Annotated in this window: 44 protein-coding genes and 4 pseudogenes; 19 read left to right on the top strand and 29 right to left on the bottom strand. The window is 69.7% G+C overall.

Going from position 1 to position 57,671, the window contains the following annotated elements:
• Positions 1 to 191: 191 nt before the first annotated feature.
• A complete protein-coding gene (locus ACFXKZ_RS50115) occupies positions 192 to 1,118 on the top strand; it encodes a recombinase family protein (protein ID WP_380014432.1) in 927 nt (308 codons plus the stop codon).
• Positions 1,119 to 1,203: 85 nt separating this feature from the next.
• Entirely contained in the window at positions 1,204 to 1,833 is a 630-nt protein-coding gene (locus tag ACFXKZ_RS50110; protein ID WP_380014429.1) for a hypothetical protein, read from the top strand.
• 31 nt (positions 1,834 to 1,864) lie between these two features.
• Here ACFXKZ_RS50110 and ACFXKZ_RS50105 read toward each other — a convergent pair whose 3' ends face one another.
• The 3 genes from ACFXKZ_RS50105 to ACFXKZ_RS50095 are packed head-to-tail and all read right to left on the bottom strand — an operon-like array spanning position 1,865 to position 5,675.
• Complete coding sequence (locus ACFXKZ_RS50105) at positions 1,865 to 3,103, bottom strand: TniQ family protein (protein WP_380014426.1); 1,239 nt, start codon at positions 3,101 to 3,103, stop codon at positions 1,865 to 1,867.
• The gene (locus tag ACFXKZ_RS50100; RefSeq protein WP_380014483.1) at positions 3,100 to 4,023 is read right to left on the bottom strand and encodes a TniB family NTP-binding protein; all 924 of its coding nucleotides are present in this window, start codon (positions 4,021 to 4,023) and stop codon (positions 3,100 to 3,102) included. The genes ACFXKZ_RS50105 and ACFXKZ_RS50100 overlap by 4 nt, the downstream gene beginning before the upstream one ends.
• Positions 4,020 to 5,675, bottom strand: a complete 1,656-nt coding sequence (locus tag ACFXKZ_RS50095; RefSeq protein ID WP_380014423.1) for a Mu transposase C-terminal domain-containing protein — start codon at positions 5,673 to 5,675, stop codon at positions 4,020 to 4,022. The genes ACFXKZ_RS50100 and ACFXKZ_RS50095 overlap by 4 nt, the downstream gene beginning before the upstream one ends.
• Positions 5,676 to 6,034: 359 nt before the next feature.
• Between ACFXKZ_RS50095 and ACFXKZ_RS50090 the strand changes: the two genes are divergently transcribed.
• Entirely contained in the window at positions 6,035 to 7,015 is a 981-nt protein-coding gene (locus ACFXKZ_RS50090) for a restriction endonuclease (RefSeq protein WP_380014420.1), read from the top strand.
• Between the two features lie 1,642 nt (positions 7,016 to 8,657).
• On the opposite strand, the gene ACFXKZ_RS50085 is transcribed toward ACFXKZ_RS50090, so the two are convergent.
• From ACFXKZ_RS50085 to ACFXKZ_RS50075, 3 genes are all read right to left on the bottom strand, one after another.
• A complete protein-coding gene (locus ACFXKZ_RS50085) occupies positions 8,658 to 10,814 on the bottom strand; it encodes a PQQ-binding-like beta-propeller repeat protein (protein ID WP_380014417.1) in 2,157 nt (718 codons plus the stop codon).
• A gap of 487 nt (positions 10,815 to 11,301) precedes the next feature.
• The gene (locus tag ACFXKZ_RS50080) at positions 11,302 to 11,649 is read right to left on the bottom strand and encodes a restriction endonuclease (RefSeq protein WP_380014414.1); all 348 of its coding nucleotides are present in this window, start codon (positions 11,647 to 11,649) and stop codon (positions 11,302 to 11,304) included.
• A gap of 109 nt (positions 11,650 to 11,758) precedes the next feature.
• On the bottom strand, positions 11,759 to 12,292 hold the full coding sequence (locus ACFXKZ_RS50075; protein ID WP_380014411.1) for a CGNR zinc finger domain-containing protein: 534 nt from the start codon (positions 12,290 to 12,292) through the stop codon (positions 11,759 to 11,761).
• A 139-nt stretch (positions 12,293 to 12,431) separates the two neighbouring features.
• Between ACFXKZ_RS50075 and ACFXKZ_RS50070 the strand changes: the two genes are divergently transcribed.
• Together ACFXKZ_RS50070 and ACFXKZ_RS50065 are read left to right on the top strand one after the other, a co-directional pair.
• Positions 12,432 to 13,661 carry an MFS transporter gene (locus ACFXKZ_RS50070; RefSeq protein WP_380014408.1) on the top strand — a complete coding sequence of 410 codons (1,230 nt, stop codon included), beginning with the start codon at positions 12,432 to 12,434 and terminating at the stop codon, positions 13,659 to 13,661.
• A 20-nt stretch (positions 13,662 to 13,681) separates the two neighbouring features.
• Positions 13,682 to 14,581 (top strand): alpha/beta fold hydrolase, encoded by a 900-nt coding sequence (locus ACFXKZ_RS50065; protein ID WP_380014405.1) that lies wholly within the window; start codon positions 13,682 to 13,684, stop codon positions 14,579 to 14,581.
• Positions 14,582 to 15,675: 1,094 nt separating this feature from the next.
• Here ACFXKZ_RS50065 and ACFXKZ_RS50060 read toward each other — a convergent pair.
• On the bottom strand, positions 15,676 to 17,124 hold the full coding sequence (locus ACFXKZ_RS50060; RefSeq protein ID WP_380014402.1) for an amidase: 1,449 nt from the start codon (positions 17,122 to 17,124) through the stop codon (positions 15,676 to 15,678).
• 473 nt (positions 17,125 to 17,597) lie between these two features.
• On the opposite strand from ACFXKZ_RS50060, the gene ACFXKZ_RS50055 reads away from it, so the two are divergent.
• The 3 genes from ACFXKZ_RS50055 to ACFXKZ_RS50045 all read left to right on the top strand — a co-directional run bounded on the left by ACFXKZ_RS50055 (position 17,598) and on the right by ACFXKZ_RS50045 (position 19,761).
• Complete coding sequence (locus tag ACFXKZ_RS50055; RefSeq protein ID WP_380014399.1) at positions 17,598 to 18,437, top strand: helix-turn-helix domain-containing protein; 840 nt, start codon at positions 17,598 to 17,600, stop codon at positions 18,435 to 18,437.
• Between the two features lie 65 nt (positions 18,438 to 18,502).
• Complete coding sequence (locus ACFXKZ_RS50050; RefSeq protein ID WP_380014396.1) at positions 18,503 to 19,084, top strand: dihydrofolate reductase family protein; 582 nt, start codon at positions 18,503 to 18,505, stop codon at positions 19,082 to 19,084.
• A 65-nt stretch (positions 19,085 to 19,149) separates the two neighbouring features.
• Positions 19,150 to 19,761 carry a hypothetical protein gene (locus ACFXKZ_RS50045; RefSeq protein WP_380014393.1) on the top strand — a complete coding sequence of 204 codons (612 nt, stop codon included), beginning with the start codon at positions 19,150 to 19,152 and terminating at the stop codon, positions 19,759 to 19,761.
• 476 nt (positions 19,762 to 20,237) lie between these two features.
• Here the strand turns inward: ACFXKZ_RS50045 and ACFXKZ_RS50040 are convergent, their stop codons facing one another.
• The 4 genes and pseudogenes from ACFXKZ_RS50040 to ACFXKZ_RS50025 all read right to left on the bottom strand — a co-directional run.
• Entirely contained in the window at positions 20,238 to 20,717 is a 480-nt protein-coding gene (locus ACFXKZ_RS50040; RefSeq protein ID WP_380014390.1) for an HIT family protein, read from the bottom strand.
• 675 nt (positions 20,718 to 21,392) lie between these two features.
• A protein-coding gene (locus tag ACFXKZ_RS50035) for an IS5 family transposase (protein WP_380014387.1) occupies positions 21,393 to 22,239 on the bottom strand; the annotation gives its coding sequence in 2 pieces (ribosomal slippage) (positions 21,393 to 21,477 and positions 21,476 to 22,239; 849 coding nt in all).
• Positions 22,240 to 22,272: 33 nt separating this feature from the next.
• Positions 22,273 to 22,638, bottom strand: a complete 366-nt coding sequence (locus tag ACFXKZ_RS50030; protein WP_380014384.1) for a restriction endonuclease — start codon at positions 22,636 to 22,638, stop codon at positions 22,273 to 22,275.
• Between the two features lie 102 nt (positions 22,639 to 22,740).
• Positions 22,741 to 23,481 (bottom strand): annotated as a pseudogene (locus ACFXKZ_RS50025) (transposase); the annotation flags it as partial.
• Positions 23,482 to 23,821: 340 nt separating this feature from the next.
• Here ACFXKZ_RS50025 and ACFXKZ_RS50020 point away from each other — a divergent pair.
• Positions 23,822 to 24,073, top strand: coding sequence for a hypothetical protein (locus tag ACFXKZ_RS50020; protein WP_380014381.1), 252 nt, complete (start codon positions 23,822 to 23,824; stop codon positions 24,071 to 24,073).
• Between the two features lie 208 nt (positions 24,074 to 24,281).
• Here ACFXKZ_RS50020 and ACFXKZ_RS50015 read toward each other — a convergent pair whose 3' ends face one another.
• Positions 24,282 to 26,930, bottom strand: coding sequence for an ATP/GTP-binding protein (locus tag ACFXKZ_RS50015; RefSeq protein WP_380014378.1), 2,649 nt, complete (start codon positions 26,928 to 26,930; stop codon positions 24,282 to 24,284).
• A gap of 198 nt (positions 26,931 to 27,128) precedes the next feature.
• On the opposite strand from ACFXKZ_RS50015, the gene ACFXKZ_RS50010 reads away from it, so the two are divergent.
• Complete coding sequence (locus ACFXKZ_RS50010) at positions 27,129 to 27,434, top strand: hypothetical protein (RefSeq protein WP_380014375.1); 306 nt, start codon at positions 27,129 to 27,131, stop codon at positions 27,432 to 27,434.
• On the opposite strand, the gene ACFXKZ_RS50005 is transcribed toward ACFXKZ_RS50010, so the two are convergent.
• From ACFXKZ_RS50005 to ACFXKZ_RS49970, 8 genes are all read right to left on the bottom strand, one after another.
• Positions 27,398 to 29,278 carry a zeta toxin family protein gene (locus ACFXKZ_RS50005; RefSeq protein ID WP_380014372.1) on the bottom strand — a complete coding sequence of 627 codons (1,881 nt, stop codon included), beginning with the start codon at positions 29,276 to 29,278 and terminating at the stop codon, positions 27,398 to 27,400. The genes ACFXKZ_RS50010 and ACFXKZ_RS50005 overlap by 37 nt on opposite strands.
• 296 nt (positions 29,279 to 29,574) lie before the next feature.
• On the bottom strand, positions 29,575 to 30,792 hold the full coding sequence (locus tag ACFXKZ_RS50000; RefSeq protein WP_380014369.1) for a hypothetical protein: 1,218 nt from the start codon (positions 30,790 to 30,792) through the stop codon (positions 29,575 to 29,577).
• Entirely contained in the window at positions 30,789 to 31,283 is a 495-nt protein-coding gene (locus ACFXKZ_RS49995; protein WP_380014366.1) for an RNA polymerase sigma factor, read from the bottom strand. Before ACFXKZ_RS49995 ends, ACFXKZ_RS50000 begins: the two co-directional genes overlap by 4 nt.
• A gap of 734 nt (positions 31,284 to 32,017) precedes the next feature.
• Positions 32,018 to 32,683, bottom strand: a complete 666-nt coding sequence (locus tag ACFXKZ_RS49990) for a hypothetical protein (protein WP_380014363.1) — start codon at positions 32,681 to 32,683, stop codon at positions 32,018 to 32,020.
• Entirely contained in the window at positions 32,680 to 33,576 is an 897-nt protein-coding gene (locus tag ACFXKZ_RS49985) for an RNA polymerase sigma factor (protein WP_380014360.1), read from the bottom strand. Before ACFXKZ_RS49985 ends, ACFXKZ_RS49990 begins: the two co-directional genes overlap by 4 nt.
• Before the next feature lie 559 nt (positions 33,577 to 34,135).
• Entirely contained in the window at positions 34,136 to 34,792 is a 657-nt protein-coding gene (locus tag ACFXKZ_RS49980; protein WP_380014357.1) for a hypothetical protein, read from the bottom strand.
• Positions 34,789 to 35,847, bottom strand: coding sequence for a hypothetical protein (locus ACFXKZ_RS49975; protein WP_380014354.1), 1,059 nt, complete (start codon positions 35,845 to 35,847; stop codon positions 34,789 to 34,791). The genes ACFXKZ_RS49980 and ACFXKZ_RS49975 overlap by 4 nt, the downstream gene beginning before the upstream one ends.
• Before the next feature lie 342 nt (positions 35,848 to 36,189).
• The gene (locus tag ACFXKZ_RS49970) at positions 36,190 to 36,561 is read right to left on the bottom strand and encodes a hypothetical protein (protein ID WP_380014351.1); all 372 of its coding nucleotides are present in this window, start codon (positions 36,559 to 36,561) and stop codon (positions 36,190 to 36,192) included.
• Positions 36,562 to 36,743: 182 nt separating this feature from the next.
• On the opposite strand from ACFXKZ_RS49970, the gene ACFXKZ_RS49965 reads away from it, so the two are divergent.
• Positions 36,744 to 36,902: a hypothetical protein gene (locus tag ACFXKZ_RS49965; RefSeq protein WP_380014349.1), complete on the top strand. Its 159-nt coding sequence runs from the start codon at positions 36,744 to 36,746 to the stop codon at positions 36,900 to 36,902.
• 596 nt (positions 36,903 to 37,498) lie between these two features.
• Here the strand turns inward: ACFXKZ_RS49965 and ACFXKZ_RS49960 are convergent.
• A pseudogene (locus ACFXKZ_RS49960) lies at positions 37,499 to 38,146 on the bottom strand (DUF5753 domain-containing protein).
• A gap of 495 nt (positions 38,147 to 38,641) precedes the next feature.
• Here ACFXKZ_RS49960 and ACFXKZ_RS49955 point away from each other — a divergent pair.
• Together ACFXKZ_RS49955 and ACFXKZ_RS49950 are read left to right on the top strand one after the other, a co-directional pair.
• Positions 38,642 to 39,103: a hypothetical protein gene (locus ACFXKZ_RS49955; RefSeq protein WP_380014346.1), complete on the top strand. Its 462-nt coding sequence runs from the start codon at positions 38,642 to 38,644 to the stop codon at positions 39,101 to 39,103.
• A complete protein-coding gene (locus tag ACFXKZ_RS49950; protein WP_380014343.1) occupies positions 39,100 to 41,517 on the top strand; it encodes a VWD domain-containing protein in 2,418 nt (805 codons plus the stop codon). Before ACFXKZ_RS49955 ends, ACFXKZ_RS49950 begins: the two co-directional genes overlap by 4 nt.
• A gap of 544 nt (positions 41,518 to 42,061) precedes the next feature.
• Here the strand turns inward: ACFXKZ_RS49950 and ACFXKZ_RS49945 are convergent.
• Together ACFXKZ_RS49945 and ACFXKZ_RS49940 are read right to left on the bottom strand one after the other, a co-directional pair.
• The gene (locus ACFXKZ_RS49945) at positions 42,062 to 42,484 is read right to left on the bottom strand and encodes a hypothetical protein (protein WP_380014340.1); all 423 of its coding nucleotides are present in this window, start codon (positions 42,482 to 42,484) and stop codon (positions 42,062 to 42,064) included.
• Positions 42,485 to 42,849: 365 nt separating this feature from the next.
• Positions 42,850 to 43,512, bottom strand: a complete 663-nt coding sequence (locus ACFXKZ_RS49940) for a hypothetical protein (protein WP_380014337.1) — start codon at positions 43,510 to 43,512, stop codon at positions 42,850 to 42,852.
• 988 nt (positions 43,513 to 44,500) lie between these two features.
• Here ACFXKZ_RS49940 and ACFXKZ_RS49935 point away from each other — a divergent pair.
• From ACFXKZ_RS49935 to ACFXKZ_RS49925, 3 genes are read left to right on the top strand one after another with little or no spacing between them, the layout of a single operon-like run.
• Complete coding sequence (locus ACFXKZ_RS49935) at positions 44,501 to 45,169, top strand: hypothetical protein (protein ID WP_380014334.1); 669 nt, start codon at positions 44,501 to 44,503, stop codon at positions 45,167 to 45,169.
• The gene (locus ACFXKZ_RS49930) at positions 45,169 to 46,626 is read left to right on the top strand and encodes a hypothetical protein (RefSeq protein ID WP_380014331.1); all 1,458 of its coding nucleotides are present in this window, start codon (positions 45,169 to 45,171) and stop codon (positions 46,624 to 46,626) included. The genes ACFXKZ_RS49935 and ACFXKZ_RS49930 overlap by 1 nt, the downstream gene beginning before the upstream one ends.
• Complete coding sequence (locus ACFXKZ_RS49925; protein WP_380014328.1) at positions 46,619 to 47,227, top strand: hypothetical protein; 609 nt, start codon at positions 46,619 to 46,621, stop codon at positions 47,225 to 47,227. The genes ACFXKZ_RS49930 and ACFXKZ_RS49925 overlap by 8 nt, the downstream gene beginning before the upstream one ends.
• Positions 47,228 to 47,853: 626 nt before the next feature.
• Here the strand turns inward: ACFXKZ_RS49925 and ACFXKZ_RS49920 are convergent.
• Both ACFXKZ_RS49920 and ACFXKZ_RS49915 read right to left on the bottom strand, forming a co-directional pair.
• Positions 47,854 to 48,075, bottom strand: coding sequence for a hypothetical protein (locus ACFXKZ_RS49920; RefSeq protein ID WP_380014325.1), 222 nt, complete (start codon positions 48,073 to 48,075; stop codon positions 47,854 to 47,856).
• Entirely contained in the window at positions 48,076 to 48,240 is a 165-nt protein-coding gene (locus ACFXKZ_RS49915; protein ID WP_380014322.1) for a DEAD/DEAH box helicase family protein, read from the bottom strand.
• A gap of 246 nt (positions 48,241 to 48,486) precedes the next feature.
• Here ACFXKZ_RS49915 and ACFXKZ_RS49910 point away from each other — a divergent pair, with 246 nt between their 5' ends.
• Positions 48,487 to 48,912 (top strand): class I SAM-dependent methyltransferase, encoded by a 426-nt coding sequence (locus ACFXKZ_RS49910; protein WP_380014319.1) that lies wholly within the window; start codon positions 48,487 to 48,489, stop codon positions 48,910 to 48,912.
• 169 nt (positions 48,913 to 49,081) lie between these two features.
• Positions 49,082 to 49,914: pseudogene (locus ACFXKZ_RS49905) on the top strand (class I tRNA ligase family protein).
• Positions 49,915 to 50,366: 452 nt separating this feature from the next.
• Here ACFXKZ_RS49905 and ACFXKZ_RS49900 read toward each other — a convergent pair.
• The 3 genes and pseudogenes from ACFXKZ_RS49900 to ACFXKZ_RS49890 form a co-directional block, all read right to left on the bottom strand.
• Positions 50,367 to 50,759 (bottom strand): annotated as a pseudogene (locus tag ACFXKZ_RS49900) (hypothetical protein); the annotation flags it as partial.
• A 15-nt stretch (positions 50,760 to 50,774) separates the two neighbouring features.
• Positions 50,775 to 51,821: a hypothetical protein gene (locus ACFXKZ_RS49895; RefSeq protein WP_380014316.1), complete on the bottom strand. Its 1,047-nt coding sequence runs from the start codon at positions 51,819 to 51,821 to the stop codon at positions 50,775 to 50,777.
• 556 nt (positions 51,822 to 52,377) lie between these two features.
• Positions 52,378 to 53,565, bottom strand: a complete 1,188-nt coding sequence (locus ACFXKZ_RS49890; RefSeq protein ID WP_380014313.1) for a Fic family protein — start codon at positions 53,563 to 53,565, stop codon at positions 52,378 to 52,380.
• Between the two features lie 551 nt (positions 53,566 to 54,116).
• Here ACFXKZ_RS49890 and ACFXKZ_RS49885 point away from each other — a divergent pair.
• Positions 54,117 to 55,730 (top strand): hypothetical protein, encoded by a 1,614-nt coding sequence (locus ACFXKZ_RS49885; protein ID WP_380014310.1) that lies wholly within the window; start codon positions 54,117 to 54,119, stop codon positions 55,728 to 55,730.
• 69 nt (positions 55,731 to 55,799) lie between these two features.
• Here the strand turns inward: ACFXKZ_RS49885 and ACFXKZ_RS49880 are convergent, their stop codons facing one another.
• Positions 55,800 to 57,419 (bottom strand): HEAT repeat domain-containing protein, encoded by a 1,620-nt coding sequence (locus ACFXKZ_RS49880; protein WP_380014307.1) that lies wholly within the window; start codon positions 57,417 to 57,419, stop codon positions 55,800 to 55,802.
• Positions 57,420 to 57,671: the final 252 nt, after the last annotated feature.

The raw sequence follows: 57,671 nt of genomic DNA, 5'->3' as shown, positions 1-57,671 counted from the left end.
GTGCGGTCCGAGTAGCCAGGGGCGCAATCGGTCGATTACGCCCCCGCGGCCGATCCAATGGGCGGGAAGCTGAAAAATCTGGGCAAATCAGCTGGTGATCCAATGCGAGATGATGCGCAGTTCCGCCCCCCGTTTTCGCCCCTGTAGAGTCGCGGTCCGGCAGTCGTCGGACGTGATGAAGGGTGCGATGAGTGACGGATCGCCTGTATCTGCGGCATTCCACCGACAAGCAGACCAACGCCCGCCAGCTGCACGCACTCGCGGCGCTGATCGCGTCCGGCGCCCCGCGTTACGAGGACCCGGCCACCTCCTCGCGCGTGTTCGCGGTCGACCGGCCCGGGTTCCGCGCCTTGTTGGATGCGGCCGCGGTCGGGGACACCATCCGCATCGCGGACGCCGCGCGCCTGTTCCGGTCGACTTGGGACGTCCTGCAGATCCGCGACGTCCTCAGACGGCGCGGGCTGCACCTCTATATCGCGACGGGCGCATGGTCCGGCTTCGACCTGGCCGCCGACGACCCGCAGACCAAGCTGTTCGTCACCATGCTCGCCGGCGTGCTGGAGTTCCAGCGCGACATGATCTCCGAGAACACCCGCGAAGGCGTCGCCGCCGCGGCCGCCGCCGGAAAGACCCTCGGACGCCCTGCCGTGCTCGGTGAGGGCGACGCGGCGGACGTCGTCGAGGCGTACGCCGACGGCGCCGCGGTCAAGGCCCTCGCCCGGCAGTACAAGGTCGCGCCCCGGACCATCCGCCGCGTCCTGGACGCGGCGGGCGCCCGCCGAGCCGAGGCTGCCCCCGAGGAGCCCGAAACCGCCACCCCCACCCCGCGGCAGCCCGAACCGTCGGCGGACCGGCGGTGCGCGATCGACGTGCCCGGCCTGCTCGCCGACTACCTGGAGGCCACCGCCGACACCGGCCCCGCCCAGCTCCGCGAGGCGCTCCGGGAAGGCTGGGTGATCCGCCGCGGCCGCGGCCACTCGCTGCGCGTGACGGCCCCCCTCGCGCTGCACCGCGCCGCGCTGGCCCGGTGCGCGGTCCTGGCCGGCCCCGGAGGGGCGGCGGCCGCGCGCAAGGCCCACCGCGCGTACGCCGACCGCATCGCCGCCGCGCGGCCGTAAGGCCCTGTCGTTGCTACCCGGTACGGTCCCTGCCGGTCCGGCCGAACGGCGGGACCGGTGGCAACAGACAAGGGGACGAACGCGGATGTCGGATGCGATGTGGCCGGTGCTGACCGAGGCCGAGCGCGACCAGTGGGACGCTGTCCCGCTGGTCGGGGTCGGGCCGCTGCTGTTCGGCATGACCCGCGGCCAGGTCGGCGCCGCCTTGGACTACCTGCCCGCCGTGAGCAGCGGCGACTCCGCCTCGTACGGCTCACCCGGGATCTGGGGGCACAGGCTCACGGCGTACTTCCGGCCCGCAACTGAGGACGACGTACCCCCGGATGCGCCCGGTCGTGCCGTCCCGGGCCAGATCGACGATGGCCATGAGTACTTCCCCGGGCAGAGGTTCGGCGGGGTGCTCGCCGCGGTTGCGATCGATGCCCGGGTCGGGCCTCAGGTGCGGTGGGACGGGTTGGCGCTGACTGGGCAGGTGCCGTCCGCGACCGACGATGCTATGTACGCCCGGGTCAAGGAACGGGGCTTCGACCAGGAGATCCGCATCTCGCAGAACGGCGACTACAGCTACGGGGACGTTGGGATCCTCCTGCGTGTTCAGCGCGCCGGGGACATCCTCCTCACCCGGCCGGTGTTCGCCGCCCCGGCGTGGACCGATCGCCTCGGCGACACCTCCGAAGGACCGCTCCCGACCCAGGAATGGCACACCCACGCGTAGCGTTCCGGGAGCCACACACGACGTTCCGCGCTTACGCCGACCGCATGACCGCCTGCCTCGGACCCCTGCATACGAGGTCGAGGCGGCCGAGTTCGCGGGCGGTGGGCAGGAATTCGGCGGGGACGCCATGGCGGCGCAGGTAGGTGCGTTCCCGCTCGAAGGCTTCCAGGGTGCGGCAGCGGTTGGTGAGCAGCCCCAGCAACTGCCGTGCTGCTCCGGGGTCGGCGCACGCCCAGGCGAGCGCTTCCTGCACCGCGGTGGCGAAGTCCTGCGGCCTGCGGTGCGGCAAAGGCGGCTTGTCACCGTCGTAGACGTAGCCGCGCGGCGGGGCCTGGAGTGCGGAGCCGAGGCGGCCGCGGGCGGTGATCGCGCCGTCGGCGGCCAACTGGACCGCCGCGGCTGCGGCGTCCAGCATCGCCTCCCGCATGTCGTCGTCCATCTCCTCGTAGGGCCGCCACACGTTCAGGCCGGCGCGCTCCCGGTGGTCGGTGGCCTGCCAGATCTGCCGCAGCACGGCCTTGGTGTCCGCGGTCTGGGAGCCGGGCGCGAGGGCCACCTCGTGCAGGAGGGAGCGCAGCATCCGGAACCACATCCCGGCGTGCACCTCGCGCCCGGGCAGGGCGACGCGTCCGGTGGTGAGCCGCTGGTGGGTGTAGCGGTCCAGCGCGGCGCGCGGCTCGTCCAGGGGTTCCACGCGCGCGGGTTCGCCCAGGAGCAGCGAGGTCCGTACGTGGACGACGTCCTGGAGGCGGCAGCCGTGTTCGGCGCAGCTGGTCATCAGGGCGAGGCGCCAGACCAGGGCGGTGCCGCGGTCCGGGTCTTCGGCGCAGACCGGGCAGACCCGCGGCACGGTGGGGCGGGTGAGCAGCCACGGCCCCGCCCAGTCCCGCCGCCGGTAGCCCAGCACGTGATGACCGGCGGCGCTTCGCGCAAGCAGGACCGAGTTGTCGCGAACGTACGTGTCGAACACCTGCTGCGCGTGGTGGGGCGGTACCGGGAGCATGTCGAAGAGCCAGGGGACGTGTCCGGCCAGGGTCATCGCCCGCAGCCGGTCGGGGTGGACGCCGGTGCGGTCGGCGAGTGTGGCGAGCAGCTCGGTGGGCGGGTCGGCGTCGAGGTCGGGCGGGACCGCCGGGTTGAGGTGGCCGAGGTTGCGGAGCAGTTCGACCACCGGCATCTCGTACAACTCGGCCAGCCGGCCCAGCCACGACGACAAGGACTCCAGCGGTCCGGGCTGCGGGTGCAGCGGCCAGAGCCGCCCGCCGGTCACGTCAGTTCGCGTTCGAACAGCCGGCGCCGCTCGCTGGGCCCGGCGTACGGCGCGAGCAGCAGGGTCCGGTCGTTGATCGCCTCCTCGCCGGACTCGATCGCCGCCACCGCGGCGTCGGTCAGTAGCAGGGCCAGCTCGCCGATCGTGCCCTCGCTACGGGCGAACAGGTAGCCGGCCATCTCGGGGGTGGCGATCGGCGAGGGGCGGCGCAGCGGGAACGACGCGGCGAAGCTGGCCAGCAGCGAGCAGGCGTCCGCGTCCGCTTCCCAGCGCGGCAGGACCAGCGGCGCGAACCGGTTTTCCAGCTGGCCATCGGCGCGGATGGCCAGGTAGGCGTCGTGGATGCCGACGCCGACCAGCGGGATCCGCAGCTCGTTGCCGAGGTAGCGCAGCAGGTTCAAGAACTCGCGGCGTCGGTCGCCGCGCCCGCCGAGCACGTTGTGCAGCTCGTCGACCACCAGCATCCGCACGCTCGCCGCACGCAGCAGCCGCAAGGTCAACTGCTCAACGTCGGCGAGGCGGTAGCGGGCGCGGAGCGGGGCGCCGAGGGCGGCGAGCACGGCGGTGTAGAACCGGATCACGGTCGGCTCGGACGGCATCTGCACGACCAGGACCGGGACTTCCTCCCGGTCGGGATGCGACGTGGCGGGGTGCGAGCGGCGGAACTTCTCCACGATCATCGACTTGCCGTTGTTGGTCGGCCCGATCAGCAAGAGGTTTGGCATCCGCAGCCGGGTCGGCCAGGACAGCAGCGTCTCCAACTGCGCGAGCGCGGCGTTCGCACGCGGGTACCCGATCCACCTGTCGGCACGTACGTACCGCAGCCGCTCCGCGTCCGGCAGCCGGGCGATCCGCCGCGCGGACGGATGCAGGTGCGCCAGGTCGAGGGAACCGTCCTGCGCCGCCTTCAGCGGGTTCACCACTGCTCGATCACCTCGAACGGCACAGCCGCGGCCGCCGGCTCCGTGCCAGCGAGCAGAGGGGGCAGGGCAGGTACCGGCGCTCGTCTGGGCGGCGGGTCGGTGCGGCGCTGGCGGTCCCGGCGGGCCTTGCGGGTGGCCGCCACTGCGGTGTCGGTGATCACGCGCATCTGCTCGACCATCGCGAACAACGCGTTCTCGTCGACCTCGACGCGGCCGAGCTTGCGCAGCCGTCGGACGGCAGCCTGCTGCTCCCACGCGCTGATCGGCGGCCGCGACAGCGTCCGGTACGGCACCTCCAGGTAGATGTCGCCGTCCGGGTCCAGGGCCCAGACCCGACTGATGTCGCGCGGGTCGCGGCGCAGCACGAACCGGCCAAGCCGCTCGCGGCGGGCGATCCACGGCTTCAGCGCGTCGCAGTAGTACTGCACGTGGTCGACCACGAACCCCGACCGGGTCAGGGTGCGGCGCACCACCGGCAGGAAGTCCACCAGGAACGCAGACGCATTGCCCACCGTCACCGGCCGCTCCGTCGCGGCAAGGTCGGCCCACACCCTGGCCGGGATGCGGCCGAGGCTCTCGTGCACCTGGCCGTGGTACGAGGCCACCGCCAGCGCGAACCACTTCTCCAGCTCCCGCAGCGTCAGCACCGCCCGCGCATCGCTGTCGTACGCGCCGCGCTCCGTGGTGTTCGAGAACGTCGTGCCCGGCAACTCGTGAACCAGCGTCATCATCGTGCCGATCAAGCGCTCCACGATCCCGCCGAAGTGCGGCAGCCCGAGCGGCCGGTAGCCCAGCTTGATGCCGTGCTGGTCGCAGCCGCGACGCAGCGCCTCGCTCTTGAACTCCGCAGCATTGTCCACGTACAGCGCGTGCGGCTTGCCGCTCATCGGCCACACCGCGTCCACCCCGATCCGCTCCAGCCACGGCCGCTTGTCGACCGCCGCGTGCGCCAGGCACAGCCCGACCGAAGTCGCCGACGGCGCCTCCAGCGTCACCACCAGGCCCACCACGCACCGGCTCGCCACGTCGATCGCCGCGGTCAGGTACGGCCGTCCGACCGGCAACCGGTGCCGCTCGTCCACCACGATCACATCCACCGGCGTGTGGTCGACCTGCACTTGCTCCAACAACCCGGTCACCGTCGGCGGCTCTCCGCCCGCCGACCGCAGCGGACGCGCCGCCTCACCGCCCTCCCGCGCCGTCACCGCAGTGACTGGATCCAACTGCGCGATCCGGCGTACCACCGCACCACGCGACGGAACCGAAAGACCCCGGACACGGCACCGGCGTGCGACCTCCCGGCACACGACCGCCACCGAACGGCGCTGCCGCGTCAAGTACCGGGCCCGCAGCACCTCCGCGACGATCGCCTCGACCTCGTCGGGAAGGCGTCCGCCGCCGCGGCCGCCGCTGGAACGGGCCGGCAACAGGTCCGACACCACGCCCTCGCCCGCCCGCCACCGCCCGAGAAGTACGTACACCTGACGACGGGAAACCCCCAACGCGAGGGCTGCGGCGTCCGCGTCCGCCAGGCCCACCGTGTCCCGCGCCGCAAGCGGCCGGACCACCTCCGCCTGCCGCACCGCCGTCGCCCACACGTCGGCTGGCGCGGTCAGCACCCCGCGCTCGGTCACCGGCCCGTCCGTCATCCCGGCACCTCCCGCCGCGCACGCGACTACGGCCAAAACGACCGTAATGCACGCGACTTCGGACTGTCCGGGGATTCACAGTCCCCTGCATCCGGCAGCGAAGACGCAGCCCACCCGTGCACACGACTACGGAAATCGACAAGGTACATGGGACCTCGCCGTAGCAATACGAGCGTCGGGCCGGGTGCCATGTCGGTCCGACGACGGCCTGGCGTTCGAATCCGATGACGGTGAAGTCCTTTGCGTAGATCGCGTCTACGTAGACGACAACTACGTAGAAGGCAACTACAAAGTCGCAAGCTGGCAATCAGGTCGGAGGGGTCATCGGCTGAAAACCGACATGCCGCTAACCTGCCGAAATGATCATCGATTCGAAGGCCGCTGTCGTTCCGCCCCGATACGAGAGCCGGGACCTGCGAACCTGGATGGGCGACAGGATCGGCAAGGCCGCACCCGACGATCTCCTCGCCGCCTGGCTTCTCGTCTCCGAGAGCTCCTTCGTACGAGCGATCCACGGCCACCTCGACCAACACGTCGCACGCCTGCGCCACGAGCACTCCGAGATCCTGCGCCGACTCGAACACGATGGCACGGACGGGGACGGTACGTCCTTCACGCAGCAGTGGCGTGAGACCTCCCGAGCATGGGCATATTTCCTGGAGACCGAACTCCGGGCGGCCCGTATCAGAACCGACGAGGCCAGGCACGTCTGGAGTCGACTCACCGAGGACTTCGGTGTCGACCCGGTCTCCCTTTACGGCGGGGCAACGCCTCGATCGGGATCCACCGCCGTGGTCGAAGAGGGCCCAGCCCTGTTCCAGGCATACGAACGAGCGGAGCGTCGACTCGCACGCCGTCGAACGGAATATCACGACGCGATACATGAGCTCGCCCTGGCCGAGGACCTGCGGATGACCCGTGTCCACAAGGGCGAGGTCGTGGCGCTCGCCGACATCGACCGCATGGCACACCACGAGTTCGAACGCCTCGCGGCGGTCCTCATGCGACGAGACGGCTACCGCGTGGAGCGTGCCGGGGGAGGACCGGGCGATCTCGGAGCCGACATCGTGGCAACGGACCCCGACGGGAGGATCGTCGTGATCCAGTGCAAACACACACGCCGTCAAGCATCCGTCGGATCACCCGAGTTGCAGCGTCTCAACGGCACGGCACGGCCCGTTCACGGGGCGGAGACGGTGATCGCCCTCACGAACGGTTCCTTTTCCCGGCCTGCGATTGCCTTCGCCCGAAACCAACACATACACCTCATGCGCCGCGACGAACTACGGCGCTGGGCGAGTCACGGGGAACCCCTCGACACCATCCTCGGGAGGAAGTGACTACTCACGAAGGCCCTTCCACCGGTCCTTGAGAGCCATTCCCGGTGGTACGAGCGTCCGCTGGATCAATGATGAGCGTACCTATTATAGGTACGCTCATCATTGATCCAGCGGATCGGCCCTCCCGTTCACCGCAGGAGGTCGGAAGGTTTCGGGCTGCCGAATGGACGTGGTCGCCGACGGCGTTCCCGATCGATCGAGTCACCGGTGATCAGGACGCCACCCCGGGGAAGTCGCGAGTCGTCGTGTCGCCCCTTCGCGACCGACCGGCAACGGCTCGTGGGGGTACTCGCCCCGGTGAAACCGGAAAGGTACGACATGACCCGGCGGCGAGCCCGGCGTCGGCGAGAACCGCAGACCCGGACAAGCGGCGGAATGCCCGCTACCAACGCCGAGTTCTTGACCTACACGGACCCGACGGTCGTGCCCGCATTGATCATGACCTACTACGCCATCCTCTTTCGCTGACCCGGTCACCAGGGAGCACCCGACGATCTCGATCGTCTCCGAAGGAATCGAGACGATCGAGATCGTCCACGCATCGCTGACCGAACTCGGCCCGCCTGCAGCGGTGTCGATGAGGCACTCCACCACGTTCATTCGACAGGCCGTCCGGTAGCCGGCCACCGGACGGCACCTGAACCCGGCCAAGTTGCAGTTGCCGACGCACCGCTTGGCGCGCGAGGTCGGCCTTGCATGCGGGAGCCCGACAGCGCCGTAGGGAAGGCCGTCCGGGCCCGCGTCACCGAGCGTCGTGGTCTCGGACGTGCGGGTGGTGATCGCGCAGTCCCTGGGGTCCGTCGTGGCCTACGAAGCCCTGTGGGAACAGCCCGACCGGCCCATCGACTTGCTGATCACCCTCGGTTCACCTCTGGCTCTGCCCTGCGTCGGGCTTGCCTTCTCGATGTCGACCCGAGACCACCTGGGCGTCGCTCCTGGCCGCTGGTTCGCTGCGAATCGTTCGAGGGTCGACTATTCGGACTCGTGATTCGTCCGGGCTCGAAAGATTCATGGAACTCTTCTGTTTGGTTGTGATAACTGCAGTTATGATAACTGGACTTATGACTCGTCGATGGCTTGCTTCCCGGGCCCGTGTTCGGAGTTGTGGAGTCTCGAGGCGCGCTCGAGGCAATCCCGTCCGGTGGGTGCCCGCGGAGTGTGAGAGCTCCGACCCGGGGCTTCTGAAAATTCGGCCGGCAGGGCCCGGCGCCTGTGGCCGTCGAAGGTGCCACATTGATGCCAGGCGTAGTGACGGGACAGGCGCGGGGAGCGGTACTTCCTCGCCACGACTGCCTTCGAGGCTGATCGGTTGCCCGGTTCGCGAGATGAGACGAGGCGGCTCGTTGGGGTCGATGGCCGACGAGGGGGAGCTGGAGGAGAGGACAGTCTGGGCCCTGCTCAACACGACTGCCGCGATCAACGCCACGCCCTGGTATGACTGTCCTCGCACACGTTGGGGCCAGGGGTGGACCTCGAGAACGCTCGACGCGGGCAGGGGTGCAGATCTCGATGGCGTGGGGTCGGGTTAGTTGCCGGGTGGCGTGCGGGAGAGGAGTACACGGCCGCGTCCTCGACTCCCGGAACCACACGGCGAGGCCGACCGGGCGTAGTCGTTGTGTCGATTGTACGAAGACTGGGTTCGTCACTGGTGCGCGATGGCGTACAGCCTCTTGTCGCGGCTCGTGACGTAGACGCCTTCGCGGGTGACCGCGGGCGCGGAGACGATGGAGCCCCGGGTCTTGAACGTCCACTCCTTGATGCCGGCCGTGATCTCGATGCCGTAGAGCCTGCCGTCCCGACTGCCGATGTAGACGAGGCCATTGGCGAGCGTCGCAGAACCGACGAAGTCGGGGGCGGCCCACGCCCAACGCCTGGTTCCGGGGGCCCGGTTGACTGCGTGGACGTACTTCCCGCTGTCGACAACAAGGATGTCGCCTTCGACGGCAAGGGAGCCCGCCGGGCCGCCGATTCCGTAGGCCCATCGCATGGTCCCCGAGGCGGCGTCGATCGCGTACACGTTGGCGTCGTAACTGGCCGCGTAGACGGCCCCGTCCACCGTCAGGGTGTTTTGGACGGCACCGCCGGTCCTGAACGCCCAACGCTGCCGGCCGGTGGCCGCGTCGAGCGCGTACACATTGCCGTCCAAGCACCCGAGATACACGACGCCGTTCACCACTGCGGGGCGGTCGTAGAACCCGCCGTCGGCTTCGAAGCGCCAACGCTCGGCGCCGGTGCGGGCGTCCAGGGCATGGTATCGACCGGTGTACCCGGTGCGGCCGGCGCCGGTCGGCGTGACGGCGCCGCTGGTGTAGCAGACGTCGTCGACCACGGTGGGGGCGCCGCCATACGACGCGAAGGGGATGGACCACACGGCGGTTCCGTGTTTTGTCTCCACGGCATGCAGAGTGCCCGCCTGGTTGCTGGCCTCGAGGGGATTGCTTTGGACGTAGACGATTCCGTCGGTCACGTCGAGATTGGTCAGTCGCTTGCCGCCGGTTCGGTACACCCAGCGCCTGGCCCCGGAGGCAGCGTCGACCGCGTAGAGGTTTCCGTCCTGGCTGGCGACGTAGACCGTGTCGTCGACCGCCGCGGGTGCGGTCGTGATTTCACCGCCGGTGGTGAACTCCCACCGCCTGCGCAGCGAGGATTCGTCGTCGGCGTCCGAGCCTTGGAAGCGGACGGCGAGCGCGGTGCCTGCGGCTGTGGCCGTGCCGAGCGCCAGCAACACCGCGCCTCGGCGGGAGAGCCCGCGTGGCGGTCGCGGGTCCTGCAGGCGTGTGTCCCGCTCGTGCGCTGGACCGGTGTGGTCGACGAGCGTGCCGGCGGGAGCGGCCGCGTCGAGGTTCCATGGAGCGAGCGCTTCATAGGGGCTGACTACCACGGCGGCTTCATTGACGGGCCCCGCGGTGGGATCGGGTGCGATCGAGGACCTGTCCGGTCGATCCGCCGGCCCGGTCAGGGCGTGCAGTCGCCGGTGGACCTCGCGCGCGGTGGCGGGGCGGTGCGTGGGGTCCTTGGCGAGCAGCTCCGTGACCAGCAGTTCCACGCCGGGCGGCAGATTCGCGCGGTGGGCGCCGAGCGGGGCCGGATCCTGGTGTAGGTGCGCGTACATCAGCGCCATCGGGTCCGGTGCCGTGAACGGCGGTTGGCCGCTTATGAGTTCGTAGAGTATGCAGCCCAGCGCGTACAGGTCGACCCGCGCGTCACCGGGTTGGCCGGTGAAGCGTTCGGGGGCGATGTACGCCGGGGTTCCGACGACCTGGCTCGAGCGGGTCGTGGCCGCCGTGTATCGGGCGATGCCGAAGTCCAGGACCTTGATCGTGCCTGCGGGCGTCAGCAAGACGTTCGCAGGCTTCAGGTCACGGTGCACGATGCCCGCCTCATGCGCCGCGACCAGTGCGTACGCGCACTGCCCGGACCAGTCGATCGCGTCGCGTACCGTGACCGGCCCGTCCTTCCGGAGCACGCGCGCCAAGTCCTTCCCGGCGACGAGTTCCATGACTACGAACACTGTGCCGTCGGGTTCGTGTCCGAGGTCGTGGACGGTGACAACGCCCGGATGATTAAGCGCGCCGGCGACGCGAGCCTCGCGTAAGAGCCTCTGAGGATTGCCTCCGCCGCCCGACGACAGGAGCTTCACCGCCACGCGTCGAGCCATGCGCGCATCGACCGCCGCCCACACCTCGCCCATGCCGCCCCGGCCCAGTAGCCCCGTGAGCTCGTAACGCCCAGCCAGCACGCGCCCGATCGTCAAACCCGCCCCCGTGTCCGTTCCCGACGAGCCGGGTGCCTTGTCCACCTCTGTCGGAACGCACCGGCGCCCTCGACCCTAGTCGGGCCTGCGGCGTCCCGACCACCGGTCCGACGTCGCGGCAACACGGAGGCGGTTATGTCGAACCCGCAGATCAAATTGCCACCACGATGCCTCATGTCGTCGGCTCCCTGAAATGGGGCGTCCATGTGGGACGTCTCCACGCGCGGCTTCGACGCCAGCGAGCGGGCGTTCCCGGGGTGCCCCGGGCACAGGTGTCTCCCTTGGGGACGTACTCACAACGGACACGGGGCGTCCCCGGTGCCTCGAAACCGGCCTGCGCCGGCGCTCCGATCGTCGTCGAGCACTGTCGGAGGCGACGAACGGGATGTGGCTCCCCGATGGTACGGCGCGGGACGAGGCGTACCCCGGCCCATTCGGACGGCAGGCTGGAGCAGCAGAATCTCTTCGGGTCATCTCTCCGTGACGACGATTTCCCGGCCGTGCGCCACGACCAAGTGCTTCAGGCGCGCGTTCAGGTCTCCGTATTGGTCCTGATCGGGAATGGAGCGCATTTTCCGGCGAGATCCGACCCGTTGACGCGGGCGATGGGGTACTGGTCCTCGACCATCTCGAGCTGTGCCGCCTCCGAGTGGTACCGGGTGGTGACGAAGATGCCGATCCATCCTCGACGCAGGCGTGCCACGACGCGGGCGATCTGCTCCGCGCTGATGGATGTATCGGGTTTCACGCACTTGGCCTGTCCCAAGACCACGAGACTGGTTCCCGCCAAGCCCCTGCCGGCGTCCAAGCGGCCGACGAAGTCGGCGCCACCATCGCCCGACCGGCGAGTCGACCAGTCCTCCCGATACGACGCGCCCACTCCGAGGAGGGGTGCCGCGATGGTGGCGGCGACCGACTCGAAGTCGTGCTTGCGTCCGTCGAAGTGGCGATAGCCGTCCGGGTCTTCGGGTGCCCGGATCGGTCTGCGGTCATCGGCTCCGGGCGTAGTGCGCTCGGGCCTTGGCGCGGTTGCCGCATTCGGCCATCGAACACCACCGCCGTCGTCCGTTCTTGGACATGTCCGCGAACCAGAGTGTGCATTCCGGGTTCGCGCAGCGCCTGATTCGGTCCGGATCGGCCGTGTGGAGCAACTCCAGGTAGGCGCGCGCCGCTTCCCAGGCCGGTCGCCATGCCGGGTCGGCGATGTCCACTTGCTCGGTCGGGCCCTGTGCGCGGAGTCCGAGGCGGATCGTCCCGCGTGCGAGGACCGCGTCCAGGTCCTGGTACGCGCCTTCCTCCAGTGCGGCGCGGATCGCCTCCCGGGTGGCGACGAGTGCGTTGCGTACCGCGTCGAGGTCCGTCTCGGGCGTGGTGTCGGGGCGTTTGTCCAAGGCGTGTTCGGTCAGCCAGGCCCGCAGTGGGGCCGGGTCGTCCAGGTGGTCGTGCATGGCGCCGTGTAGGAGCCAGCGCGTGTTCGCGAGGTCCAGGGCCAGGGGTTCTCCGGTCAGCGGGCGGATGTCCATGCCGATCAATCTAACCGATGAATGTGTGTTGACAGGTTAGATCCCGGCTGTCTAATGTTTAGGCATCGAGCTACACGTTAGAAATGAGGGGGTGGCCGTAGTGCCGCGCATCGGCAGTACCGGGGCAGGACTGGCGGCCATGACCGTGTCGTTCGGTCTCAATTTCTCCGCCGGGGTGTTCTTCGCACCGGTCGCGGAGGACTACGGCGTCGGCGCCGGCACCCTCGCGGTCGCGGCGGCCCTTTCCACGGCGGTCACCGGCGCCGCCCAGCCGCTGGTCGGCGTCCTGCTCGACCGGAACGGCGCGAAGCGGGTGATCGTCGCGGCGCTCCTGCTGCTGTCGGCGAGCTACCTGGCGCTCGGCGCGGCGCGCGGCGCCGGGCAGTTCGTGGCGGCGTACGTGGTGCTCGGCGGCCTCGGCTTCGCGGGTTCCTCCAGCCTCGCCGTCAGCACCCTGATCGCCCGGGCCGAAGGCGACCGTGCGGCACCGGCGTTGGCCCGCGCCGCGATCGGTATCAACCTCGGACAGCTGGTCGTCCCGTGGGCGGCGGCCGGGCTGTTCGGGCCGTTGGGGACGCGCGGTACGTACGTGGCGATCGGTGCGGCGGGACTGGCCGCCACCGCGGTGCTCGCGGCAACGGTCCCGACGGACCGTCAGGTGGCAGCCGTACCAGGGGCTTCCGGGCCTTCCGGCGCTTCCAAGGCTTCCGGCGTTTCCCTCGCGGCCGGGGGAGCGGGGCCGGGTCTGCCGAAGCGGCAATCGCTGCGCGGCCGTGGGCGCATCCTCGCCGCGTTCGGGCTGCATGCCGCGACCTTGTACGCGATGGTCCTGCTGCTCCCCAAGCACGCCGTCGAACTGGGCTGGTCGGCCGCGGCCGGCGGCAGCCTGGTCGCGGTGGCCGCCGCCGCTGCGGCGGTGTCGTCCGCGGTGAGCGCGCGCCTGGTCGGTCGCACCGCGCCCGAACGCCTGCTGCCCGTCATGCACGTGCTGCGTGCCACCTCCCTCGTGCTCGCGGCGGCGGCTCCCGACGCGTGGTTGCTCGTCGTCGCCGCCGTGCTGTTCGGTGCGGCATCGTTCACGGTGATCCCACTGACCATGGCGATCGTCACCCGCGGCCTCGACCCGGCCCGCCTGGGCCGAACGCTCGCCCCCGCCTGGATCGTCCACCAAGGCTCGGCCGGACTCGGCCTCGCCCTGGCCGCCGCCGGACATGCCGCCACCGGCGGCTACCGCGCCTACTTCGCGGCCGGCGTCGGGCTCAGCCTGCTCGCCGCCGTCCTGACCTCGACCACCGAGAGCGCGACGCGTACCGCCGCGCGCACCACCGCCTCAACCGCACCTCTCGCATCCACCGCATCCATCTCGTGACCCGGAAAGGGACGATCCCCATGAACGCCATCACCACCCCCGCCGCCTCCGCCGACCGCGCCATCCGCCACGCCACCGTGCAGATCGACGGACTGAACGTCTTCTACCGCGAGGCCGGCGACCCGGTGAACCCCACGCTGCTCCTGCTGCACGGCTTCCCGTCCAGCTCCGCGATGTACCGCGACCTGATCGGCGAACTCGCCGACGCGTACCACCTGGTGGCCCCCGACCACATCGGTTTCGGGCAATCGGACGCGCCGGCCGTGGACGCCTTCCCGTACAGCTTCGACAAGTTGACCGAGGTCACCCTCAAACTCGTCGATCACCTTGGCCTGGACCGGTTCGCGCTGTACATCCAGGACTACGGCGCCCCCATCGGCCTGCGGATCGCCGCCGCGCACCCCGAGCGGGTCACCGCGCTGATCAGCCAGAGCGGCAACGCCTACCTGGAGGGCTTCACCCCGTTCTGGGACGTCCTGTTCGCGCACGCCAAGGACCGCCAGACGCACGAGCCCGCGGTGCGCGAGCTGTTGACCGCCGAGGCCACGAAGTGGCAGCACACGCACGGCATCCCGGCGGACCGCCTGGCCCGAGTGGCCCCCGACGCCTGGGTCCTGGACCAGGCGTACCTGGACCGGCCCGGCAACAAGGAAATCCAGCTGCAGCTGTTCTGGGACTACCAGTTCAACCTCGATGGCTACCCGACCTTCCAGGAGTACTTCCGCACCCACCGCCCGCCGACGCTGGTCGCGTGGGGCGCGGGCGACGAGATCTTTGGCCCGGACGGGGCCCGCGCGTTCGCCCGCGACCTGCCCGACGCGGAGATCCACCTGCTCGACGCCGGGCACTTCGCCCTCGCCACCCACACCCCGGAAATCGCCGCGCTGATCCGCGACTTCCTGAGCCACAACGTCTCCTGACCGCCACGCACACACGCACCCACGCATGCGGCGCCGCACGCGGCCACTCGGCCGGATGCGGCGCCGCGTCGTGCCGGGTCGCGTCCGGGGGACTTTGGCGCCACTCACGGCTGCACGACCGCTGGGTGTGGTGATCACGTACACGTCCCAGCGCGAGGCGGACCAGAACGGCGACGTCGCACGGGTGGGGCGGCGCAGGCGATCCCGTACAGGACGCCGGTGGTGTCGGGTGTGGTCAGGCGGGTAGTTCGACGAGTCGGGCGAAGCGCCGCAAGGCCCATCACCGCGATGGTGGGGTCGACTTCGTCGTGTGCGGGATCTGCGCTCTGCGGTGCGCGCCGCCCGCAGTACCTGCCCGACCCGCTGTGGCGTGACGCCGACCACGCTGGCCATCCACACGTGGGGGACGTCGACCCGGCCCCCTCGACGATCGCCGTCCGCGTGGGATCGTCGAGCCGGCCCGGCTGCTGCACCACGGCGGCGATCGCCGCGAGGGCGTCGTCGTGCCGTGGGGGTGTGGGTAGCTGGGACACGACTTCGAAGTGCTCATCGCCCGCACCCTCAGCGCCCTCACTCCGGACGAACGCCACGTCCTGGGCGCGGTCACTCTCCTCGACGGCTGGGACCTGACCCTCGCCACCCGCACGGCCGGCACCACCCACCAGGCCCCGCCCCCGGCGAGGCGGCCGGCCGGCTCTTCGAACGGCCCCTGTACCAGTGAACCCGGATCTCGGGCAGGTGCCCCCTGATGCCCGAGGGCGTGCCGGAGCAGGGCCGTTCTTCGGGCGCCGCAGCATGCGCTGGAAGCGCTCCAAGACCGGGAACACGTACGCGCACCGGTCCGCGCATCCCGGCATCGGGCCAGGCGCGCAACGTTGGAAGCCGCCACGACTCGGACAATGGGTTCGTGTCGATCTCGGACTGGGCGACCTTGCGGCGGCCGACGGCTTCGGCAGAGCCTTCAAGGCGACCGGCGCAGGGGATGCGCCGTTCCCGCTACGCCCACGCGTGGCAACCCGTCAGGTCGACAGCTTGACGTCGGGAACTCGGGTGCCTCCGGGGGTGTGTTCGGTTGCGCGATCGGCCGGGGGTGCTCAGAATCCCGGTGGGCGGCGGAATCCGCCGATCACCTTCGCGAGACATTGCGCGAACCGGACCGCCGTGCGGTCGTGCAGGTAGGGCGCGATCACCTGTATGCCGACCGGGAGTCCGTCCCGGGTCGCCCCGATGGGCGCCACCGCCGCGGGCAGGTGGTTGACCGCCGAAGGCGCCATCCAGGTGAGCATTTCGCGGTACGGTCGGTCGGCGCCGTCGACGCGCAGGGTTCGGACCGACCAGGTGGGGTCGGGGCGATGGTCGTGCGGGAAGGCGGCCGTCGGGCTCACCGGGCACAGGAGTACGTCGACGTCGCGGAAGAACTCGGCCCAGCGGCGGCGGGAGTGCTGCCGGCGTTCGTCGAGCGCGTGCCAGTCCCGGAAGCGGAGCGTCAGGTCCGACGCGAACCCGCCCGCCGTACCTTCCGTCGCGGCGAGTTCCACGAGCCCGGCATACGACTCGTCGGACTCGACCAACCCGCTCTGCGCCATCAGCAACGGCTGATACAGGGCCATCGTCTCCTCCAGCCCGACCGGCCCCTCGCCCTCTACCACGGCGGCGCCCTCGGCCCGCACCGCTTCCACCGCCGCTCGCATGATGGCGACCAACTCGCTGTCGACGGGGCAGAACGGGTCGTCGAGCCAGGCCGCGACGCGGAATTCCCGCAGCGTGCGGGCCCTGGCGGCGGGCAGCTCCAGCCGCCAGGCCGGGGCGCGTTCGTGGTCGGCCCCCGCGAGGACGTCGAGACCCAGGTCGAGGTCGTCGGCGTGCCTGGCGAGCGGGCCGAGTACCGCCATGTCGAAGTCCGCCAGTGTCCCGGGGGCGTGTCCCGAGACGCTGCCGTGCCTCGGCACGATCCCGTACGACGGGCGCAGTCCGTAGATGCCGCAGAAGTGGGCGGGTACCCGGATCGAGCCCGCCGTGTCGCCGCCGAGTTCCAGGCCGGTCAGCCCCGCGGCCACCGCCGCGGCGGACCCGCCGGACGAACCGCCGGCTCCGCGGGCCGGGTCCCACGGATTGTTCGTCGTTCCGTAGATCTCGTTGTGGGTCTGCCAGTCCCGGGCGTCGGCCGGCAGGTTCGACTTGCCGAACACGATCGCTCCCGCGTTCCTGAGCCGCGCGACCGACTCGGCGTCGTGCGTCGAGACGTGATGTCCCCAGCGGGTCGAACCCCCGGTGGTCCGCATGCCCGCGACTTCGAGACTGTCCTTGATCGTCACGGGCACGCCGTGCAGCCGGCCGAGCGGCTCGCCGCGCGAGACCGCGCGGTCGGCCGCCAGCGCCGCGGCTCGCGCGCCCTCCTCGTCCCGGGCGACGATGGCGTTGACCTTCGGGCCGAACCGCTCCAGCCGGTCGAGGTAGTGGTCGAGCAGCTCGACGCTCGACACCTCCTTCGCCGCGACGGCGGCGGCGAGTCGGCCTGCGGAATGAAATGCCACATCGGTCATGCGAACCTCCAAAAAAACCCGAACCGCAGCGATCACACCACTGCGGCCGACACAAAAGCCCAGGTCAGGGCCGGTCAAGGCCGAGACTAACGTGCGTAGGCGATCAAATCGGCGTGTGGCCTTGGTCACTTCTGTCGGCAGCTTCGTCCCGCACTCAAGGGGCGCCAACCGGAGGCCGACGGCCACGAAACGACCACCACACGAGACGTGCGCAAGCAGCCGACCCGGCAGACGTCCCACGCCCACCGAGCACCCTCGCGCGCCCAGGACTGCTCGGCCTCGTCGAGCACAGGAACGCCCACACCACACCGCACGCGTATCCCACGCACATGTCCGCGGTCGGGCGCTCGTCCAGGATCGGCGCCGAGTCGACGCCGCCTCGTTCCCGTCTCGTTCCCGCCTCGTCGCCGACGGCAGCGCGCCCGGCCCGTCCCGGCGCGCGGTGCCGGCGGGGCGTCGGCGATGCTGTGCGTGTGGAGTACGTGTCCCAAGTGCCGCAGCCGCCGCTGGACGGGCTGATCGACGACCTCTACTACCTGGAGGGTGCGCCGCCGTACGCCCGGCTGACGCTGCCGGCGATGCCGGCGGCGCTGCTGATCGTCAACCTCGGGGCGCCGTTTCGCATCCGCGCCGGCACCGACGTCGCGACGGCCGAGTACGCCGACGGCTGCGTGGTCACCACGCCCACCCGCGCGTTGGAGTTCGGCTACCCGCCCCGGACCCGGTCCGTCGGCGTGCACTTCAAGCCGTGGGGGCCGGCGTCGTTCCTGCCGATGCCCGCGGCCGAACTGCGCGACCGGCCGGTGACGTTGGAGCAGGTCTGGGGCCGGCCCGCCGTCGCCGAGCTGCGCGAGCGGCTGGCCGCAGCCGACGGACCGCACGCGATGCTGACGCTCCTCGAAGAGGACCTGACGCGTCGGCTGCGCGAGCGGGCCGGCCTGGGACTGGTCCGCCACACGGGCGGCGTCATCGCGGCGACCGGCGGGGCGGTGGCGATTGGCGACCTGAGCCTGGCGGCCGGTGTCAGCGGTACCCATCTGGCGCAGCGGTTCAAGGAACTCGTCGGCATCACGCCGAAGCGGCTGGCCCGCACCCACCGCTTCACCGCCGCCGTGTTCGCGATCGACCCCGCCGGACCGATCGACTGGAGTGAACTCGCCGGTGGCGCGGGCTACTTCGACCAGGCCCACTTCGGCCACGAGTTCCGGGCGTTCACCGGACTCACACCGACCCGATACCTCGACATCCGACGGCGGTTCCTGCGCGAACATCCCGGCCACACGCTGGACGGGTGGCCGCTGCCGGCCGATTGATTTCCTACAAGAGCGACGGCTCACGACCCGCTAATTTGGGGCACCCGAAAGCAGAGGAGAGCCCCGTGGGCAAGGTGGTCATGTACGGCTCGGTGTCGGTGGACGGCTTCGTCGCGGACGAGAACGACCAGCCCGGACCGCTGTTCGACTGGTTGTCCGGCGGCGACGTCCCATTGGACGAGAGCGGCGAGGTGAAAGTGTCGCGGACGTCCTACGACTACACCCGGCGGTACTGGGACCAGATCGGGGTGACGGTCGCCGGCCGCCACGTCTTCGACATGACGGACGGCTGGGACGGGAAACCTCCGAGCGGGATCGACCACGTGGTCGTCGTGACGCACCGGCCGGCGCCCGAAGGCTGGGACCCCCGGGCGCCGTTCCACTTCGTCGACGGCGTCGAGGCAGCCATCGCCAAGGCGCAGGAGCTTGCGGGCGACCGCATCGTCGAGGTCGCCGCCGGCGACGTCGGCGGCCAAGTGCTTGCCGCGGGCCTGGTCGACGAGGTGCGCATGGACGTCGTGCCCGTCGTGTTCGGGTCCGGCAAACGCTACTTCGGGTCACTCGACGCGCAACACCTATTGGAGGACCCCGACGTGGTGATCCAGGGCGACCGGGTGCTCCACCTGCGCTACCGCGTGCGCCGTTGACCGATCCGAGCGGGAATACGAAGCAGTCCACTACAAGCGAATTCCAGTGAGAGCAAGGAGCCGCGGTGTCCAAGGCCGAGGTCGAGGCCGGGGTTGTGGACGAGGACCGTTGGGCGCACTGGCCGGAGCCGTGGGTGGGCACCGAGTGCGACGTGCGTACCGTGGTGAGCGCCCTCCCGCGCCACGCCAAGGACGGGTTCCGGTACGACGCGATCCCGTGGCGGCGCTTCCCGCACTTCTACGGCCGGGGCGAAGAGATCCCCGAACTCCTCACGACGCTCGCCACCACCGACGCCGAAGCCGCCGAACGGGCCCTGGACCAGCTGTGGAAAAGCCTGCACCACCAGGGCGGCACCATCGAGGCGGCAGCCCTGGCGGTGCCGTTCCTGCTCCGGATCGCGGCCACCGGATTCCCGGGCCTGCGCGCGACGACGCTTACCCTGGTCGCCGCGAGCGGACGCGGCCAACACCTCGGCGACGCAACCCGCGAAGGCCTCCTCCACGTCGCCGAAGAGCCGCTGATGATCGGCCCCGTGGACTGCCCGGTGGACTGGACGATCCAGGCCGCCCGCGACGCCATCACCGCGGACGTGCACCTGCTGCTGCCACTCCTGGCGGACCCCGATCCGGAGGTCAGGTCGGCGGCCACCTTCGTCCTGGCGTTGGCGACCGCCTAGACGACCCGCATCACCGCGGCTCTGCACGACCGACTGGCCACGGACGACGACCCCGCGGTCCAGGCGAGCCTGGTTCTGGCGATCGCCCAACTCGGCCGTGAACACCACGACGCACACGTCGCCGGATGGGCCCGCGACCTGTGGTCGGCACCGGATCGTCCCCGGCACATCCGCATCGGCGCCGGCATCGCCTGGCTGTGCCTCGTCGAGGACCCCGCTCCCGACGACCTCCGTGCCCTCCTCACCCACCCCGACACCGCCCGAGCCGGCGACCTGTTCCAGCGGGTGCCATGGTTCCCATGGGCCGACTCCACCAGCGGTCTGCGCCGCTGCGTCCACGAAATGCTCGCACCGCAAACGGCCCGGGACGCTTCGGCATGGACACGGCCCCCCGACTGACGGCCCACCGGCGCCGTGGCGTGACGCCGTCCCCTGACGCCCCGGACGGCCGTACTACCACCGATCCGCCGCCGCACTCACGGCGTTGACGCGCTGGGCACCGATCCGAGGTGCCCGCGTATTGCGAGCGCCACACGGTTCATCTCCGCGGTCGACACCCGCTCCGCCTCGGTCGGATTCAACAGGGCGAACACGCCCGGCCCGCGCAACTCGGGAGCCAGGCCCGCCATACGGGGCACCACGTGGAAGTGCACGTGCTCGAACCCCGGTTTCTCGGCGAACTGCGCCACGTAGGTCTTGGCGCAGCCGGTCACCGCCTGCAGCGCCCGCGATACATGGACCTGCAACAGCCCCAGACCGGCGGCCTCGTCCTCGGTCAGGTCCGCGATCGAGGTCACATGGCGCCGAGGGACCAGAACCAGCCAGCCCGGCATGCTCGTACGGACCGCGTGCGTCACCCTCCACAGCGCGTCGGAAACGATGCGTTCGCGGGGCGGGAGGGTGTCGTACGAGGCGCCCTGCCGACAGGAGTAGCAGTCTTCGGAAGGTGTTGTCATGCCCACGAGCGTAGGCAGCATGTAAAACCACGCGGGGGAAGTCTCTTTCCCGGCCCGGCTGGTGCGATGTCGGGCCAACACCGCGAAGGAGAGGAACCGCGACGCGGAAGGCGTCGTCGCCAAGCGCTGGACCCCCGCCGCCACCCGGACCCTGGGACGTGGTGGCCGCGAACCACGGCCAGGTGATCAAGTACGCGACCGCGATCCGTACCGGCACCGCCTCGACCGAGGCGGTGCCGTCGCGGTTTACCCGTGCCGCGGCGCATCCGGCCTGTCAGTCGTCCCCCCTCGGCGGGGACGCCCTCGCCGCGGAGGAGGCGATCGAAACGCTGGTTGACGCGCCGTGGACCGGCCATGATCTCGCTCAACAACAACGGCTCGTGTGGGAACATGCGCATCCTCCGATCCCGAACCGGTCCCGTACCGGCGTCATATCCACAACGCCGCTGCGCCCGACCCGACACGGATCCGCCCCGCACTCGCGGAGACGACGCGGACCGGCTTCCAACCCGGCTGCGACAGCCCCGCCTCTTCCCGGCTGCCGGCGCCCCTTCAGGTCGGTTCCCGCGTGTGTGCTTTATCGCCGCCGTACAGCTCGGTTCAGTCTTTCCGCGGTTACGCTGTCGGGTGGTCCCAGGTTCGTGTGGAGTCTAGAGGGCGTCTGAGAAGGGTTTTTCAGGGGTGTGCTCTTGCTGCGGTTCGGTGAAGCAGAAGCATGATGGTGGCGAGGTAGACGGCACTCTCGGAACTGCCGGCAATACTCGTAGTCCTTGGACAGCCGCCGGTACCGTCCCAGCCAGGCGAAGGTTCTCTCGACCACCCACCGGCGGGGGACCAGGGCGAACAGGGGTACCTCTCGTGGCGGGGCCCCGGCCGGGGCCCAGGTGCTTCGGAAGCCGCCGTCCCGGCGTTGGACGACCCCGAGGGTGATCCCGTGGGTTTCGCGGATGCCGTCCACGAAGTCCCGGCCGCGGTAACCCTGGTCGGCCCACAGGTACCGAAGTCGCGGGAACTTGCCGGCGGCGCGGGCGAGAAGGACTTCGGCGCCGTCGCGGTCGTCGACGTTCGCGGGACTGCTGCAGACCGCCAGGACCAGCCCGAGCGTGTCGACCAGGAGGTGACGCTTGACGCCCATCACCTTCTTCCCGCCGTCGTATCCGTGCCATCCGCCCCGTTCCGTGCCCTTGACGCTCCGGCTGTCCACGATCCCGGCGCTCGGTGTGGGATCACGGCCCTGACGGACGCGTTCCCGCTCGCGGAGCGTGGCCAGGATCGCCTCCCACCGGCCCTCGATCCGCCACGTTCGCCAGTAGTGGTAGACCGTCTGATACGGCGGGAAGTCGTGCGGAAGCAGGCGCCACGCGCAGCCGGCCCGAAGCCAATACGACAAAGCGTTGAGGATCTCGCGTCGAGGGTGCTTGGGCGGTCGACCACCCGGCCTCGGCGGCGGCACGAGGGGAGCCAGGACCTCCCATTCCACATCGAACAGATCCGTCCCATACACAGCACGTGGCCCGACCATGACCCGCATCCCCCGAGAGAAGCGACTACCAAGTCAGCTTCCCTGAAAAACCCTTCTCAGACGCCCTCTAGGATGTCGACGAGGTGGTTGCCCCAGGTTGCCCAACGACGCAACTCGTGGGAAGGCGCCGTTGGTCAGGGCTATGACCGTGTCGGCTCGGTGGACGGGGCGTCCCGTTCCGCTGAGTCGTTGCATGTCGCCGGAAGCGATCGAGGAGATTCGGGTGGTGTGCTTGCACTGGAGCACGACCCGACCCCGGGTCCGGTGGGAGGCAATGATGTCGGCGCAGAGGTCGCCGGCGCCGCCTCCGGAGCGTTCCACCCGGTATCCGTCGCGGTACCGCCGACCCGCCGGGCCCTCGCTGCGAAGATCCCCCGTCAACGGACATCCGGCAATCATCCCCAACCGGCCGTGCGCTGAGAAGAGTTCGCGCCGACGTCCGCAGCGGGACTGTAAAACTAACGGGTCTGCCTCACATTCGGTGGTAGCTCTGCGTGAGCGTTATGGGAGAAGGATGCGGTGGCGGAGGAGGTCGAATCCGGCACGTCCGTGCATTTGCCTCATGATGCGTTTGGTTCGGGTGTTGACGCCTTCGGTGCGTCCGTTGTGGTGGGGCGTGGTGAGTGCGGCGTCGACTGCTGCGCGGTCGAGTTCGAGGCCGTTCGCAAAGGCGTGCAGGTGGGGCAGTTCGGAGGCGCGGACGGCTGCGATCCATGTCGTGAGCCTGGCGTCGTTCCCTGGGCCGGGGGTCAGCAGTGAGGCGAACTCCCCGATAAAGACGTTCAGTTGCGTCATCTCGGGGCATGCGGCGGCGAGGTCTCGGATCAGGTCGGCGTCCTTCTCGCGGCGGTTGTCCGGCCGGGTGAGGAGAAGGCGGGCGAAGCGTCTGGGGGTGGTCACGGGCCGGTCGCCCTCGGCCCGGCCCTGGGTGATGTAGCGGTAGAGGAGGTTGAAGCTGCCTGTGTAGCCGAGTTCCTTGATCTCGCGGAAGAGCTGGGGCACGGGCACGGCCGGGTCGACCGCGCGGCGCGCGCGCAGGTGGTCCCGGTAGGGGTCCACCAGCGTCGGCCGGTAGCGCGGCGCGCGTCGCAGCGTGTCGGGTTCGCGTGTGCGCGCGTAGCGTTTGACGGTGTTCAGGGACACATCCAGCCGGCGGGCGCATTCGAGGAGGCTGACGCCTTGGCCGAGCAGGTCGTGGACTTGGTGCCAACGCTCGCGTGTGGTCTGTTCGTGGACGCCGCCTGTTCAGGGCCGACCGCCTCCGGCCGACGCGGCCGGGCGCCGATACGAACGGTACGAGAGCCGACGCCGTGAACGGGCCCGGGAACGACGCGCAGCCGCTTCCGAGCCGGTACGCCCTTGGGTTCCCGGTCCGTTGCCGCCGGCGCGGCCGGTGCCCCGGGCGATGAACGCGGGGCCGGCTGCGAGGTCTGCCACCGGCCGCTTGCCGAGGCCCCGGTGCCCCGTGGACGACACATCCTGTGCTGAGGCGGTGCCGACGCGTTCGAGTACGGCCGGCGCCGGTTCCGTGCCCGGGGGCGCCGGGAAGGTATCGACCGGAGGGGCGACGACGAGGGGGAACGTGGGCACGCGTGAGGAGTTGTTCGAGAGGTATCGCAAGAACGCGGGGACGCTGGCGAAACGCGCGTGGGACGACAGCGACCAGAGCCCGGAGGAGGCCGCGGCGCTCGCACAGGTCTATGCCACGCTCGCCCTGGCCGTCGCCGTCGAGCACCACACCGCCAAGGACCGGTCGGGTGTGCTGATCGACACGCTGGAACGGCTGCGATTTGCCCTGGGCAAGCTCACCGCCCAGGTGGCGGGCCGCAGATAGTGCCCGCGGTCGACGTGGCGGAGGACCAGACGCGGGCGGCCGAACTCCTGGCTCGGCGCGCCCACGAGGTGGGGCACGTGTCCGGACGGGACCCGTGGCGCGCGGTGCTGTGGTGGATCAGCCGGGGCCGCGGCGGGGCCGGCCGCAGGCCTGGGTAGTCGTCCCCCGGCTGAATACCTTGCGGCAGGACACGGAGGAACGCCAAGCCTTATCGAGGGATGACGTGTGCTTGTCGATCAGTCACGAGTGCGCGCCATCGGTTCCGGGTTTGGATCTCGCCGTCGATCCACTGTGCCGACGAAGGAGCGGGAAGGGGCAGGTCGGCCATGTAGTACGCGATGTCTGCATAGTAGGTGTGGGAACCGTTGCGAGCGAGGTCATCCAAGCGGCGGATTGAGGCGGTGACTCTGGGGAGGTCGGCTAGGACTGCGTAGTGGAAGCACACCGCGAGTTCGAGTGTGGGGTGTGCGGAGGCCAGGCCTGCAATGCCAATTTCGGTCCGCAGCCTGAGGGCATGGTCTTCGATGTCGGCAGCCGTTCCGGCATCGCGAACGAGGGCGGCGATACGGGTGGTGAGCGTCGTGGCTCGCAGATCGAGCCCGGCGAGGAGTTGTCGGGCCAGGACGAGTTCGTCGTCCGCGAGAACGGGGTCGGTGAAGGCGAGGACAAAGGCGCGTTGGGCCTGGGCTGTTGCGCGCTCTCCTGCGACGCCGTGTTGTTCCGCTTCGGTGCGGGCGGCCTCGTACGCCGCGGCAGCGGCGTTCATGTCGCCCTGGATCCATCGGACGTCGCCTTCGACGCGTCGGTGGCGTCCGTTCCAGCCGAGCGCAGAAGCCGTAGCGAGTGCGGTGGGGAAGTCTCCGGAGAGGCGGGCGAGGTGTGCCAGGCCGCGGCGCGCGGCGGGAGCGAGTCGACTTCCGCCGTTGGCAACGCGTTCCATGCCCTGACGCGAGGCGGCGGACCGGCCGAGGTCGCGTTGGGCCTTCGCCAGGTAGTAGATGGTCATCTCGTGCAGATCCGTGGGCAGTAGACCGCCGGTGGCGACGGCGGCGAGGCGGTCGGCGGTTCGCTCGCGGTGCTCGTGTTGGCGGCGGGCGAGTGTGTTGAGCAATTCGATCAAGGCGTCAGCGGGGGTGCCGAGTGACTGTCCGCGCGCGCTGGGGAGGCCCGGTGGTGGTGCAAGAGGTTCCCACACCGAGTCGCCGACGTAGCGCCAGGCGGCCTCGGCGAGCCAACCGAGGTCGAGTACGAAGTCCGCGGCCAGGCGCAGACCTTGACGTAGGCAGTCGACGAGCAGTGGGCGGTCGTGTGCGGGGCCGGCGGCCCATTGGTCGCCGAGTGCTTCGAGGGCGCGTTCCGCGGCAGCCTTCCAGTCCTGGGATGACCAGCGGTCGTCGGTGCGGTCGTCGGCGGTGCGGAGTGTGGAGCGGATGAGGGAGTGCACGTGATAGGGCCGCAGGGCGAGGGGATCTTCGCGGACAAAGGGTCGTTCGATCAGGCGTTGAGCCGGTGCCTGGTGTGTCATGCCTGCGGTGCGGGTGGCCAGGGACAGATCGAAGGCGTCGAGGAGGGTCACCGCTCGCAGGACGTGGCGTTCGTCGGGAGTCAGGTCACTGAGGGTGCGGGCAACGAGGGCGGCGAAGTCGTGTGAGAAGTCTTCGGGTTGGGGGTGTCCACCGTTGCGGCGGATCTCGAGGAATCGCATGACCGCCAGGTCGAGGTAGAGCGGCAGACCGTGGGAGCGGGCGGTGATGACTCCGCGCAGGGTCGAGTCGATGAGGGGTTGGCCGTCGCGGGAGAGTCGACGGGCGAGATGGTCGTTGCAGTCCTCGGGGGAGAGGTCTCCGATGAGGATCTGCCGTCCGTGGGGCTCGTTCGTGGAGGTTCGGGTGTCGTGCGTGGCCAGGCCGGGCCAGGCTGCCGGACCTGTGTGGTCGAGTTGGCCTTGCAGGGCGTGGTCGGCCCACTGGAGCCGGCTGCGCCCGGTGATGACGAAGAAAGCGGTGGGCATCAGCCATACCACGCGCTGAAGTAGGCGTTCGAGATCGCGATGGGTACGGTCGCCGATCTCCTCCCAGGTGTCGAACAGGATCACCGGAGTGACCCGTTCATCGGCCGGGAATCTGGCAAGTTCCCAAGCGAGCAGATGGGGAAAGAAGGACAGCGTGTCTGGGTCGGGTTCGGCTTCCAGGAGGTCGGCGAGTCGGCGGCATCCGGCGAGGGCGCGCACGGTGCGGCGACGCTCACGCAGGGCGCGCACCAGGGAGGTGGTCACCTGGCCGATTGCGGATCCGACCGCGCCGGGGAGCAGGAGTGCCTGGGCCACCTCCGACAGCGCTGCCTGCATCTGTTGGGGCAGAGTTCTAGCGGCCCTGCCTGCAAGACCTCGCCGCTGCAGGTACTCCTCGAGGGGCTCACCGGGATGGGCATGTTCCCAGTAGCGACGCAGCGCGATGTCGAAGGCGGGCAGGGGGCGATTGACCTTGTCGGCCAAGGCCAAGCGGATCGTGAGGAGGACGTGTTCGAAGTCGGTGCCGGCCGAGCGGGCGAGGTCGATGCGTATAGGCAGGAGTTGGTCACCGGCGTCGGGTGTCCAGGGAGGTTCGCCCCATTGGGCTGGTCGGCGCTTGTGGCCGGGGAGAGATGCCTCGACCTTGCGCGAAAGAGTGGACTTGCCCACGCCGCCCACGCCGTGGAAAACAATCAGGTTGTTCCGAGGCGCCTCCAGGTCTTCGACGTCGACGTCTGCGGTGACACGTAGGTGTTCCGCGAGTGCGGCTCCGACGAGCGACCACTGCTCCTGGCGGTTGACGAACGCCTCGTCGGTGTCCAGGCCCGGCTCGTTCGTAGCGAACACTGCTCTCAGATCCCGCCGACCTGTCACATCCACCCCCAGCTAATGGCCGCCGAACGCCAACCTAGCGGCCGACGTATGGTGACACCCCCCTCTTCCCAGCCAGTTGTCGGCGGGGCGGGTGGCACGACGTGTGGAACCATCGACGTGACACAGAATGATGTTTGTTGTGTGTTTCTGCCCCGTCGAAAGGTGGCCTTCGTGGAGTTTCGCTCTGGATCCTGCGGTGCACCGCGCGTATTCGGCGCGGTGGCATCGAGTGGTCTCAAGGAGGGTGATTACGAGCGCGTATTCGCGCTGATGGAGCAAGTGATCGGCTGGTACACCACGCGGATTCTCGCTGAGGCCAGGGCCCGCACGCCGAACGCCGATGTCCTGGTGCGGCTGCGAATCGAGAGGCAGGCGTGTGTGGCGGATCGACAAGCGTTGGAGACGGCGCCTCCGGAACAGGTGGTAGTGGTCGCGGCCGCCTACGATGCGCGCTTCGTGGAACTCGCCGGACCGTAGTGGGTGTCCGGAAGCGTGCGTGGCACCGGCAGCTCGGCCAGTGTCCGTGGCGCGACGAGGGACGGCGGTCGCATTGACGAGGGCATCAAGGGTGCGGCGAGTCCCGCGATGTCCGCCAGTTCGTGCCGGTGCTGGGGCAACGCCTGCCACAACCACCTCTGGACGGTGAGGAACTCGGCTGCTTCGCATGCCGTGTACGGACGGCACTGCTCGCGTAGCAGTGCCCACGCGGCACCGGTCGCGCGAACCCACCGTCCGTCCGGGCCCCGCTCGTTGCGATAGACCGCGGTCTGGTCCCGCCGCATGATGATCACCGAGTCCACGAGTGCATCGCGCTCGGCGACCTCGAGAGCTTCGAACACCGCGCGGAGACAGCGATTGTGACCTGCCACGGTAGTGAAACGGGCCGGGCCGGATTGGTCGGCTTGCGCATATCGGGCGGCGGTTCCCTGGCGGCTGTCGGCGGGACGTGCGGCAACGACCACCAGTTCGATCCGGTAGCCGGCCTGTCGAGTCAGGATTGCGTCGCGGGTGAATGCAGCGGCGCTGCCGGGGGCGATCTCGACGATCATGTCGCCGCGGCGGGTGCGGACGTGGGCCTTGGCCTCTTCGCGCCAGGCCTGGTAGTCGGCGCGGATGCGTTTGCAAGCGCTGCGTGGGCACTCTTGGAGCAGTTGCAGGTAGTCGGGATGACAGATTTTGAAGTTCTCGGCGACGATACGGGTGGGGTGGCGCTGGTGGAGGGCACGGTGGACCAGGCGGGCGGCACGTGTCTTCCCGGAACCGGGTTGGCCCATGACGTAGTACATATTCGGATGTTCGTGTGCCGTGATTTCGCCGAGGTCGGGAACGATCAATTCTTCGAAGATCCACGTGTGTTCGGCGGTGGTCAGTCGGTGGTAGTCGACACCGGGCGGCTCGATGACGGCCCGGGCGATCCGCCTTACCGGTTCGGCGAGGGCGAGAGCGCGTTTGCCGTCGCGTCGGGCGGTGAGTTGCTGGTCGCCGCCCGACGGCTCGCGATGGACACGGTCGTGGGTGTCGGCCAGGTTCGCGCAAAAGAACACGGTCTCCCGTGCGGTCCATGGTCGGGTCCGCTCTCCCAGGACTGCCCGGTCTGCTGCCGGAGAGCGAATCCAGGACCCGTCGGCGTCCAATTCGTTCGTATATAGAAGGGTTGTATCGCGGCGTACCACTGTGAGGCGGTCCGCGAGGGATTCCGTCTCGATCATCGCGAGCACCTGGGGCAGGGCCCGTGCGCAGTGGTCGTGATTGTCCCAGGAGACGTAGCGGCCGCAGCTGTCGGCGGCCCCGGTGATATAGCGGTCCAGTACTCCGAGTTGACTCCATGCCTCCGATGTCGCCAATGCGAGGACTTCCACCCGGAATCCGGCGGATCGGAACATCCCTGCATCCGTGCGAAACGCGTCGCCGTCGGCGAGGGACGTTTCGACCACCGCATCGAATCCCTGCGTGCGAACGTATGCCTCGAGTTCGGCCTGCCAACCGCGGGTGTCCGCGCGTACTTTCGCACCTGCGGTACGGGCATCCCGAACCAGCGATTCGGCGTAGCGTCGATGGAAGGTCTTGTAGAGGTCGGCGCCGATTCGCACCGAGCCGCCGCGGTGATCGAGGGCCGCCTGGATCAGATCGGCAATCGCCGTCTTGCCGGCGCCGGGTTGACCTGCGACGAACACGACCACCGGGTGGTTCTGGGCGATGGCACCATGGGTCGACGTCGGCAGGATGGTCCGGGCCATCACATTGCGGTGCTCCTCGTCGCCCGGGTCGGCTTCACGTCCTGGTCGGAACGCACGGGGCGAGGGTGGTTCGTGGGTGGTCACCGATCTCCATCCGTGGAGCGGACACGAAAGCCGCTGTGTCCGGTGGTTGGTGGGGTTGCCGCCGGATGCGTTCGGGCGGTGGGACAGGACGGCCAACGGCTACGTTGTCCTCTGGGTGGGGGCGACTTCACGGCGTAGGACCTACTGCTGCGTCGAATTGGCGCCGCGGTGATCCGGCGAGCGGCATCGCCGGGTCGTGTCCTTTGGTATCTGGATGTGGCGGCGCGGCATGCGCTGCGGTCGCGGGGAAGGTTCGCCGACGATGGCTGCGGCTGTCGCGACCGACGGGCCGCGGATCAGACGCGGCGAGTCGGCTCCGCCTCGACGTCGATGGCTCGCGGCCGAAGTGCATCGACGCACGTGCCGATGCGCTTGGTTCCTGCGGAAGGTGTATGGTCCGCCGCGCGCGGCAGGGCAGGTTGTCGGGTCGGTGCTCCGGCGCCGGTTGTGGCGGTGGGGATCGACGGCGACCGGACCAGGAAGATTCCGCTCTGGTGGGGGCTTTCCTGGGAGTGGGCTTCGAGAGTGTCGATGTCGATCGACGCGGGCCATCGGGTTCCGGTCTTGGACCAGAGCACGCCGGTGAGTTCGTCGGTGGTCAGCGCCAGATCGCGGAGGTCGGAGGTCGTGAAGTCGTGGATCAGGGCTCTCAGCGATCGTTCGTTGAGGCTCAGAGGGAAGCGCCCGAGGACGAGTCCCATTTCGTGACGCGCCTCGGTGAGGGATCGTTGGGCGAGGCGGGCGGCGTATGTGACGGCGGCGGTCAGGGCATGCACAAGGTTTGTGGAGTCCGCCTGGCTCCACATCTGTGTTGGGACCGGTGGCAGCGGCCACGCATTGGGGTCGAGGAGACGTTTGGAGCACTCGAGGGCATCACTGACGGCGTCGATGAGCCTGGTGGTGTTGTTGCGAGTGTCGGCAGTTGTCCAGGCTTGGTCCAGGACGTGGAAGGCCAAGCTCAGGATCTTCTGGTGGATACCGCCGATTCCGCGCAGGGCGTGGTGCTCCCGGGCTTGGGAGCGTACCTGTTCGTCGCTCGGGTCCACGCGAGCTGCGTCCACGAGGTCGTCGAGCAGGTTCGTGGTGTGGCGGCGTGCGTGGCGCAGCTCCCGGGTGATGCGACCCGCGAGCGCGAGATCTCGGAGGGTCGACGTCACCGGTGTTCTGTGGCGGAGGGCCAGTCGTTTTTGAGGATCGACGGATTGCACGAATCGCTCGAGCAGGAGGCGCTGGTCCTGCTCGGTGTCGACGGTGGTTGGGGTTGGTGGGGAGACGACGGGATCGGGCCAGGACTGCGTCAACGGGGAGTATTCCCGAGGTACGATCGCCGCCAGCCCGCCTTCGATGTCGACGACTTCGACGAGGTTGTCGACGAGTGTGGCGTGGCGGGATTGGAGCAGGATCTCGCATAGTCCCGCCTCGACGTCCAGGGCTCGGTCGAGGACGGCTGCAAGGAGGTGTCGGTGTCGGTCGAACTCGCGGATGGCAGTGTCCCGGGTGCGCTGGTTGGTCACTGGTTGTCCTTTCTCGGCTGTACGAACTGCGCCGCTCGTCGTCGCCCCTTCAGTAGGTTCGCGCGCACGGCTTCGCTGGTCAGGCCGAGTTCCCGGGCTATCTCCGCAGGGGTGAAGCCGGCGAGGGTCCAGGCGACCACCTGGCGTTGACGCGGTGGCAGCGTAGTGAGCCATCGCAGGGTGTCCTGGCGGAGTTCCCATTCGAGGAGGGCGTCCGGAGTCGGGAGCAACGATGTCGGCTCCGGTACGTCTTCGACCGGTGCCTCGCGCGTGTTGGCGATTCTTCTGGCCAATGCCCGGGAGGCGGTGGTGTGGACCCACGCCTTCGGGAGACGGATGTCCATCCACTTGCTGTAGGCCAGGGTCATCGTGTCTTGGGCGATGTCCGCAGCCACGGTCACGGACGCGCCTTGACTGATCAGGAATCCGGTCAAAGGTCCCACGGTGGCGCGATAGAACCTTGAGAACTCCTCGTCTACGGTGGCTCGCATTCGGCTTGTGTTGCTGTCGCTTATGGCCGCCCCGGACCAGGGTCCTTCGGAACCGTGAGGAAGGCTTTGCTCGCTCATGCGGCGTCGCCTTCCAGGCATGCGACGGTGCGATCGACTGCCGTCCACGGGAATGCACCCACGGAACCGTGCTGAGCGGATACCGGGGGTGCGCCTCGGGGCCCCACCGGGGTCGTGTCGGCGGCGCGGGTACGGTCTCGTCCCTGACGCGGGTGCTGTGGGGGGAAGGTGCGGGTCCTGATGGTCGAGATCGTGACAGCGGCCATGGCCGAATCCATGCAGAGGTGCCCCTTCTCGTAGTGGCGGGCCGCGTTGCCACGGCCCTCGTAGGTAAGAGGCTGGGAGGGTGTCGGGCGTGAACTCCCCGAGCAAGATCCTTTTTGGGGTGGTGCGGGGGTGAGGCGCGGCCTCGCGCGTGGCCGCGCAATTGCGGAGGTTCGCAGGGCGACTACTCGAGTGGACGTTCGCCTCAAGGGGTCGTTGCCGCGCGGTTCTACCGTGACGGCAGCCTCGGGGGTGAGCGCTTGTGGCGAGCCGGTCGGGCGACCGTCGACATGTGGATGCCGTTGCGGGGTGTCCTCCGGGTGATCCCTTGTCCTGGCCTGGGATCCGGTACATCCGGAGGGGTCACGCAGAAGGTGTGTATCCACGCTGGGGCATGTCCGCGTGCGGGGGTTCCGGCAACGGGTGCCGGAACCACCGCTACTGCCATCGGGTCAGATTCGTCCGGCGAGCATCATGCGGCCGGGGAGCCAGGTGCGTGGAATACAGACCTCTCCGAAGTCGGGATCCTCCACCTCTCGGATCCCGGATTCCGCGTATGTCACGTAGGTTTCCGGATCCGTTGCGGAGCGGTCTGTCGTGTTGGCATTCGGCGCCTGTGCCGGGGAGGCGGGCGAAACGTCGTTGCGGATGTGGGAGGCCCACCGCTTCTCGTCACGGGGTTCGTCGGCCACACGGTGGTGCAGAACGAGGAAGTGCACGGCTTCGTCTTCGTCGGCGCCTGCGGCGAACTTCCACCAGAACGCGGCGGGTTCCGCGCGGCCGGTGAGGTAGAGCAGACACGAGAACACCACGGCTCCGGCGGGAAGGCGTTCGTTGACGAAGGCGGTGAGTAGCCGGCTGGTGCTGGGGCGGCCGATAACCTCGCGACACAGCTGCTCGAGTTCGGTCGCGGCGCGGTCCTGGGCGGTGACGGGATCGGTGAGGATCTTGTCGCTGTCCGGAGGCGGCGCGGGGCAGGATCGGAGGAGAGCGGCTGTCAGGCTTTCCTGGACGATACGCGAGGCCAGGCGCTGCGTGGCAGCGGTGGGGTCGTAGTCCGCGAAGGCCTGGTCGAGGGCTCGGCGTTGCTGTTGGAGAGCGCGGTCGAGGGCGTTCATGCTGTCATTCCCTGGGGAGGGCGAGTCCGGGTCGGATCGAGTGGGACGGTGCCGTCCAAAACCATCACGAGTTGCCTGCGCGCGATGTGCACGTGGGATCGGACCGTGGACACGGTGACCCCCAGGTAGGCGGCGACGTCGGGAATCGGGATCTGCATCACCAGGTGTAGGCGTGCGCAGGCGGCGCGTTTGGGCGGCATTGCGGCGATGGCACCTTCCAGGAAGGCGCGTTCGGGTACGAACCCGGCGGGGTCACCGAGATCGTGCCCGGCGGACGCGACGTCGGGTGCATCGGGGTCGGTGAAGTCGACGTGGATCTCGGTGCGGTGGTGGTGGCGCCTTCGCCAGTCGACGATCTTTCCCTGGAGCATGCGGAAGGCGAGCGCCCGGGGAGGGCTGATGTGGTCGACGAGTGTGTTCCAGCGTTTGTACATCTTGAGCATGACGTCGGAGACGATGTCCTCGGCGTCGTGGAGCGACCCCAGTCGCCGCTGTGCGTATCGGATGAGTTCCGGACGTTCGGTGTATGCGAATTCGACGAAGCCGGGACACGTCGTGTCAGTGGCCTTTTCAGGCGGTTCCGGTGCCGGGTCGCGCTGTGCGGGCACGCGTGGTGCGGGGCGAGCGTCGAGGTGCTCGGCCAGGAGACGAAAGGCGAGTCCGGTGGGTGGGGCCTCGCTGCGAAGCAACTTGTCCCATTGACGGAAAAGGGCAACCAACACGTCCGCGACGGCCCGTTCGGCGTCCTGGACGGACCCGAGATGTTGGAAGGCGTACCGGGTCAGGGTGACCTGGTGGGTGAGGACGAATGCTTGGAAGTCGTTGGGGAGCAGGTCCGAGAGGTCGATGGCGTCGATCGGGTCATGGACCGCATGGTCGGGGAGTTCGGTCATCGTCCCCCGCCTTTCCCGCGCGCGGAGCGCGCCGTGTCGTGGCAATGGTCGGGGGTACCGGTTGTGGTCGCGCGTTGTTTCGGGGCCCGGATGGGCGGATTCAGGACCACGATGAGCACGCCTATGACAAGCCAGATTCCTCTGGTCGTGTCGGGTCCGATGGTGCCGTTCAAGACAGTGGTCCTTCCGGAAACGAGGGGATGCCGCGCTCGTGACGCCGGGGTGGCGTCCGGATTGGGCAGGCACGGGGTGGGCCTTCACCCGTACCCCGAATGGCGGGGCGCTTGTGTCCAATGAGACGGGTGGGAAATTCCGCAGATTCGACAACGGCGACCGATCACCGCGCGGGCATCGTCCGCCCGGCGCGGCGACCTGCGGGAGTATGGAACGGCGCCGCTCCGGGGGTGGGGAACGGCGCCGTGTCGCAGGGCCGGCAGGAGGGGTGCTTCCATGGAGTCATGACCGTGCTTGTGGCCTGATCACTGGCGCCCGGGCGCAGGCGGCCCACGTCAGGGGCCGCGGACCGAGGGCGGGCGCGCGGCCCGTCGTCGGCTGGTGTTCACGCGAACCCGGCCATCGAAAGGCGGCAGTGGAGCCAGGCCCGGGGTGTGCAGATCTCGCCGAGGTCGGGGTGATCGATCGCCTGGATGGCCGACTCCGCCCGGGCAACATAGGTTTCGGCGTTGCCCGGCACAACGGCATCGGAGTCGACCGCCGCAGGAACGGTGGGTGGGGTGTCCTCGAGGATGCGGTCGGTCCAGCAGTCGGCATCGCCCGGCTCGCCCTCGGCACGGTGGTGCAGGACCAGGAACCGCATTGCCTCGCCTTGTTCGGCTCCGGCGGCGAACTTCCACCAGAACACGGCTGGTTCGACCCGTCCGGAGAGGTACAGCAGACATGCGAACACGATCGCGCCGTCCGGAACCCGATGGTTCACGAAGTCGCCCAGAAGGCGATTGGTGTCGGGACGGGCGAGGACGAGGCGACACAGGTGCTCGACCTCGGCCGCGGCCCGGCCGCGGGCCGCGTTCTCCCCGGCGTCGGCTCGCTCTTCCCCCCGGGCCGGGACGGCGTGAGGACGAATCAGCGAGGCTGCGAGCCCTTCCTGGACGATACGTGAGGCCAGACGCCGCGTGGCGGCGGCGGCATCGTAATCGGCGAAAGCGTCGTCGAGGGCACGACGATGCTCACGAAGGGCCTGCTCAAGACGGCTCATATGTTCTCTCCCTGAGGTGGGCGGGGCCGGACGGGATCAAGGGGCACAGTCCCCTCCAAAATGGCTGTGAGCTCCCTGCGAGCGAAGTGCAGATGCGAACGGACGGTGGAGATGGTCACCCCCAAATAGGCGGCAATGTCGGCCGGCGGTACCCGCATCACCAGGCCGAACCAGGCACAGGCACCACGCTCGGGCGGCAGAAGGTCGAACGCCCGGGTGAGCAGATCCCTTTCGGACCCGGACCGGCAAGGATCCCCCTGTATCGAGTCGGAGGGACGCCTCGGGCCGGTGGAGTCAACCGCTACTCCATCCACGGACCCCCGACGACCACGCTGCCTGCTGTCGGCCATCCTCTGGAGAATGCGGTAGGCAAGGACCTGCGGTGGGCTACGGTGCTCGGCGATGAGATCCCACCGCATGTACATGGCGAGCAGGACCTCGGTGACAACGTCCTCGCTGTTTCGGTCCACGACCCCCGGGTGCCTGCTTGCGTAACGGACCAGCGCTGGTCGATGGGCGCGTGAGAACCCAACGAATGCGTCCGCCCACGGACGCGCCGGAACGTTGGGACGTCCGTGCTCCGGGCGATGCGGCGCGATGGCACGTCGGGCACGGGCTCGCCCGCCCGCCCGGTCCTCCAGGATCTCCAGCAGACGACGGAAGACGAACTGCTTTGCTGATTCGGCGAGTTCGTGCCACCGCTGGGACACCTCGACCATCACACGCGATACGGCCTGTTCGGCCTCCTCCCGCGTGTCCACGTAGCGAAACGCAAACTGCGTGAGGCAGAGCATGTGTCTATGGAGGAAGATGCTGAAATCGTCCGGCAGCGCCCTGGTCGGGTCGATCCCGTAGCCGTCGTCCATGTCCCGGGCCTCGGTGTGATCGAATGGCCGCTCGGGATCGGCGAGGTTGAACGCGTCCAGAAGCCGCTCCGGCTCGAAGACGTCGAACGCGTCCAAGACCTCGATCGCGGTGAGGCCCAAGTCGACCATCTCCGCCGCGTCCGTCGGGTCGAACGCCTCGGGGTCTCGCCACTCAGTCGACTCGCTCACCGTAGTCCCTCACCGTTCCCGCACACTCCACGCGCGACTCGGCACCAAGTAACGACAGAGCAGTACGGACGGGCCATCGCGACCGGACGCGATGGGGGGCCGACTACGGGCACACCTATGACAAGCCAGATGTCTCCGGCGTCGTCGGGACCACAGATGCCATTCAAGACGGCGATCCTTCCGATGTGTGGAATTGCGCGCCCCCGGACGCGACCGGCTCGAACCGGGAACGTCTTGAGGCGCGCGAGCTGCCTTCACCGGTATCCCGCACGGAAGACCGTCCGCGTCCAACCGAAACCGCAAGAACTTTCGAGGCACTCGCGAGCGGAGTCCTGCACACCTTCAAACGTGTGCACCGCCGTCCAGTGAGTAGCGCCACTCGACGTCACGTTCACCGACAAGCCCAAGCGACTCTCCGCAGTGTTCGTGGGTGCCTGCGGTTCCGGCGTTTGCGTTTGCGTTCGCCGCCGTTTCGCAAATGCCGACCGAGACACCGGGCGATTGACTTCTGTGGGCCGCATGACGAGCCCGGACGTGGGCGCCGGAAGCCCAGCCGGTTTCGCCGACCGGATCTGCTGTCGTCGCGACCCTGGGAGTGATATCACAATCGACCGGGAACGTGCCGACACCGAGGAACTCATGGCTCCCATGCGCGAGCGCATGAACGAGACCACACAGGCCCGCTCCGCCATCGAACGCAACCTCGACCTCCACGAACGGATCGCACAACTGGAGGAACGCCGCTCCCTCCTGGACGGCGAGACGGCCACACCCACCCGCCGCGCCGCCACATACGTGCCGAACCGGAGCCTGCCGCGTTCGGTACCACACTCCGCGACACCCTGGACTCCTGGAAGGTCCCCTCCGTCGAGTACGCGGAATACGACCAGTACGCCATGGACGTCCGCGCCGAAGGCAGACCCCGCGCGGTTCGAGGCAAGGGCGTGCGATCCGTCCTGCACTCGGCCTTCACCACCGCCCTGGCCCGCTACGGCCTCGCCAACGCGCGACCCCACCCCGGCTTCGTCGTCCTCGACTCACCGGTCGCCACCTAAGACACCATCAGCAACCCCGTGGGCGAGGACGTCGACATGACCTCGACCGTCGTGGACCACTTCTACCGAAGCATGCTCGACTTCCCGGGACAGCCGTCGTCATCGAAAACGGCGACCCGCCGCCGACGCGATCGCCCGCTGCCGCGCCTACCGATTCGCCCGCGCGGACACCGACAGACCCGGATTCTTCCCCGTGTCCCACAGCGACCGCTGACGCCACGGACACGGCGTCGCGGCCGCGGATGCCCAACGGGGCAAAGTTGGGATGATCGCCGTCGAGATCCGACCGCGGTCCGAGTGCGTGCCATGGTGCCGCCATCACCGGATACCGGCTTGTCGGGGCCTGCCCGAGGCTTCGGTGGGGCAGTTCGCCGAGGGTCTTCCACGAAGCAGCGAACACACGTTTGCCACCAGGGGTGCGAAAGCCCCCGTCCATGTACCGAGCATTGACGCACAACCCCCATACAGGGCTGGCCGGACCCGCCGTACTCGACGCCTGCGCACGGCCTTCCCGTCGTGCGCCGCTTGCTCCACGCAGTTGTTCGTGCCCTCGCTGGCCGTGGCCTTGCGCCAGTGCAGTTCGGTGTCGCGTGCCATCAGGAACCCTTCTTGTCGTTGAGCATCTTCCTGAGGAATCGGAGCGATTCCCGAGACGGCAACGCCTTGGTTCGGATGTGTTCGTGCGCGGTTGCGTAGACGTCGACGGTTTCCGGCTCGGGGTAGAGCGTGGCCGTCAGGCTCGTGACGCTCGGGATGAGCGCCAGGCCGTCGATGTCCAGCAGCGAGAACGGACCCTCCATCCCGGCCTATGCGCCTGCATCGTAGGGAAGCACCTGCACGGTGACGTGCGGTAGTTCCGTTGCGAGGTCGAGGATGTGCCGGATCTGCTCGCGCATGACGTCGCTTCCGCCTACGCTTCGCCGAAGTGCGCCCTCGTCGACGACGGCCCACGCGCGCACCGGTTCGGGATCGGTCCGCCGCAGGATGGACTGCCGGGCCAGGCGGATCTCGACTCCGCGATCGATGGCCTCCGGGCTGCTCCAGATGCGATGGGCCGTGATGATCTAGCGGACGTAGGCCTCGGTCTGGAACAGGCCGGGCACCAGGAGCGGTGCGTGCACATAGATCCGCTGCGCGGCGTCCTCGAGGCTGATGTAGTCGAGGTAGATCTCCGGGATCTGCCCGACGTGCGCGTGCCACCACCCGTTCTTGGCCGCGTCGCGGGCGACAACTTCGGCACACACGTGTCACCGCCCCCGAATCCGACGCCCGGGGGGCGGTCGGCGGGCGTCGCGGGTTCGGAGGAACGGGCCCGCAACTATGGGGGCACATGTCGTGGTGGTCCGGCTCGCCGGGCGAGGTCGGTCGTCGATCGTGCGACGGCGGGGTCGCCCTATCCCGCGCCGCCGGAAGGGAGTTCGCCCATCAGGGCGCATCACCGGTGGGGCGTCGGCCACTCGTCGGCACACAGGCTCGGCCGGTGACCCTACTGTCGCCGCCGGCCCACGCGCCCGGCATACACAGCCACCACCCGGCCGAGGCGTGGAATCTGGATCGGGCTGGGCCATGCACGCAAACGGGCGGATCCGCCACGACACACCGACCGAACGGCGCTATCCGCCGCAAATCGTCCCTAATGTACGTGCAACGCGGCCCGCGTCGGCAGAGCGGCCCCGTTCCGGCGGGGAGATCGCATGGCTTCGAGGGTATACACCGGCGGGTGGCCGCGGGTCTGGATCGTGGTACTGGCGATCCTGTTGCTCGGCCTGCCGACGGGTTGCGGGCCGTTTGGTCGGCACCATGAGGGAGGCGAGCCCCCGCCGAGTGCCTGGCAGAAGATCATGGATATGGCCGGTCGCAACGGCGAAGTCTCCAAGGAGATGGCGCTTGCCGCGTTCGCCACAGTCTACGAACCGCTCCCCGGGGTGGCACCGGTCCCGGGCGACCGCCGCGAACTGACTTCGGGGTCGGCCGCGTTGCGTTGGATCAAGTCCGTCTGGGACGAGATCACGCCGGAGCAGCGCGCCGCGATCGATGCCATCCGCACGCCCGACGAGCCGTCCGAGGAAACCGAACCCGGCGGCACGAAGGGCTCGGCCAGACCGCTCGGGACACTCACGGACCTTCCGGCGAACGCCTCCTGTCCGAAGGCGCGCCGAACAATCCGGGCCTTCGCACGCAGCTCGTCGGCTGGTGGATGACAGTCTCGCAAACCATCGGGTTGAACGTTCCCGCGCCGAACTTCGGCGCCTGCGTGTCTGCGACGCCCGCACCATCCGACCCATCGGAAATCATCCTCGCGGATATCCTGGGCTGGTTTACGGGAAAAACCCCGCAGTGCCTGATCCATTTCTATCCGAAGTTCTTCGACACGAGCGACCCGGACCACGACGCCGACGCAGCCATCCTTCACGAAGTCACCCACTGCGCGGCGGGCGTGGCCATCGGGAATCCAAAGGCGTACCTCAACATCCCGTCGTGGGTGGCCGAGGGGCTGGCCGATTGGGTGACCGGCAAGCTGTTCGGCAGGTTCAACCAATCCTCCCTCAAGTGGAACGGCTACCTCAGCCACGCCGGTAGGCCACTCGTCAAGTCGTCGTACGAAGCCATGGGATTCTGGTGGGAGTTGGACTACCGCAGGATCGACGTGTGGAACCGCTTCGTCCCGGTCGTCCGGGCGTCGGCGGATGCGGACACCGGACACAGCGATGCCGAGTTCACCGCCGCGTTGGGCGGCAGCGCCGACGACATCCGACAGAGTTGGCCCGCCAGTTACACACGCGATCCCGCACACGGCCCCGCGTGGACGACGCAGGGGGCGGCCATCACCGGCGCGAAGGAGAAGCTGACCACGTCTCTCCGCGTCGCCGACGGTACCTCCGAGGACATCGATTCGTTGCCACTGGCGGCCGCAGTGACGGCGCTGAACGTCACCGCGGAGGTGCTGCGGTTCACTCCCGGCCCGAACGGCGCGCCCGGCGGCAGATTCGGACCTGGCGACGCGGGCGACTTCGTCTTCCCGGCCGCGCTTTCGACGGTGTTCTGCACGATGGGGGCCGACTGCAAGTGTCCGGAGGACACAGCGGGAGCGGGCACACAATTCCAGCCCATCCCCAAAGGGCGCGCCTACCTCGGCATCAGCGGAGGCGACAAGCCGGGCACCATGACATTCACCGGCATCCGGCTCAATGCCTTCTGCGGCCCCGCGAAGCAAAAGCCGAAGCCCGGCGCCGGCTCGGCACCGTCGGCCCCCGCTCCCGCGCCCATGCCCGGCTGTCGGCCACCGAGCCCCCCGGTGCCGCGGCCACGCCCGGCACCCGCAGGCAACGCGGTACAGGCCGCCCCCGCACGCCCGGTTCTCCCCCGCCGCGAGGGAGAGAGTTGCGCCACGGGCGGCAGCAACGGCGATCCGCACCTGGTGACCTTCGACAACCTGCGCTACGACCTGCAATCCGTGGGCGAGTTCACCCTCGCAGGCTCACAGGCCGACGGGCTGCTCGTGCAGGCGCGCCAGAAGGCCTATCCCGGTTTGACCACGGCGAGCATCAACGGCGCACTGGCCGCGAACGTCGTGGGCGACCGGGTCGGCCTGTATCTGACCGACGGCCCGGAGGTGATCGAGGTTCATCTGAACGGCGCCACGGTCGCCCCGCCGCCGGGTGACACGGCGTTGCCGCACGGCGGGGTGCTGACGAGGCAGGGTGCGGGCGCCGCCACGTTATACAGCGTCGTCTGGCCCGACGGAAGCCGCCTGCACGTGAGCACCATCGGCGCTTTCGGCCTCCGGGCGGACGTGGCGGTGCCATCCGCTCGGCGGGGGCGCATGGAGGGCTTGCTGGGTAACTTCGACGGCCGACCCGATAACGACCTGGACATGGGCGCGGGCAACACGCTCGCCGTCCCCGCCAGGCCCGACGACTTGCACGGCCCGTACGCCGACCGATGGCGCATCACGCAGGAAGCCTCGTTGTTCGACTACGCCCCGGGCCAGTCGACGGCGACGTTCACCAATCACCGATTCCCCACGCCTCCCACCGCCTTGGCCGCACGCGACCGGGCCGACGCGACGTGTCGGGCCGCCGGGGTCACGGATCCCGAACTGGTCGGGGACTGCATCTTCGACGTGGCCTCGACGGGGCGCGAGGAGTTCGCCGCCGCGACCGCGGCGCAGGAGGCGTTCCAAGCGGCCACGCGCCGCACGGCACCGACCGACGAGAAGGCTCCGGGCCGGTCCGAATGTCACGCGGAGGACAACGGCGACGTCACCGCGCGCTTCAGGCTGATCATCGGGGACACCGAACAACTCGGCAGTGCCTTCGCCTGCACGGGCTTCCTCCCGGCGGGAAGCCCGAGGTATGAACTGCGCTTCGTGAGCGAGGTCGGGCAGAAGACGCACTTCAACCACCTGCCGGGGGGTGAATGCCGTTTCCGATGGCGGCTGTACGGGAGCATCGACGACGAACGGAAAGGGGTGGCACCGTTGTTGCCCGCCGTCTCGATCTGCCAGGACCTGAGCGTACTCACCCTCCCGGAAACCTCGACGTACGTCATTGTCGTCGACAAGCCGGACGCGGTTCTCTCGGGCACGTACGGGTTCAGACTCACGACACGCTGAGAGCCGAGGTCGGTGCGGGGGCGGCGACGGCGGCCGGCAGGAGACGGTCTGTCGCAACGCCCCCGGAACGTGACGACGGCAGTTCCGGCCAGGGCGGCGTCAGCCGAGACCAGGACGCTCTTCGTGGACCTCGGCTTTCCCGGTATGGGCCTCAGCGCCTCACCCGACGGAGCGTGAGGCAATGGTTCGTCGGACTTCGTTCTGCATCACGGGACATGCGGCTGGTCCGTGTTTGCGGATTCCCGGTGTTCGGCGGGTGAGGCTGATCGCCGGCCGGCACGCTGGATGTCTGTGGTGAGAGGGCGTGAGTGGGTGCCGGGCGTGCGTTGATCGTGGGGATCGGGCGTTTCGAGGCGGATGCTTCGGGTGGCGAGGTTCCGGTCGGTGGGTCGTCGTGGGCGGATTTGCCGTTCTTGGACGAGGTGGTGCCTCCGGTCGCGGCGGCGCTGGCGCGTCTGGGGTATGCGACCGAGGTGCCCCGGGACGTCGGCTCGGCACGGTTGCGCGCGGCGGTGGCGGACACGATCGGGAGTGCGCGGGTGGTCTATGTGGCCTCCCATGGCAGGGCGAGCGGCGCGAATCCGGGGCGTGTGGACGTGGTGCCGGCGGATGCCCGGGTGGGGCACGGGACAAGCGCCTCGCAATGGGTGGACGATGCACAGGAGTCCGGTACGGCGACGTTGTTTCTGTTCGATCTGTGCCGGTCCGGTCGCGCCGCGGCGCTGCCCCACTTGGTCCACGCGTCGCGCACGCCGGCCAGTGCGTGGGTGATCGCGGCGTCGGGCGGCGGCGAGGACGCGTACGACGGGCGGTTCAGCGTTGCGCTGGCCGAGGTGCTGGAGGAGGTCGCGCGGACCGGGCTGGACACCGACGCTGCGCGGTCCCACGTGCCGTTCTCCAAGGCGGCGCGGCGGGTGCGGCAGCGGGTGGAGCGGATGCCGGGGCCGGTGCAGAGCGTGCAGAGCACCGCGATGGTCCTGGCCGAGGACGAGCCGGCGCTGCCGTTCTTCCCGAACCGCGCCTACGACCCGGCCGCCGCGAGGGTGGCGGATGTGGATCCCGCGCTGCGGGTGTTCCTCGCCCCGGGTGACGCGCGGCACTTCGCCGACAAGGCCGGTGCGCAGTTCACCGGCCGGCGTTCCCAGTTGCGTGCGCTCGCGCCGTGGCTGGACGATATCGAGGCGGGTGGTCTCCGGGTGGTGGTGGGTAATCCCGGGGTGGGCAAGTCGGCGCTGCTGGGCGCGCTCGCGTGTGCCGCGCACCCCGAACTGGTCACGGTGGCGCCGCATGTCCGTGCGCGCCTGGGCCGCGATCCGCTGGGCTGCCCCTCGGTCAACGACAATTTGGCCGCGGTCCACGCCCGCGGTCGTACCGCGGCCGAGGTGTTCGCCTCGATCGCCCGCCAGCTCGACCTGGCGCCCGTACCGGACGCACCGGTCGACGCGCGAGCAGTTCGGTGTCGTGGATGCTCCAGTCGCCGAATCTCCGTACGAGTGTCGCGGTGGGGCGTCGGTGCAGCAGGTTTGTCAGGTCGCGCAGGAGTATGTGGGCGGTGTGGGGTGTCAGGGTGGCGGCGAGTTCGTCGGGGCGGGTGTGGGGGTGGCGTAGCGCGAGCTGTTGGTGGTCGAGGTTGTGGGTGCGGGTGGCGAGTGCGGCCAGGCCCCGGGGTTCGGGGTCGGGGATGTCGGTGAGCAGGTGTTCGTTGCCGAGGAGGCCGAGGGCGAGTTGGGCGCTTTCGGCGTCGGGGGTATCGGCGAGTGCGTGCGGGATGAGGTTGTCGCCGAGGGCGTGGTCGGGGTGGGTGGTGCCGGGCATCCGGCGGATGACGGCCCAGAGCAGGTTGGAGAGTTCCCACGGTGTCGTTGCGTGGGGAAGGGCCGCGGCGAGCAGGGCGAGGGTGTCGTTGTCGCGGTCGCGCCAGTGGGTGGAGAGTTCGTGGGCGCGTCGGGAGCCGCGGTTTTCGACGTCGCCCTGGGCGATCCAGGCGCGGGCCACCTCGGCGGTGGCTTCCGCGTCCTGGGCCAGTACGGCGGCAAAGAGAGTGGGTGGTGCCGACCCCGGGAAAGGGTTGTGAAGCGGGTGAGTGTGAGTTCGCGGTCGCCTCCGGCGTCCGCCGGGACCGCGACCACATCCGCCGGGTAGGGCGCGGCTTCCCGTTCCAGCAGCGCGAGGGCGGCGACCGCGCGGACGGCGGCGACCGGATCCGTCACGGCGTCGCGCAGGCGCCGTACGCGGGCCTGTGGATCGGGGTCGATCCGGGTGAGGACGATCAGGGCCTCCGCCCGCACGGCGGGCACCGGTTCCCTCGCGAACGTCGCGGCCGGTGCACGCGTCGCCGCCTGCAGGGTCTCCGGGTTCGCGCGGCGGGCCACCCGCACCGTGCGGCGGCGCACCCGCGGGTCGTCGTCGGCGAGCAGGTGCAGCAGGCCGGCGACTTCCGTCCCGACCCGCTCGTGTCCGTCCTCGTCGTCCCCGCCCGACGGCTCGGGCCCCCGGCCGCCCGCACCGGCGAGCAATCCGAGCGCACCCGCTCGTCCGTGACGCGCGTGCACGGCGGCGTGAGCGAGGAACGGCACCGCCGCCACCGTCGCCGAATACACCGACCCCTGATGCAACACATGATTGAACAACCAGTCCACGGCGTCGGCGGCGCAATCCTCGTCGGCCGAGTACAAAACCCGAATTCAGTCCGGGACGTCGCCGCCGTCCCCGTAGGCGCGGTACAGCGACGGCCAATCGATCGTGTCGAGTTCCTCGGGTGATCTCACGCCAGCGAAAGGTAGCGTCCCGGACCGTCATCACGAGGAGCGGCGCCATGCTGCCCCGGGCGCAGCAACCCGCCAGTCATCGTGACCGGTTCTTCACCCACAGCATCCAACCGTTCAATAGGATCGCTGCTCACAAGGATGTTCTCGTGCCGCGTCGGGGAACGGCCGCCCGGCCGGCGCTTCGAGAATGCGCCTGGGGCATACGGGGGTTGCGAGTGGGGACTGCGGTTCCGCCGGAACTGGCGGAGGCGTTGGGGTGGACGGGGGTCGAATGGCCGGCCATCGATGCGCAGGCGTGGGACGCGATGGCGGACGCGTACAACGTGTACGCGGGTGAGGTGGACGCGGCGCGGATGGACGCAGACGCGGCGGCCACCGAGGTGGTGAACGCCAACAAGGGCTCGGCGGTGGACACGTTCGCCGGCTACTGGGGGCAGGTCTCCGGAGCGCATCTGGTGGGCGTGTTCAACGCCGCCAAGGAAATGGTCGGGGCGTTCCGGAACGCGGCGATCGAGGTCCGCAACGCCCAGTCCGAGGGGGAGGGGCACCTACGGACCCTGCAGCAGAAGGTCGCCGGGCTCCGGGCGGAGGGTCGGGTGCCGCCGGCGGGACCGCCGGGTGACATCTACGAGGTGTCCTCGGCCCGGGCCGCGCTCGAGCACTGCTTCCAGGCGATGACCGACAAGGTCGGCGCCCTGCTGGGCACGGCCCGCGACAAGGGCGGCCTGGCCGGGCTGACCCACCAGTCGGGCGAACTCGTCGACCGCGACCTGGAAGCCGCCGCTCCCACTGCGCCTGCCTCCGCCGGAGCGTCGCCGGCGGGGCACGCTCCCGCGGCCAGGACGAAGATCGCCGCGACGATGGACCCCGGAGGCGGCCCCTGATGCCGGGCAAACCGCCGCCGAGACCACCGAACCCGCCCAAGCCCAACACGCCCGACATCACCAAACCGGGAGCTTCGGAACCCGCCAAGCCCGGCACCCCACCGAAGGCCACATCGCCGCCCAAGGGCACCAACGCCCCGGGCGCCGAACCCGAGGGACCACGATTCGATCCCCCGGACCAGCCCCAGGGGCCCGACCGCACCCAACCGGGCAACCCGTTCTCCTCCGGGCCCGAAGGCGACCGGCCCGGCGCGCCACCGTCCTCCTCGACGCCCTACATGCCGCGGATCGAAAGCGGCTCGAAACCACCGTGGAAGGCCCCGGCGCCGTCCGCGCCGGGCGCCGACACGGTGACCGTCCCGCAGACCCTCGAGGGCGCCGCCGCGCGCATGGATGCGGCCGGACAGCGCATCGTCGCCGCCCAGGGCGCACTGGACAAGCAACTCGCGGGAGCAACCCCCCTGGGCAACGACCGCTACAGCGCCGCGCTCAAGGCCGGCCAGGAGGCGATCGTCACCGACTTCCGGCGAGGCACGGTTCGAGCGCCGGACATGGTGGCCAAGACGGGAACGAACCTGCGCCGGCAGACCGGCAAGGTGGTGGCCACCGACCAGGAGCAGGCGGACCGGACGAAACGCCTGCCCGGTGGCAAGATCAACCAGCCCCGGAGCGGTGGCGGTGGTGGTTCCGCGCCGGGCGCCGGCGCCGGTGGAGCGGGCCGACCCGGCAGCGCCCGCATACCCGGCGGCGCCCCGGGCGGACCCGGGACCCGGCCGGGCGGCGGAGGCGGTCGCGGCGGTCGCGGTTCGGGCGGGGGAGGGGCCTCGACGCCTTCGCCGCAGTACGGTCCTCCTCCGCAACGGCCGCCCACTCCGGCGTCCATCCGCCATTCGGCGGCCTCGAACACGCACATCCTCACCGGTGACGGAGGCAAGTCCGGCGGCCACCGATCCGGACTCGGCAAGCCCAACAAGACGGAATTCCCCCGGAGTTGGAAGGATTCGGACATCATGGCGGTGACGGAGGACATCGCCCGTTCCGGCGCCCCCGTCAAGGGTCCGTACCCGTCGAGCGGCCCCAACGGCGAGCGCCTGTGGGCCTACGACTACCAGGGCACCCGTCGCGTCGGAGGGAAACCGCCCGACGTCACGGTCACCGTCACCGTCCTGGAGACGGGCGAGATCAGGACGGCCTACCCCCATGCCGGTCCCGGCGTCACGACGAATCCCCCGAGCCCCCCGTACCCCTCCGACGCACCCCAGGGCGTCACACCCAAATACCGGCACCCGGACCTGGGCGGCGACGGCACCTGGACCTACGAGGGCACCAAACGCAACGAACTCATCCGCCAGGAGGTCGACCCCGGCGGAACCACCGTGGCCCGCTACCGTCGGGACCGGGACGGAAACTGGGTACCGCAACGACAGGACCCCCAGGGAAGATGGACCGATGCCTGAGGACACGATGACCGGCCCGCTCTCCGCCCGCGAGGCGCATCTTCGTCTGCTCATGCTCATGTCGGGCCGCGTCAGCGACGACCAACTCGACGTGTCGTGGGGACCCATGATGGGCGGCGAGGACGACTTCGCCCTGACGAACCTGATCGCCGGCCTGATCCACGAGGGCGTGCCCATCACCGAACACGAGGCCGAACTCCTGCACATCGCCGCCGACGGCGAGGACATCGACACCGACGGCGTCGAGATCGTGCCCGACGGCCCACAGGCGGCCTACTACACGTTCACCCCCGAGGGTCCCGACGCGCCCGACGACCTGGACGCGGCAATCACGACCTGGGCGGCCGGCCGCAAGGACGTCCCGTGGATCGGCCGCACACGACGCGTCGCCCCACACCAGGACCCCGGCGACCCGGACACCTGGGTCTACGTCGTCCGACTCGCGCCCGACGGCAACCCGCCCGTCATCAGGGGCACGATCAAGACACTCATGTACGGAACCGGTACGGACTACCCCGTTGAAGTGTTCACCCGCCGCCAATGGCTCCCGCCGTACCAGAAGGCCGCACTCGCCGCCGCCATCGAACTCCCCGCAACCTGACGCGTTTCTCGTTGACGCCCGCGGCGACCGCCCCGGCCGGACGATGCCTCGGCTGGCTGGGGCGAACCGGGTCGCGACGGGCCAGATTTGGGGAACTGCCCGGATGCCGCATGCTCTTCCGTCTGCACAGCGTTCCCGATGGCGGACGTCCGACGTTCCGCTCGGCTGACCACGCCCACCCACTGAAGACGATCCGGTAGAGGGCGGCGTTCGCTTGGCAGTCGTCGCCGCGGTTCGGCCGGCGGCGCTGTCCGGGCCGACTCCGCGGACTTCCAGCAGGCCGGGCGTGCTGACTTCGACGGCCTCGGCTATCCGCTTGTTGAGATCGTCGATCTCCTCGGTCAGGTGCCGGATGCGGCGGGCCAGCAGCCTCAAGGTGTGACGAGCGGCCCCGCCCGGCCCCCTCACGTGCTGGAGATCGAGGTCGGCGCACCGCTTGAACAGGCGCGGGTTGCTCAACCCCGCGAGCGACTCGCGGAGGGCCGAGTCCGCCGAGACCAGGATGCTCTTGAGCTGGTTGATCGCCTGGGTCCTGGACTTGACTGCGGACCCTTTTGCCAGCTTGAACAGCCGGAGCATCTCTACCGGGCCGTCGCCGGTCTTCGCCGCAGCGGTGGCGCGTCCGGTCAGCACGGCGCGGACTGCGGCCTCGGCGTCGATGGCGTCGGTCTTGCCGTGGCGGCGTCGTGCGGCTTGTCGGGCTGGTTGACCTCGGTCACCTCGATGCCCTCGGCGCGCAGATGACGAGTCAAAGCGGCTCCGTAGGAGCCGGGGCGCTCGATTCCGGCCCGGGCCTTCTGCTTGCCGACCTGGGCATCCGAGCACACCGCGAACGCGCGCAGTGGCACCTACGCCCCGTAGGACCACTCACGCAGGGTCTGTGACAGCAAGGCGATGGAGGGCACCAAGAACAGGACGGTGGTGTGCTCGCCCTGGCCAGCCTCGACCCGCTCCTTCTGCAGCCGCTCCACGATCTTCAGGCTGGTGAAGGTCATGCCGGTGCCGCAGGCCATGATGAGCTTCCCGAGGTTGTGCTCGGCGAAGCCATCGAAGACCGCGTTGATGGCCTCACCGAGCCCGTGCCTGTGAATACAACACCAACTACGGAAATCGCATGGGCAGTGCTGCTCTTTGGGTCGATGTCGCGGACTCTGTCATCGGAGACGACATTCTGGAGCCGGCCTGCGGAACCGGGCAGTGGACGCGTTACCCGGTTGACCGAGTGAGCACCCTGACGGCCCTCGACGCGGGCGCCGGAGATGCTGGCTATCGCTCGGGAGCGGGTGGCCGATGCGTCGGTCACCTTCCTTGAGGCCGACGTCTTTCAGTGGGTGCCGCTACGTCGGTACGACACGGTGTTCTTCGCCTTCTGGCTCACTCATGTCCCGAGGAGCCGCTTTGCTGCGTTCTGGGCGATGCTTCGCCAGGCGCCGAAGCCGGGCGGCCGTGTCGTGTTCGTGGATGACGGTCTGCGGAAGGCTGAGATCGAGACGTTGCTGCCGGGCGCCGACCCAACCGTCGTTGGTCGTGAGCTGGTCGACGGGACGGTGTATCGGGCCGTGAAGGTCCTCCACGAGCCGCAGGAGCTGATGGCCGCGTTGGAGGCACTGGGGTGGACCGCGAATGTGCGTGACAGCGGCCCGCACCATGTAATCGGCGAAGCCACCCCCCGAGACGCCGACTGACGGAGACGATTCCTGATCTCTGCGTGTTGATTCGGTGGCTTTCGGTATTCATCGGGGCGGGGCTCGACGCTGTGTTAGCTTTCTGTTACCGCTGGCCCTCGTTGTAGTCGCCGCACGCGCTTGTGGGTCCACGGCCGACCCGCAACCCCTTCATGGAGTAGTGCATCGCATGGCGAGATACCTCATCACGAGCGCCCTCCCGTATATCAACGGGATCAAGCACCTCGGCAATCTCGTCGGCTCCATGTTGCCTGCCGACGTGTACGCGCGGGGTACCTGCGCCAGCGTGGGCACGAGGTCCTGTACGCCTGTACGCCTGTACGCCTGTGCGACGGACGAGCACGGGACCCCGGCCGAACTTGCGGCCAAGGACGCGGGGCTGTCGGTGGCTGAGTTCTGTGCGCAGCAGCACGACCTGCAGGCGCAGATCTACGCGGGCTTCGAGCTCTCCTTCGACCACTTCGGCCGAGCTCCTCCGCGCAGAACCGCGAGCTGACGCAGCACTTCGGCAACCGGCTTGCCGAGCGGGGGCTGATCGAGGAGCGCGTGGTCAAGCAGGTGTACTCGCACGCGGACCAGCGGTTCCTGCCCGACCGCTACGTGATCGGCACATGCCCGCACTGCGGGTACGACGCGGCGCGCGGTGACCAGTGCGAGAACTGCACGCGCCTGCTCGACCCCACGCAGCTCATCGATCCTCGGTCCGCGATCAGCGGCAGCCACGATCTCGAAGTCCGGGACAGCAAGCACCTGTTCTTCCGGCAGTCGCAGCTGGCGCCGCGGCTGCGGGAGTGGATCGAGTCCCGCGAGGGTTGGCCGACGCTGACCACCTCGATCGCCCTGAAGTGGCTGAACGAGGGCCTGGAGGACCGCGGCATCACCCGCGACCTCATGACGGTGCCGTCGGTGGCGGTGGACGGGGTGGTCTCGAAACACCGGGCGGTGATGCTGGCCGGCTGGCGTTCTCCCAGGCCCGGTACAACTGTGCGGCGGTGGCGATGAGCCGTTCGGCGGCCGGTCCGGTGCCGTGGACCGTGGTCGTTTGGACGACGGCGGCGCTGAGGGTGTTCTCGTCGAACAGGCCGATGCTGTCGGTGCCGCGCAGGCCCTCGACACGCACGCAGGTGGTGCGCCCGTCGTGGCCGGCCATGTAGGCGGTCAGGTCGCACAATTGCGCCCATGTGAGTTCGGTGGTGTCGAGCGGGTGGGTGTGCGTGGGGGAGGAGAGACGGATGTCGCGGTTGCGGAGGGTGCCGGGGGTTGTCGCCGTAGAGCGGGCCGGTGGCGCGCATGAAGTCGGCGAACCCGCACAACCGTCCCGTGAGGCGGCCGTCGTCGGTGCTTTGGATGTGGGCGAGGGGGTGGACGCCGCGTGAGCGAGGGGGACCAGGATCGAGCCGCCGGGGGCGAGTTGCTCGAGCGAGTGGGGAGGCACCGATGACGCCGCAGGTGGCGACGATGAGGTCGTTGGGCCCGAGTTCGGGCGGCCCTGGGTATCCGTCGCCGAGGTGCGCGGTGACGCGGCCGGTGTAGTCGGCGCGGGTGAGGGAGGCGCAGGCTTCGTCAACGACGACCTGTGCGGCGTCGAGGGTGTGCACGCTCGCGCCGGTCGGTTCGGCCACCAGCGCGGCATGGAAGCCGGTGCTGGCGCCGATCTCCAGGACGCGGCGGATCGGCGCGCGGGCGGTCTGGCGGGCGATGACGTCGAGGAACGCGGCTATGGCGGACGGCTGGGGGGTAGTCGCACGGGGTCGGTGTCGATGGCTTGGTGGGTGATGTGGCTGGTGTTGCGGACGCGGGGTGTAGGAGCCCCAACGGCACCGACACGCCTCCGAGGCGGGCGGGATCGGCCGCGGAACAGGCTACGTTCCGGTGGCGTCGAGGGGGTGTGATTGGGCCAGTCCGCCGGTGAGGACGGTGGCCGGCGCGTCGGGTGCGGTGGGGACCCGGATCAGGACGCAGGCGAGGAATGTTTCCTTGACGGTGGTGAAGGGGCCGCTCCGGCCCAGGAACGCGATGGTCGTGGGGGCGGTGGCGGTCAGGTGTGCCTGGGGTATCAGGGCCTTGGCCTCGATCGTCTTGTCCAGGACGCAAGGGACCAGGCGGTCGCCGGTGGCGGTCCGGAACGTCTGCCGGACGACGGGGCGGGCGGTGACGGTGGTGGTCTGCGACATCCGCTCGTCCCGGTGGGCGTCGTCCTCGATCCGCTTGCGCAGGTCGGCGGTGTAACTACCCGGCGCGAGGCGGGCCTCGGACGCGCCGGGCCCGGCGGGCACCGACATCACCGCCGCGTATCGCCCGCACACCGTCGCGGCGTCGCCCGCGGTCGTGGTGTGTGCGGAGCCGGAGGCGTCGCGGGCGACGTCGTCGAGTGTGGGGCGAGCCAGGCGTTCGGGGCTCGCGCTCGCCGTCGCCGGTGGGTCGCCCACCCGGGCGTGGGCGGTGAACACGGCCTTCCACGGCGCGCCGGGCGTGTCCTGGACGAAGTGGACGACGGCCTTGTCCTCGCTGTCGGCACCGGTGGCGGCGACGGCGACGAACGTGCGGGGATGGCCGCTCGCCCGGGGGATCCAGAACTGCGGATCGAGGTGGGTGAACGGCTTGTACGGTTCCCGGTCCGGGCGTGCCCGGTCGGCACGGTACGACGCCAGTGACCCCTCCAGCAGTTCGCCGCCCTCCACCCCGGCGAGGCGGTCGCCGTCGAGTGTCGCGTTCGCCGTGTTGTTCTCGGTGTCGTAGTGCTCCAGAACCTGCCGGGCCTCGGCCTCGGAGATCGCCGGCGGGTCGGGGGCCGGGGCCACCGCCGACACGCTCGGCACGGGTCCGGTGTCCCCGCCGCCCGACGAACAACCCGCCACCGCGCATGTCGCCGACACCAGCACGGCCACCGTGGTACCGAGACGTCTCATCCATCCGCGCATACGGTTCCCCCGAACTCCGGTCCATCACCGACCAGTCCACACTCCCACACGCCTGCGACGACGGGCGGGCCGCCGCGGTGCGGACGACGCGCACACCACCGCACGCACGTCGAACCCCGCTGGCGCCGGGGACCGGTTCGCCATGACGCGCGCAACGATCGACCCGATCGCGGGAAACCCGGCATCCCCGGGACCGGCGCGAGCCCCGAGCGGCGATGGACCGGCGTCGTGATCGACCTCACCGACGCGAACGGTGAGGGCCTCCACAAGGAAGTGAGCCTCCAGCAGGTCGAGCACGCGATGGAGCGTCGCCGGGCAGTGTGCGACCGGCCGCTGCACCGGGACGAAACATGGGAAGTGCCGGACGGTCGCGCGAGAAGCCCCTCGACGCGTGTGGCGGGTCCGCCCTACGACCGGGCAGCGGTCCGCGGCGGTTGCGGTACTGCACGGTTGGCCCTTCCTTCGAAGACGGGCGCCGGCGACCGGTATGCGCTCGACGTTCGGCGAACGCACGGCGGCATGTTCCTCAGGTGGCGGCACTGCGTCATGCGTCCGTAAGGTGTGCGTCGATGTAGCGGGCGAGAGTCAGCGCGTCCTGAGGGTTGTCTGCCTGGAAGGTGACCCGGCGGATCAGGCTGACGCCGTTGGGCGTGATGCCCTCGCGGGCGAGGACGAAGAGCAGGGCCAGGAAGGCGGATCGGGCGTTGCCGTCGTCGAACGGATGGAAGAAGCAGACGTCGAGGTAGGCCCGTGCGGCACGCGCGGTGACAGGCGGTACCCGCCCGTCGGCCGCCTGGCTTTCGCTCAGGCAACCGTCGAGGCGCGTACGGGTGTCCGGGCTGATGCCGTAGCGTTCGCGGCCGCCCTTGGCAAAGGCCGGAAGGCTGCGAAACTGCGGCGGCTCGGGTGTGCCCAGGACGTGTTGCTGCCATCTGCGCAGCAGTTCGAAGTCGAGCGGGGCGCCGCGCGCAGCGTCGAGCCGCACCAACTCCAGGGCGGCCAACAGCCCGTCGGCGCGGGCAGGATCGATGGCCCCGTCGAAAGCGCGAATGTCCTCCGTGGCACCGTCGCGCGACACGGCTGCGGGAGCGCCCGTGCCACGGTCCGATGCCTCGTGCCAGGGCACGACCTCCCGGAGCTCCAGCCAGCGCTGGAGGTGGTCGGGCGCGACCACGGCGGGCCGTGCCCCGGTGTCCGGACGGACCGACAGCGCGAGCCGCTCGACGACGTCCTCGATCAGTACCGTGTCGGGCCCGGTCCAACTCTCGAACCGGCCGCCGATGGCCCGCCGGACCATGTCCCGCGCGACGTCGGGAGCCACTCCCCACCGGCTGAGGAACCAGGTCAGCACCTGCTCGCAGTGCCCGTACCAGCCGCTTTCACAGCCGGTGCGATCGACCACGTGCCGGATGAGGTTCCGGGCGGCACATTCCCACAGGATCCGGTGTTCCTCCACGGATTCCGGATCCAGCGGGTACGTCTCGAACCATCCGGCGAGGCTCTCCAGCCACTCCCGCCACTCGCACAGCGCCGTCACCACTTGCGCGAGCGTCTCCGGCGGGGTGGTGATCGAATCGCGCATGCAGCACCAGTTCCCGACCGGCCCACCGTCGAAGTCCCCCTCGCCCTGCGACCATCGCCAACCCACCGCCCAGCGCCCGTAGTACTCGACAAGGGCGTGCGACATGGCGTCCGCCCACGGCCTGGCCACCTCCCAACTCCAGACGTTCATCGCCGAGTCGGCGATGGAGACATCGGGTCGGCTCGGTATGCACCGAGCCGGCCCGAGTGAACGCACCACTTGCGTTGCGGACGCGGGGTTGAACGGATGACGGGCAGGGTCCACCTCGTCCCACATCAGATGGCTAGGAGCCAGGTCGGGGATCATTGCGCAAGCCTGCCATGCCCATCCGGGGTGCACTCAAGCGGATTGCCGCGCCGCTCGGCATCGCCGTGTGGCCTCGCCGTGAGTGTCGGGCCGAGCGTGTTCGGGGCGTGGATCACGTCCGTTCGAGGAACCCCATCTACGGGCCATCGTCGCTTCCCGACGCCGCCTGGATCGGCCGACCTCTCCCTCCTGCGTGCACAACCGCAGCGTTGCCGCTTGTGGCGAGGGCATCCTGGTGTACCCACTCACGGGCAGGGCGCCCGGATTGTAGGCATGGGGGTCTCGGGGCGGGGTCGGTTCGTTGTTCCTCGTCCTCGATCGGTGCGTTGGGAGTACGTTCCGGCCGGAGCGGTCCGGGTTTCGGGAGGCCGCAGGATCCTTGGGGGTTTGCCGTGGTGGACGCACGCACGTATCGACTGTGGGGGGCGTTGGCGTGCCGTGAGGACCTTCCGGAGGCGGCCTTCGCGTCGGTGGTGGACGCGTTGACGGTGCCGTCCCGCGATGCCGAACACACCGACCGGTGGCGTCGGGACGCGTTGGATGCCGCGCTTCCCGTGCTGTTCGCGCGTGTGCGCGAACCCGCGCTGCGTGCGGACCTGATTCGCGCGGTGACCCGCGAGGCGGTCGCGGACCACATTCGGGAAGGCCGGCTCGGCGTCGAGGACTTGCCGATGGTCACCGCGGCCCATCGGGTGTGGCCCGACCTGGTCGTGGCGTTGGCCGGCTCCGGCCACGTACGCGTTGCCGCGGATCTCGTGAACTCCCTGAACGATTGGGACCTGGACTCGGTCGCCTCGTACTGGGACATCCGGCAACGCGGTGAACCCGCGCACCCGATGCCCGACGAACTGCTCGACGCGATCCTGCACCGGTGCCTGGGCCCGTGCGCGTCGGCCCTGGCCGATCCGGGCGCGCCGTCGTGCCCCGTGGACTGGGTGCGGTCGACGGGAGGGTTGTCTTCCTGGCGTGCGGGGGCGTTCCATCCTTCCGCCTGGCGAGTGCTCGAAAGGTGCCCCGACCGATGGCCGGAACTGGTCGACCACCCGCACCTCGGGCGGGCGGTGCGCCACGTCCTGCTCACACACGCCGACACCCAGGCCCTGGACGACGCCATGCTCGAGATCTGCCTGCCTGTGTTGACCTGCCCCGAACTGGCCCGCCTGCCCAGGCCGTCGGTGACCCAGCGCGAGCGTCTGGGTGAGATCGCCGAACGTGTCCGGAGACACCCGCGTGTCCTGGGGATCGCCGCCGCCGAGGTGCACGCCGCCGTGTCGGAGTGCATGCGACGAGGACGCCTGTCAAGCGCGCGGATCCTGTCCGACGACGCCGTTCCCCGGCTCGCCCGCGATCTCGCCACGGTCGGTGACAATGCGCGTGACCTGACAGTGTTGTGCGATCGCCTTGCCCGACTGCCACGCCCCACCGTCGTCGTCCACGCCGAGGAAGGCCGCTACGGACCGGGGCCCGAGCTGGATCGGCACCAAAGCCGACGCATCGACGCCCTCGCCCACCTGGCGACGAACCCGCACACCCCGCGCGACGCCGTGGCCGCCGTCCTGGAGCACCTCCATCCCGCCGAACTACGCGCCCTCGCACGCACCGACACCGCGCCCGGCTGGTTGCGCAGCCTTGCCCACGACGCGCCCGCCGACGACACGACCGTGCGCCTGCTCACCGACGACGAGCTCGACGCCCATCCCGACCCCGCGGCGGTTCTGGCGTCCTGGCTGGACCGGACCGGCGACGACGATCACTTCCACACGGTGCAACACGCGGTGCGACAGTCCCGCCACTGCACGTTGGACCTACTGCTGCGACTGCCCGTCGACGACGTCCTGGGGCAAGGTGCAGCGGACACGACCGCCCCGTTGCTGATCGCCACCTGCGGCGCGGACCCTGCCCGTTGGGCGGAATTGTCCACTGCTCTGGACCGACTTCCTCGTTGCGTTGCCCTCGGCACGTTCCTCGAATCCCTCGCCGTGCCATCCGCCCCGATGTCCTCACCCTGAGACGACTTCTCTTGCGGCGGCCGCGTACGGCCCACGCCGACGACCTCTTGCCGTGTGGTGTCGTGTCGTTCACGCGAGCATCCGTGTCGCTGCGGACCGCAGTCGGGTGTCCGGGGGCAGTTCGGTGGGCGGGGCGAAGATGTCGTCGTTGGGCAGTACACGGCGGTCGGTGGTGGCCCAGTGCAGGAGGTGCGGCCGCAGGTAGGTGGGGTAGGGCGGGCCGATCGCCAGGAGCGTTTCGAGTGCGGGCAGGGGGAGCGTTTCGGCGAGATCGGTCAGGACCGGCACGGCTGTGGAGCGGTCGCCGGTGATGCGCCAGTGGGCTTCGGCGGCATCCAGCCGTGTCCAGTCGTAGTCGGCGGCGAGGAAACCCTCGACCAGTGGAAGCAGTGGTGCGGCCGTCGGCCCCAGGCGGCCCGCCTCCTCCAGGCATTGCCAGTCGCCCTCGAGGCTGCGTGCCAGCAGGTCCAAAGCCGGGGCCGGGTCGGCGCCGAGACGGGCGGCGGTGACCGTTGCGGCGGTGGTGAGTTCGCCGGGGTTGCCGCGGGCGTTGTGGGCGAGCAGGGCGAGCAGTTCGGTGTCCCGGATGCCCCAGTCGCCGAAGCGTCGTAGGAGCGTCACGGTGGGGTGTCGGCGCAGCAGGTCCTTGAGGTCCGGCAGGAGGGTGCGGGCGGAGTGGGGTGTCAGGGTGGTGAGGAGTTCGTCGGGACTCGCGTGGGGGTGGCGCAGCGCGAGCCGTTGATGGTCGACGTTGTGGGTGCGGGTGGCGAGCGCGACCAGTGGCCGGGGTTCGGGGTCGGGGACGGCGATGAGCAGGCGTGCGTCGCCGAGGAGGCCGAGGGCGAGTTCGGCGGTGGTGGTGTCGGCGAGTGCGTGAGGGATGAGGTTGTCGCCGAGTGTGGTGTCGCGGTGGGGGGTGTCGGGCGCCCAGCGGATGACGGCGACGAGCACTTCGGACAGGTCCCAGGGTGTCGCCGTGTGGAGGAGGGCGGCGGCGAGCAGGACGAGGGTGTCGTTCTCGCGGTCGCGCCAATGGGCGGAGAGTTCGTTGGCTCGTCGTGAGCCGCGGCCTTCGACGTCGCCCTGCGCGATCCAGGCGCGGGCCACCGCCGCGGTGGCGTCCGCGTCGTGGGCCAGTACCGCGGCGACGCGGGAGTCGGTGTCGCCGATCCCGGGAAAGAACTCGATCCGGTTGACGGCGAGTTCGCGGCCGCCCCCGGCGTCGGCGAGGACCGCGACCAGGTCCGCCGGGTAGGGGGCGGACTCCCGTTCCAGGAGCGCGAGGGCGGCGACCGCGCGGACGGCGGCGACCGGGTCCGCCAACGCGTCGCGGAGGCGCCGCGTGCGGGCCTGTGGGTCGGGGTCGATGCGGGTGAGAACGATCAGAGCCTCCGCGCGGACGGCCGGGATCGGGTCCGTCGCGTAGGTCACGGCCAGTTCGCGCACCGCCGCCGGCAGGGCTTCCGCGCCGGCGCGGCGCATGACCCGCACGGCTCGACGGCGCACCTCGGGGTCGTCGTCGCCGAGCAGATGCAGCAGGCCGAAGACTTCGGCCCCGACCCGCGTGTGCCCCTTTTCCTGATCGCCGGCCCGCGGCACGGGGCCCTCGCCCCCGGCGCCCGCGAGCAACGCGAGTACTCCCGCCCGTTTGTGAACGGTGTGCACGGCGGCGTGGGCAAGGAACGGCACGGCCGCCACGGTCGCCGGATATACCGACCCCTGATGCAACACATGGTTGAACAACCAGCGCAGGGCTTCGCCGGCGCGATCCTCATGCTCCGAGTACAGGGACCGTATCCGGTCCGGGACGTCGCCGGCGTCCCCGTAGGCGTGGTGCCGCGACGGCTACTGAGATTTTCGGTTTGGGGTGACGGTGGGGCGGGTTGTGGGTGTATGCCGGTGTCATGCGGTATCCCGACGGGGGCGGCCTGACCGCGAAAC

It is taken from the genome of Embleya sp. NPDC059237 (assembly GCF_042754105.1).
In the GTDB taxonomy this organism is placed as follows: domain Bacteria; phylum Actinomycetota; class Actinomycetes; order Streptomycetales; family Streptomycetaceae; genus Embleya.
Note: the sequence above shows the minus strand (reverse complement) of the source record. Positions and strands in the feature narration are given on the sequence as shown.

What these genes read in the sequence shown, in the direction of transcription:
- ACFXKZ_RS50110 (WP_380014429.1), top strand. Translation starts at nt 1,204, where the DNA reads ATGTCGGATGCGATGTGGCCGGTGCTGACCGAGGCCGAGCGCGACCAG.
- ACFXKZ_RS50095 (WP_380014423.1), bottom strand. Translation starts at nt 5,675, where the DNA reads ATGACGGACGGGCCGGTGACCGAGCGCGGGGTGCTGACCGCGCCAGCC.
- ACFXKZ_RS50090 (WP_380014420.1), top strand. Translation starts at nt 6,035, where the DNA reads ATGATCATCGATTCGAAGGCCGCTGTCGTTCCGCCCCGATACGAGAGC.
- ACFXKZ_RS50075 (WP_380014411.1), bottom strand. Translation starts at nt 12,292, where the DNA reads ATGGACATCCGCCCGCTGACCGGAGAACCCCTGGCCCTGGACCTCGCG.
- ACFXKZ_RS50070 (WP_380014408.1), top strand. Translation starts at nt 12,432, where the DNA reads ATGACCGTGTCGTTCGGTCTCAATTTCTCCGCCGGGGTGTTCTTCGCA.
- ACFXKZ_RS50065 (WP_380014405.1), top strand. Translation starts at nt 13,682, where the DNA reads ATGAACGCCATCACCACCCCCGCCGCCTCCGCCGACCGCGCCATCCGC.
- ACFXKZ_RS50060 (WP_380014402.1), bottom strand. Translation starts at nt 17,124, where the DNA reads ATGACCGATGTGGCATTTCATTCCGCAGGCCGACTCGCCGCCGCCGTC.
- ACFXKZ_RS50040 (WP_380014390.1), bottom strand. Translation starts at nt 20,717, where the DNA reads ATGACAACACCTTCCGAAGACTGCTACTCCTGTCGGCAGGGCGCCTCG.
- ACFXKZ_RS50030 (WP_380014384.1), bottom strand. Translation starts at nt 22,638, where the DNA reads ATGATTGCCGGATGTCCGTTGACGGGGGATCTTCGCAGCGAGGGCCCG.
- ACFXKZ_RS49995 (WP_380014366.1), bottom strand. Translation starts at nt 31,283, where the DNA reads ATGCGAGCCACCGTAGACGAGGAGTTCTCAAGGTTCTATCGCGCCACC.
- ACFXKZ_RS49990 (WP_380014363.1), bottom strand. Translation starts at nt 32,683, where the DNA reads ATGAACGCCCTCGACCGCGCTCTCCAACAGCAACGCCGAGCCCTCGAC.
- ACFXKZ_RS49985 (WP_380014360.1), bottom strand. Translation starts at nt 33,576, where the DNA reads ATGACCGAACTCCCCGACCATGCGGTCCATGACCCGATCGACGCCATC.
- ACFXKZ_RS49980 (WP_380014357.1), bottom strand. Translation starts at nt 34,792, where the DNA reads ATGAGCCGTCTTGAGCAGGCCCTTCGTGAGCATCGTCGTGCCCTCGAC.
- ACFXKZ_RS49965 (WP_380014349.1), top strand. Translation starts at nt 36,744, where the DNA reads ATGGACGTCCGCGCCGAAGGCAGACCCCGCGCGGTTCGAGGCAAGGGC.
- ACFXKZ_RS49950 (WP_380014343.1), top strand. Translation starts at nt 39,100, where the DNA reads ATGACAGTCTCGCAAACCATCGGGTTGAACGTTCCCGCGCCGAACTTC.
- ACFXKZ_RS49930 (WP_380014331.1), top strand. Translation starts at nt 45,169, where the DNA reads ATGCCGGGCAAACCGCCGCCGAGACCACCGAACCCGCCCAAGCCCAAC.
- ACFXKZ_RS49925 (WP_380014328.1), top strand. Translation starts at nt 46,619, where the DNA reads ATGCCTGAGGACACGATGACCGGCCCGCTCTCCGCCCGCGAGGCGCAT.
- ACFXKZ_RS49915 (WP_380014322.1), bottom strand. Translation starts at nt 48,240, where the DNA reads ATGGCCTGCGGCACCGGCATGACCTTCACCAGCCTGAAGATCGTGGAG.
- ACFXKZ_RS49910 (WP_380014319.1), top strand. Translation starts at nt 48,487, where the DNA reads ATGCTGGCTATCGCTCGGGAGCGGGTGGCCGATGCGTCGGTCACCTTC.
- ACFXKZ_RS49895 (WP_380014316.1), bottom strand. Translation starts at nt 51,821, where the DNA reads ATGAGACGTCTCGGTACCACGGTGGCCGTGCTGGTGTCGGCGACATGC.
- ACFXKZ_RS49890 (WP_380014313.1), bottom strand. Translation starts at nt 53,565, where the DNA reads ATGAACGTCTGGAGTTGGGAGGTGGCCAGGCCGTGGGCGGACGCCATG.